The following is a 47516-nucleotide window of genomic DNA, read 5'->3' on the forward strand; positions in this document are numbered from 1 at the left end:
TCGGCGCGCAGGTCTTCCACCGAGAGGTCGGCGATGTTGTCGATGTCGTTGTGGCAGCGTGAGCAGTATTCGCCCAGCATCGGCTCGACGAAGTTCGCGGCCTGCTGCGGGGTCATCGCGGCGAAGCCGGGTGTCTGGTCTGGCGCGGCGTCCTGAGTTGCGGCGTAGACGGTGGCGGCGGTGACGAGTGCGCTGAGCGCGAGCGTCGTCCTGCCGAGGTTGTGTCGCCCGAGAAGGCTCATCGATGTTTCCGACCCCATGGCCGGGCCCGCGTTTTCGCGGGTTTCCGGCACGCCCTGTCCCGCCGAAACGGGTCCTGTTGGGCGGACGGGTTATCGGTTGGGGGTGTTGCGGTCCAACAGCATTAATCGGACATGGCGTGCGAGAAATTGGAGCGGGGGCGTTCGGGGACACGCGGGGGGCTTCGACAAGCTCAGCCTGAGCGGGATTGAGATACTGCGCTACCTCCGCTCACCCTGAGCTTGTCGAAGCCCCCGCAGCCCAAGCCAACAGCCGTGCCGTTCACGGCCAGCGGTCCCGGATCAAGTCCGGGACAACGGATGATCAGAGCGAACCGATCGCCAGGAAGCGGTCTTCGCGCTGGCGGACTAGCTCAGCGCTCGAACGGCGGCTCAGCGCATCGAGTTCGCGGCCGACCGCATCGGCCAGCGCGCGTGCCGTCGCGGCGGGGTCGCGGTGAGCGCCGCCGGTGGGTTCGGGGACGATGCCGTCGATGACCTTGAGGCCCAGCAGGTCCTGCGCCGTCACCTTCATCGCGGTCGCCGCATCCGCAGCCTTGTCGGGCGTGCGCCACAGGATCGAGGACGCACCCTCGGGCGAGATCACCGAGTAGACCGAGTGCTCCAGCATCAGCACGGTGTTGGCGGCGGCGATCGCCACCGCGCCGCCCGAGCCGCCTTCGCCTACGATCACCGCCACCATCGGCACGCCGAGGGCAAGGCAAGCCTCGGTCGAGCGGGCGATGGCTTCGGCCTGGCCGCGTTCCTCGGCCTCGACGCCGGGGAAGGCGCCTGCGGTATCGACCAGCGTGACGACCGGCAGGCCGAACTTGCTGGCCATCTCCATCAGGCGGATCGCCTTGCGGTAGCCTTCGGGCTTGGCCATGCCGAAGTTGTGCTTGATGCGGGTGGTCGTGTCGTGGCCCTTTTCGTGGCCGATGACCATGACCTTGCGGCCGTCCAGCGTGGCGAGGCCGCCGATGATCGCGGCGTCTTCACCGTAGAGGCGGTCACCGCCCAGCGCGACGAAATCGGTGAAGATCAGGCGCAGGTAATCGACGAAGTGCGGGCGCTGCGGATGGCGCGCCACTTGCGTCTTCTGCCAGGGGGTCAGCTTGGCGTAAGTCGCCTCCAGCATGCCGGAGCTTTTCTTGGCGAGCTTGTCGATCTCGCTCTCGATGTCGAGGTCGCTGCCGTCGGCGGTGGCGCGCAGTTCGGCGATGCGCGCTTCCAGCTCGGCGATCGGCTTTTCAAAATCGAGGAACGAAATCATGTCAGTCTCTCAAATACGCTCGGCTTGGTCTTGAAGCCGGCCATTACCCTACATTCGTCATTGCGAGGGGCGATAGCCCCGCGGCAATCCAGAGCCGCCTAAGCTGCCCTGGATTGCTTCGCTTCGCTCGCAATGACGAGCGAAGGGTTCAGTCGGCGGCGCGTTTCGCCAGCCAGTCTTCCAGCCACTTGATCGTGTAGTCGCCTGAGTTGAACTCGGGGTCCTCCAGCAGTGCCTGATGCAAGGGAATCGAGGTCTTCACACCGTCGATCACCATCTCGCCCAGCGCACGCTTCAGGCGCATGATCGCGCCGTTGCGGCTGCGGCCGGAGACGATCAGCTTGCCGATCATCGAATCGTAGTACGGCGGGATGCGATAGCCGGCGTAGAGCCCGGAATCGACGCGCACGTTCATGCCGCCTGCCGCGTGGTAGCCCGTGACCTGACCCGGCGAGGGTGTGAAGTTCCACGGGTCTTCCGCGTTGATGCGGCACTCGATGGCGTGGCCCTTGAACTCGATCTCGTGTTGCTTGAACGACAGCGGCTGGCCGTCGGCGATGCGGATCTGTTCGCGCACCAGATCGACGCCGGTGATGGCCTCGGTCACCGGATGCTCCACCTGCAGGCGGGTGTTCATCTCGATGAAGTAGAACTCGCCGTTTTCCCAGAGGAACTCGATCGTGCCCGCGCCGCGATAGGCCATGTCGGCCATCGCCTTCGAGACGATGCCGCCCATGCGGTCGCGCTCTTCCGGCGTGATGACGGGCGAGGGGGCCTCTTCGAGCACCTTCTGGTGGCGGCGCTGCAGCGAGCAGTCGCGCTCGCCGAGGTGCACCGCTTCGCCGTTGCCGTCGCCGAACACCTGGAATTCGATATGGCGGGGGTTGCCGAGGTACTTTTCCATGTAGACCGTGGCGTCGCCGAAGGCCGCCTTGGCCTCCGAACGGGCCTGGCCCATCTGGCTCTCAAGCTCGTCGGCCGAGTTCACGACCTTCATGCCGCGACCACCGCCGCCCGAAGCGGCCTTGATGATGACCGGGTAGCCGATCGTCTCGGCCAGCGCGCGTGCCTCGTCGAAGTCCTCGATCGCGCCGTCCGAACCGGGGACCAGCGGCAGGCCGAGGGCACCGGCGGTGCGCTTGGCCTCGACCTTGTCGCCCATCGTGCGTATGTGCTCGGGCTTGGGGCCGACCCACTTCAGGCCGTGCGCCTCGACGATCTCGGCGAAGCGGGCGTTCTCGGAGAGGAAGCCGTAGCCGGGATGCACCGCGTCGGCCTGCGTGATCTCGGCGGCCGAGATGATGGCCGCGACGTTGAGGTAGCTGTCCTTGGCGGCGGGCGGACCGATGCAGACCGCGTGGTCTGCCAGGCGCACGTGCATCGCGTCGGCGTCGGCGGTGGAGTGGACCGCGACGGTCTCGATGCCCATCTCGTGCGCGGCACGGTGGATGCGCAGCGCGATTTCGCCGCGGTTGGCAATCAGGAGGCGCTTGATGGCCATGTCAGTCCCGCTCTCAGCCGATCACGACGAGCGGCTGGTCGTATTCGACCGGCTGCTGGTTGTCGACGAGGATCGCGGTGACGGTGCCCGCCTTGGGCGCGACGATCTGGTTCATGACCTTCATGGCCTCGACGATGAGGAGCACGTCGCCCTGCTTCACGGTCTTGCCGACCGAGATGAAGTCGGGCGCGCCCGGCTCTGCGGCGAGGTAGACGGTGCCGACCATCGGCGACTTCACGGCATCGACCGGCGCGGCGGCAGCGACGGGCGCGGCCTCTGCGGCGGCGGCAACCGGCGCGGCGGCAGCGGCAGGCGCCGGAGCATAGCCCATCGGCGGCAGGCTGGCGGCCATCTGCTGGACCATCTGGCGCGAGACGCGGATCTTGCGATCGCCGTCCTCGACCTCGATCTCGGTCAGGCCGGTGTCGGCCAGCAGCTCTGCGAGCTCGCGTACCAGGGCGCTATCGATATTCACGCGACTTCCTTTCGTGCAAGATAACCGAGCAGCGTTGCCAGTGTGTCTTTCAGGTCCTTGCGGTGGACCACCATGTCGACCATGCCGTGGGCATGGAGGTACTCGGCGCGCTGGAAGCCGTCGGGGAGTTTTTCTCGGATCGTGTCCTGGATCACGCGCTGGCCGGCAAAGCCGATGAGCGCGCCGGGTTCGGCGATCTGCACATCGCCGAGCATGGCGTAGCTGGCGGTGACGCCGCCGGTGGTCGGATCGGTCAGGACGACGATATAGGGCAGGCCCGCGGCGGCAAGGCGGCGGGTGGCCACGGTGGTCTTGGGCATCTGCATGAGGGACAGGATGCCCTCTTGCATGCGCGCGCCGCCCGCTGCGGTGACGATGACGTAGGCGCAGTTTTCGGCGATCGCCTTCTCGGCACCGGCGACGAAGGCTTCGCCCACGGCCATGCCCATCGAGCCGCCCATGAATTTGAAGTCCTGCACGCCCAGCACGGCCTTGGCGCCGTTGACGGCACCGAAGGCGTTGGTCAGCGCATCGGGGTAGGGGTTGGCGGCGCGGGCGGCCTTGAGGCGGTCGGGATACTTCTTGGTATCGCGGAAATTCAGAGGGTTCTCGGGAACCTTGGGGGTCGGCAGGACGGTATAGCCGGTGTCCAGCAGCAGGTCGAAGCGGGCCTTGGCGCCGATGCGGCCATGGTGCTCGCACTTCGGGCAGACCGAAAGATTGGCCTCAAATTCCTTGATGAAGAGCATCTCGCCGCAGCTGGCGCACTTCATCCAGAGTTCGTCGGGCGTATCGCGCTTGGCGAGGCTCGATATGGAATTTCGGACTTTGTCGAGCCAACTCATTCGATTTCGTACCAATCCTGCGGAAAAAGGGCCTTCGAGACTGGCCTTCTTCCCCCCTGTGTTTCGGCGCGTCTCGTGCGCGTACGGCGGCGACCCGGGAAACGCGCCGGAGCCGTACGAGGCGCGCCCATTAGAGGAATCCGCGTGATGGTCGCAAGCCAATTCGCCCCAGCCTGTGGGCAACTGCGTGGCGCAGGCATCGCCGGGGCGTAACGGAGCGGCGATATGATGGGCTCGATTGGATACGAAAACCGGGAGTAATCGGCGCTGACTGCACGCATTCTATGCAATCGTATTCATACGCTTTCCCTAAGGGGAAAGGGCGAGTTTTCGTCGTCCCGGACTTGATCCGGGACCGGCGGCGGTCTTTAGAAGCGACATTGTGTGATGCGCCTCGCCGCCACGTGGGTCGTTCACGGCCAGCGGTCCCGGATCAAGTCCGGGATGACGAAGGGAATGCCTCCTCATGCACACTCCTGGCTCCACCTCCAGCGCCGTGCGCCGCAGCACTTATGGCAACGCGCCGGGTGACGCCTTCGACTTATCCATTCCCGTCGAGGCGCCCGTGGCGATCGAAACCAACGGTATTGCCTATGCGGTGATGATGGCGACCCCGCTGGCGCTGGAGGATTTCGTCACCGGCTTCCTGATGGCCGAGGGGCTGGCGCTGGCTGGCGAGGTCGGGGAAGTCGCCGTTCATGCGACCGACGAGGCCGAATGGGGCAGCGGTTATGTCGCGCGGGTGAACCTGCCGCCCGAGCGGCTTGGGCCCATCCTCGAACGCGCGCGGCGGCGGGTGGGCGACAGTTCCTGCGGTATATGCGGGATCGAGGGGGTGGAAGCCGCAATGCGCCCGCTGCTGCCGCTGGCCCGGACTTCCGAAGCGAGCCCGCAGGCGATCCGGCGCGGTCTCGACGCCATGCGCGAGGGTCAGGTGCTGGGCAAGCGGACCCGCGCCACGCACGCCGCGGCGTTTTGCAGCGAGGCGGGCGAAGTGCTGGCGCTGCGCGAGGATGTCGGGCGGCACAATGCGCTGGACAAACTGGTGGGCGCGCTCGCCCGTGCCGCGATCGATCCGGCGCACGGATTCATCGTCATGACCTCGCGCTGTTCCTACGAACTGGTCGAGAAGACCGTGCGGGCCGGGTGTCCGCTGCTGGTGACGATCTCGGCGCCTACCGACCTCGCGGTACGCCGGGCGCAGGCGGCGGGGCTGCGGCTCGCGGTGGTGGCGCGCGAGGATTCCATGCTCATGGTCGATCCCGGTAAGCGGTTCGTCGAAGGCTGAACCCCGGTTATCCTTGCAGACAGGCCTGAGCGCACATAGGTTCGCGGACAACCGGGTTTTTCACGAGGACTACACATGGCTACGGCCACTGAAACTGCTGGCGAACTCAAGCTCACTCCCCCCGATCCGGTGCCGACCGTCGCGCCTGAGCGTGCGGCGGGTCTCGTGGCCATCGGGGACGAGGCGAAGTCCAAGCTGCAGGTGCGCGTGGACGAGTTCGTCGACGACCTCGTCTCGCAGGACGCCGCCTCGCCCGATTTCGGGCGCAAGGTGGACCAGATCACCAACATGGGGCGCAAGGAAATTTCCGACGCCTCCAGCCATTCCAACCGCTTCCTCGATCGCCCGGTGCGGGCGATGGACAAGGATGCGGGCGTGGGTGCCGATCTTGCCGAACTGCGCCGCACGGTCGAGGACCTCGACCCCAGCCGCAAGGGCAAGCTGCTGGAGCCGCGCAAGATCTTCGGGGTGATCCCCTTCGGCAACAAGCTGAAGAACTACTTCGACGGCTACCAGAGCGCGCAGGGTCATATCAGCGCGATCCTCGCCCGCCTGCAGGGCGGCAAGGACGAACTGCTGATGGACAACGCCGCCATCGACGTCGAGCGCCAGAACCTGTGGGCCGCCATGGGCAAGCTCGAACAGATGATCTACATGGCGCGCACGCTGGACCAAGCGCTGGAGGACAAGGCCAACGACCTCGACCACACCGACCCGGCCAAGGCGAAGGCGGTGCGCGAATCGGCTCTGTTCTACGTGCGCCAGCGTACGCAGGACCTGATGACGCAGATGGCCGTCTCGGTGCAGGGCTATCTGGCGCTGGATCTGGTGAAGAAGAACAACGTCGAACTGGTGAAGGGCGTGGACCGCGCTTCGACCACCACGGTCGGCGCGCTGCGCACGGCGGTGACGGTGGCGCAGGCGATGGCGAACCAGAAGCTGGTGCTCGACCAGATCACCGCGCTCAACACGACGACCGCGAACATCATCGACGGCACCGGCCAGATGCTCAAGGACAACACCGCGCGCATCCACGAGCAGGCGGCGAACTCGACGATTCCCTTGGAGACGCTCAGCCGCGCCTTCCAGAACATCTACGACACGATGGATTCGATCGACACTTTCAAGCTGAAGGCGCTCGATTCGATGAAGCAGACGGTGACCTCGCTGGAGGGCGAGATCAGCAAGTCCAAGGCCTACATCGCCCGCGCGCAAGGGCAGTCCGAAGGTCTGGCGGCGGGCGACGATGCCGCCGCGAAGACTTTGCTGGAGGCTCTGGACTAACCGACGATGGCTCAGCTTCCAGCCAAGACCTCGCAGCGCGTATCGCAGGACATCGTGCGCGCCGCGCGGCGCCAGCGGGCCGCGCGCATCTACAACGCGCGCAAGGAGCAGTGGCGCTTTCGCATGCGCCGGTTGCGCCGGGCATTCCTGGCGATGGCGGGCATCTACATCGCCGGGCTGGTCGCGGCCCTGGTGCTGGGCGGGGTGTCGTTCACCGCCGGGCTGCTGACGTTCCTGCTGGGAGTGGCGGTCTTCGTGGTGCTGTCGATCTTCCCGGCCACCCCGCGCACGCATGTCGAGGATTTGAACGCCGCCAGCCTGCCGGAACTGGCGGGTTCCACCGAGCTATGGCTGGAAGGCAAGCGCAAGGCGCTGCCGACCGCCGCCGTCGATGCGGTGGACATGATCGGCGTGCGCCTCGAACAGCTGGCCCCGCAGCTGGCGATGCTCGACGAACGCGGTCCCGCGGCGCGCGAGGTTCGCAAGCTGCTGACCGAGCACTTGCCTGAGATGGTCAACAGCTACACCCGCATCCCCGCGCAGCTACGTGGGAAGACCGGCTCTGGCGGCACCTCTCCGTCTGAGCAGCTGGTCGACGGCCTGTGCGTGATCGCCGACCAGATCGAGGCGATGAGCGAGGATTTGTCCCGCAATGACGTCGATGCGCTGGCCACGCGCGGACGGTTCCTCGAAGTGAAGTACCTCGACAAGGAGTGATCGCGGGGGCGGCGCGCGCCGGGTCAAGGGCCGTGCTATCGGACCCGGATGCACAAGATCCTGCTGTTCATGAAGCGTCGGCCGGACATTTCGGTCGAGGCATTCCGCGACTATTACGAGACGCGCCATGCGCCGCTGGCCGCGAAATATTCTCGCGGGGTGACACGCTATATCCGCCGTTACGTCGATCCGCAGCCGCATCCGGAAACCGGCGCGTTCATCGATGGCCCGGACGTGATCACCGAACTGTGGTTCGCGGATGAGGCCATCTACCGCGCGACGCTGGCCTACATCACCACCAGCCTGATGCCGGACGACATCGTCGAGGACGAGAAGAACCTGTTCGACCGCGCCTCCTTCCGCATCGCCACGGTCGTGGAGCGGGAGACGGATTTCGGGTGAAGGGCTAGGCCCACCCCGTTGCGACTAGGCAGCAAGCTGCCAAGTCTCGCTCCCCTCCCGCTCGCGGGAGGGGCTGGGGGTGGGCTCTACCACCGCAACCCCTCTTCCTTCGGCTTCCACGTCCTGCCGGTCCTTGAGGTACGCGACGGTCGTGGCAATGTCGCTCCCAGCCTCCCGTCACTGCGCGTTGCCCCTGGTATTGAGCAGGCCGATGATCCCCCCATCCACGCGAATGTCCACGCCGCTGACGTAGGACGCGGCGGGCGAGCACAGGAATTCCGCGACAGAGGCGATTTCGTCGCCCTGACCCATGCGCTGCTGCGGGACCATGCCGATCATGGCGCGGAGCTGTTCGTTCGCCTCCGCCTCGGCATTGCCCATGGGTGTGGCGATGAAGCCCGGTGCGATCGAGGCGATGCGCAGGCCCTTCGCGCCGAAGGCGGGGGCGTCGCGCTCGACGATGCCGATCACGGCGCGCTTGGAGATCGCATAGGCCATGCCCGGATGGTCCATGTAACCGGCGATGCCGCTGCGCTCGCCGGTGGTCACGAACGCGCGGATCGCGTCCAACAGCGCCGGGTCGCCCAGCATGTAAGCGGAGACCGAGGAGATCAGCACCGCGCAGCCCCCCACCTCGAAGTGCGGCAGCAGCCCCGCAACCAGTCGCTCGGTGGCGTCGTAGTTGACCGCGAAGATGCGCGGCCCGTCGCTCATTGTCGGCGAGAGCCCGGCAGTGTGGACCAGCGCCGAGATCGGGGCGCCGCCCAGCGCGGCGACGATCCGCGCGGGAAAGTCCCCGGCGGCGATGTCGGCGGCGAGAATGTCCACTTTCCCGGCGGCGGGGCGCAGTTCCTCGGCCAGCGCCTCCAGCCTCACAGGGTCGAGGTCGCACAGCAGGAGCGGGCGGCCCTGCGCGGCGAAGCGCTGCGCCGCGGGACGGCCCATGCCGCCTGCGGCTCCGGTGATGACGACGGTTCCGGTGGTCATGCTCTCTCCTCGGCGGGGTCTGTTTGCGCAAGGTGCTAGCCCGGCGGCCGGGCGCGCGACAGGGCGGCGTTGCAGGTCATCGCCAAGGCGTTCCATCCGGCGTTCACACCGCCATAACGATCAGCTGCTGGCATCCTTCACCGTCTCCATCGCCACGAACGTGGACGTGCTGGCGACGTGCGGCAGGCTGGAGATCTTTTCCCCCAGCACCACCCGGTAGCGGCGGATGTCGGCCGTGCGCACCTTGAGCAGGTAGTCGAAGCTGCTGGCGATCATGTGGCATTCCTCCACTTCGGGAATGCGTCGCACGGCGCGGTTGAACTCGGTCAGCGCGCTTTCGCGGGTGTCGGACAGCTTCACTTCGGCGAAGGCGACGTGATCGAGCCCGAGGCTGGCGGGATCGACCACCGCGCGAAACCCCCGGATCACGCCGCTTTCCGTCAGCCGCCGCAAGCGTACCTGGCACGGAGTTTTCGACATGCCGACCGCCTTGGCAAGGTCGGTCACGGTGATCCGGCCATCGGAGCGCAGGACCGCGATGATCTTGCGGTCCAGTTCGTCCAGTTCGACCGGTTGAGAGCTCTTTGCCATGCGATATGCCTTCAATGGGGAGTCAAAAAAGTCAAACCGGATATTTCCGTGCCGTTGAAAAGGCAGAACGACAAGCGCGAATCGGCTAGCATCGCTTGCATGACCACGCCCGCCCTCTCGCCTTTTGGCCAGTTCGCTCCTGCTGTTCGCCCGATGACCCCGCTGCGCCGCGCCATCGCCGATGCGCGCCGCCGGGATGAGGCCGAGTGCCTTGCCCCGCTGCTGGGCGCCGCGACGCTGGATGCGGACCTGAAGGCCAAGGTGCGCGAGACGGCCACCGCGCTCGTCACCACGCTGCGTGCCAATCACAAGGGCACCGGGGTCGAGGGACTGGTGCAGGAATATGCGCTCTCCAGCCAGGAGGGCGTGGCGCTGATGTGCCTTGCCGAAGCGCTGCTGCGCATTCCCGACCACGCCACCCGCGACGCGCTCATCCGCGACAAGATCGCCGACGGCGACTGGAGCGGGCACCTCGGCGGCGGCAAGTCGCTGTTCGTCAACGCGGCCACATGGGGACTGGTGGTGACCGGCAAGCTGGTCGGCTCGGTGGACGACAAGGGCCTCGGCGCGGCGCTGACCCGCCTCGTCGCGCGCGCGGGCGAGCCGGTGATCCGGCGCGGCGTGGACCTTGCCATGCGCATGATGGGCGAGCAGTTCGTCACCGGCGAAACGATCGACGAAGCGGTCAAGCGCGCGAGGGAACTGGAAGCGAAGGGCTTCCGCTACAGCTACGACATGCTGGGCGAGGCGGCCACGACCGCCGCCGATGCACGTCGCTACTATGCCGACTACGAGAACGCGATCCATGCCATCGGCAAGGCGTCTGCGGGCAAGGGCATCTACGAGGGCCCCGGCATCTCGATCAAGCTCTCGGCGCTGCATCCGCGCTATGCCCGCGCGCAGGCGGCACGCGTGATGGGCGAACTGCTGCCCGACGTGAAGGCGCTGGCGCTGATGGCCAAGAGCTACGACATCGGCTTCAACATCGATGCCGAGGAAGCCGACCGCCTCGAACTCTCGCTCGACCTGCTGGAAAGCCTTGCGCTCGATCCGGAGCTGGCGGGCTGGGACGGCCTGGGCTTCGTGATTCAGGCTTATGGCAAGCGCTGCCCCTTCGTGATCGACTGGATCGTCGATCTTGCCCGCCGCGCCGGTCGCCGGATCATGGTGCGGCTGGTCAAGGGCGCCTACTGGGACGCCGAGATCAAGCGCGCGCAAGTGGACGGCCTTGCCGACTTCCCGGTCTATACCCGCAAGGTCCATACCGACGTGTCCTACGTCGCCTGTGCCCGCAAGCTGCTCGCCGCGCCCGACGCGGTGTTTCCGCAGTTTGCAACGCACAACGCGCAGTCGCTGGCGACGATCTATCGGCTCGCAGGCCCGGACTTCGCTGTCGGCCAGTACGAATTCCAGTGCCTCCACGGCATGGGCGAGCCGCTCTATTCGCAGGTCGTCGGGGCCGACAAGCTGAACCGCCCCTGCCGCATCTACGCGCCGGTCGGCACGCATGAGACGCTGCTCGCCTACCTCGTGCGGCGCCTGCTGGAGAACGGCGCGAACTCCTCGTTCGTCAACCGCATCGCCGATCCTGCGGTGCCGGTGGAATCCATGGTCGCGGACCCGGTCGAAGTCGTGCGCGCCATGCCTCGCCCCGGTGCGCGCCATGATCTGATTGCCGCGCCTTGCGGCCTCTATCCGGACCGCCGCAACTCCGACGGCATCGACCTGACCGATGAGATCGCCCTCGAAGCTCTGGCGACGGCGCTGGCAGCTTCGGCAACGGCGCAATGGACCGCGGCACCGGAAGGCGCGAAGGGAGAGGGCCGTCCGGTCCGCAACCCGGCCGACCATCGCGACGTGGTCGGCACCGTGATCGAACTCGCGCCCAGCGAGGCGGCCGCTGCGATCGCCCGCGCTGCCGCCTCGAACTGGAGCATGGTCCCGGTCGATCAGCGCGCCGCCATGCTCGAACGCGCGGCAGATGCGATGCAGGATCGCATGCCCGTGCTCATGGGGCTGGCCATGCGCGAGGCGGGAAAATCCGCACCCAATGCGATTGCCGAAGTGCGCGAGGCGATCGACTTCCTGCGGTACTACGCCAAAGCGGCCAAGGATACCTTAGGTGCCGTTAAGGCACCTTTGGGTGCCGCCGTGTGCATCTCGCCGTGGAACTTTCCGCTGGCCATTTTCACCGGCCAGATCGCGGCGGCGCTGGTCGCGGGCAACCCGGTCCTCGCCAAGCCGGCCGAGGAAACCCCGCTGATCGCCGCGGAATCCGTACGCATCCTCCACGAAGCGGGCGTCCCCGCCGACGCGCTGCAGTTCATGCCGGGCGGCGGAGATCTCGGCGCCGCGCTGGTCGCCGCACCCGGGACGGCGGCGGTGATGTTCACCGGCTCCACCGAAGTCGCGCGCCTGATCCAGCGCCAGTTGGCGACCCGACTTTCGCCGGAAAACCGCCCAATTCCGCTGATTGCCGAGACCGGCGGCCAGAATGCGATGATCGTCGACAGCTCCGCGCTGGCCGAGCAGGTGGTGGCCGACGTCATCGCCTCGGCCTTCGACAGCGCGGGCCAGCGCTGCTCCGCACTGCGGGTGCTGTGTCTGCAGGAAGACGTTGCCGACCGGACACTGGCGATGCTGCGGGGCGCGTTGGCCGAACTGAAGGTGGGCAACCCGGACCGCCTCGCCATCGACATCGGCCCGGTCATCACCGCCGAGGCCCAGGCCAACATCGAACGCCACGTGGAAAAGATGCGCGCCAAGGGCTGCCGCGTCGAACAGGTTGCATTGGGGAAGGGCGCGGAAAACGGCACTTTCGTAGCCCCTACGATCATCGAGATCACCGGGATCGACCAGCTTGAGTGCGAGGTTTTCGGCCCGGTCCTGCACGTCGTGCGCTTCCGCCGCGATGATCTCGGCAAACTGGTCGAAAGCATCAACGCGACCGGCTACGGCCTGACCTTCGGTCTCCACACGCGCCTCGACGAGACGATGGCGCGCGTGACCGGCGCGATCCGCGCGGGCAACCTCTACGTCAACCGCAACACCATCGGCGCCATCGTCGGCGTGCAGCCCTTCGGCGGGTGCGGTCTCTCCGGCACCGGGCCGAAGGCGGGCGGGCCGCTCTACCTAGGCAGGCTCACCCGGCAGGCTCCGCAGGTCCTGACGCCACCCGAAGAAGCGCCCATGTTGCTGACGGTTTTTGCGGACTGGCTGGACAAGCATGGCGAGCCCTCTGCCGCCGGTCGCGCGCGTGACCTCGGCCGCTCTTCGGCGCTGGGCTTCGAGGCCGTGCTTCCCGGCCCGGTCGGCGAGCGTAACCTCTATGCGCTCCACCCGCGCGGCCGCATTCTCCTGCGACCGGCCACCCGCGAAGGTCTGCTGGGCCAGATGGCGGCGGTTCTGGCGACAGGCAACACTGCGACGGTGGAAGGCATGGACTTGCCTGAAGGTCTGCCTGCGAAGATCGCCGCGCGCTTCCATGCCAATCCGGGCGAGTTCTTCGCTGCGTGCCTCGTCGAAGGGGACGTTCAGGCGGTGCGCGGGGCGTGCGACTCGGCGGCGAAACTGCCGGGGCCGATCGTGCCGGTCCACGTCTGGACCGGGCATGACACTGGACCAAACGGGGCGTGGCTGCTGGAGGAAGTATCCACTTCCATCAACACCACGGCTGCCGGAGGCAACGCCAGCCTCATGATGATTGGCTGATTCGGTCGGCAAACTATTGTGAAAACACGTAATGCCCCGCCGCATTTCGGCGGTGGGGCTCGTGCTGTCGTAAACGGGCAACAATCCGCCGGAATCCGCGAAACCTGTACCAAAGACTGAGATTAGTCTCGTTGCGACCACACCGCGTTGTATTACAATGCAGGCGGGAGTAGGACATATGGGCAGACTGATCGTCGATGCCGCCTCGAGCCTTGATGGCTTCTGGGCTGATGCTCGCGGACGGAGCGTGTTTTGCACCTCCGAACTGCATGGTTCTGGCTTGTCCGGCAGACTGGACAAAGTCTGCGGCGCGGTGGTCATGAGCCGCCGGTCCTTCGAACTGTCCGAGGATACCGGATGGATCGCGGATGCCTATTCAGGAAAAACCCCAGTCTTCGTTGTGACTGATGCGCCCTTGGCAATTCCCTTGCTCGGGGAGTTTCATTTCGTCCCCACTTATGCCGAAGCTTTCGCCGCCGCGCAGGATGCAGCGGGCGACAGCGCGGTTCTCGTTGTTGGAGAGGCCGGTGCGGTCAATGCCGCTCTACGTTCCGGCCATGCAGATGAAATCTGGCTGCGGATGATGTCGCGCACGCTGGGTAACGGCGCCGCGCTGTTCGAGGACGACATCCCGGTCGAGAACTACTTCGTGTCCGAACTCGATACCACGGCGGATGCCGTCCACATGCATCTTGAGCGCAAGCTGGAGGCCTGAGTTTCAGGGGGGCTGACCGTTAAGCGGGGCAGGGCTCCAGCGTTTCGCGCTTGTGCAGCGAGATGGTGACCAGGAATACCGCAAGACCGCCCAGCGCCAGGCAGGCGCCGATCCAGCCGGTCGAGGTCAGTCCAAGACCGGCCGAGATGGCCATGCCGCCCAGCCACGGGCCAATGGCGTTAGCCGTATTGAAAGCGCTGTGGTGCGCGGCGGCCGCTAGCGCCTGCGCATCGCCCGCCACGTCCATCAGGCGCGTCTGCAGGATCGTGCCGAGCCCGCCGCTGAAGCCGATCAGCAGCACTACGATGCACAGGGTCCAGATATTGCCCGCCATCAGCGAGAACAGTGCAAGCGACACAGCGCTGAACAGCAGGGCGCAGATGGCAGCCTTGGTCTGCGCCCGGTCGGCGACCCAGGCCCAGAACAGGTTGCCCACTGTCATGCCGACGCCGAAGATCGCCAGTACGGCGGGGACGAGCTTTTCCGAAACGTGCGTGACCTCGATCATGGTCGAGGCGACGTAAGTGTAGACGCAGAACAGTCCGCCGAAGCCGATCGCGCCGGTGAGCAGGGTCAGCAGCACTTGCGGACGGCGAAGCGCGCCGAGTTCGCGCAAGGGGCTCGCGCTCTCGTCGGCGGGCTGGTGCGGGGCGTAGAGCGCGACCAGAGCCATCGTCAGGATCGCGAGACCGGAAACGACCGCGAAGCCGCTGCGCCAGCCGATCGCCTGCCCCAGCCAGTTGGCTGCAGGCACGCCGATGATGGTCGCCACCGTCAGGCCCGACATGACCATGGCGACCGACTGCGCGCGCTTGTTCGCGGGCACCATCGACGCGGCGACGAGGGCGGCAATGCCAAAGTACGCGCCATGCGGCAGGCCGCTGACGAAACGGCACAGTAGCAGCAAGTCATACGTCTTGGCCATGGCCGAGATGCCATTGCCGATGGCGAACAGCGCCATCAGGCCGATCAGAAGGCGGCGGCGCTCGATCTTGGCGGCGAGCACGGCGATGACCGGTGCGCCGACCACCACGCCCAGCGCATAGGCACTGATCGCGTGACCGGCCTGTGGCTCGGTCAGGCCGAGATCGCGGGCGAAAAAGGGTACGAGGCTCATCGCCGCGAACTCGGTGGTGCCGATGGCGAATGCACCCATCGCAAGCGCAAGGATGACGAGCGCGGGGTGGGTCGCGCGGGTGGAGGCGGAAGGGGGCTGAGTCATGTTGCGTTGCAACATAGAAACAAAGGCGCGGTGAGGCTAGTCGCCTGGCGGTGCAAATTCCGCAACATTGCGGTGAATAAGCTGCATCGCAGGTTGCAGGGGCCGCATTCGGACGTTTGCCGGGACTGCTCCGGCACTGTAGTGGCCTTTGCGATTTCAGGCAATTCAGGCAGACCCATGGCCCGGAAATATTCGAAGCACGGACCCTACGAAGACCTTCATCGGGAGGAGGAAGAAGCTCCGGCCGAGGCCGTGCCGTGCTGGCTTTGCGGCCGCCCCACGGGCGAGACCATCGTGTGGCATCACCCGGTGCCCAAGAGCCGCGGCGGGCGCGACGTCGTGCCGATGCATCCGATCTGCCAGCAGACGGTCATCGCGAACTTCACGAACTCCGAACTCCAGCGCTTCGGTACGGACGTGGAGGCGCTGTTGATTTACCCGAACATCCGCAAATTCGTAGACTGGGTGGCGAAGAAGGATCCCGATTTCAACGCGGCGATCACCAAGAAGCAGCGGTGAGACGGTTGGTGGGGCGTTGTTACCCACCCCGCTGCGACTAAGGCCTTCGGCCCAAGTCTCGCTGCCCCTCCCGCAAGCGGGAGGAGGAAGGCGCGTCAGCCCTCCCGTGTGCGGGAGGGCCGGGAGGCTTGGGAGCGAAGCGAACTAGCCGGACGGGGTGGGCTTCGACGCCAACCCCGGCCGCCTCAGAACACCGGATCGAAGCCCGGCGGCAGTTCGCTGGCCGGGCCGCTCTTGTCCTCGCTGCCGGGGACGTGGATGCCGCATTCGGTCTTGTCCCAGCCCTTCCAGCGACCCGAGCGCGGGTCTTCGCCCGGCGCGACCTTGCTGGTGCAGGGCATGCAGCCGATCGAGGGATAGCCTTCGGCCACCAGCGGGTGCGCGGGCAGTTCATGCTCGGCGATGTAGGCGGCCAGACGCTCGGCCGACCAGTCGATCAGCGGGTTGATCTTCAGGCGCCCTTGCGCATCGGTCGTGTCGATCTCGAAGCGCGGCAGGTGCGAGCGGGTCGAGTTCTGGAACGACTTGCGGCCGGTGAACGAGGCGTCGTAATGCGCCAGCGCCTTGGCGAGCGGCTTGACCTTGCGGATCTCGCAGCAGCCGTCGGGGTCCCACGACCAGCGCAACCCGTTCTCGTCCTTCTTGGCGATTTCCGCCTCATCGGGGACGAGGTTGATCAGGTTGGTCAGGCCGAGGCGCGCGATCAGGGTGTCGCGATAGGCCAGCGTCTCGGGGAAGTGCTTGCCCGTTTCGAGGAACAGCACCGGCACGCTGGGGTCCACGCTCGCGACGAGGTGGAGCAGCACCGCGCTTTCCGCGCCGAAGCTGGAAACGATTCCCACATCGCCCGCCATTCGCTCCTTCAGCAGCGTCTCGAGCATCTCGCTCGTGTCGGTGCCGCGGAACAGGCGGTTGAGACGCACCGCATCGGCCTCGGTGAACCGGGCGGAAGTGTCGATGCGGTCCCTGATACGGTCTTCGTTTTCAGCTTCGGTACGGAACATAGGGATATCCCTTCTGGCCCTTCGGGGCTTACGCCGGGTGGCGCTTGGCCCAGATGGCCTGCCTGCCGTCGATCGCGGTGGCCTGGTATACGTTGTCCCACCGCTCGAAGGCGTTCTTCGCATCGGTGGTATTGAGCGCCTTGTCGGGCGCGAAGGCATCGAAGCCGCAGCGGCGCATGTGGTGCAGCATGTCGATCACAAGATCGCCCACGCCGCGCAGCTCGCCGGCATAACCGGCTTCACGCAGAATGCGGGCGGCGGAGTAGCCGCGCCCGTCGGTCCACGCCGGGAAGTTGACTTCCACCAGCGCGATCCGGTCGAGGTAGGGCAGCAGCGCGCGGGCGTCCTCGCCCGGCTCGATGCGCACGGCGGTGGCGTTCGACTGTTCGGAGAACGCATCCACGGTGACGGCAGGGTCGTTGACGGCCTCGTCGTCACGGAAGCGGAACTGGACGTCAACCATAGATGGCCTCCTTGAACGGGTCCATGCCGATACGGCGATAGGTGTCGAGGAAGCGCTCCTCGCCCTGCTTGTTGGCGAGATAGACTTCGGTGGCCTTTTCGATCGCGTCGACCACGCCGTCCTCGGTGAAGCCGGGGCCGATGATCTTGGCAAGCGAGGTGTCCGCGCCCTCGCTGCCGCCGAACAGGAGCTGGTAGTTTTCCAGGCCCTTCTTGTCGACGCCGAGGATGCCGATGTGGCCCGCGTGATGGTGGCCGCAGGCGTTGATGCAGCCCGAAATCTTGAGCTTCAGCTCCCCGATCTCGGCCTGCTTCTGCGCCGAACCGAAGCGCTCGGAAATCTTCTGCGCGACCGGGATTGAACGGGCGTTGGCAAGGCTGCAGTAGTCGAGGCCGGGGCAGGCGATGATGTCGCCCACGGTGTCGAGGTTGGCAGTGGCGAGGCCCGCTTCGTCGAGCGCCTGCCAGACGGTGTAGAGGTCGGCCTTCTTCACGTGCGGAAGCACGATGTTCTGGGCGTGGGTGACGCGCAGTTCATCGAACGAATACTCGGTACCCAGCTTCGCCATCAGGCGGATCTGGTCGGCCGAGGCATCGCCGGGGATACCGCCGACAGGCTTGAGGCTGATCGTCGCGATGACGTAGCCCGGAACCTTGTGCGCGGTGGTGTTGCGCTCCACCCAGAGGCGGAAGTCGGGATCGGAGAGGTCCAGATCGTTGGACAGGCCGGTCTCGAAGGCGGGATCGACGAAGTGTGCCTTGATCCGCTCCAGTTCGGCGAGCGGCGGCTCGATCGGCTGGGTCAGCAGGTGCGCGAACTCCTCCTCGACCTGGCGGACATATTCGTCGCGGCCCAGTTCGTGGACGAGGATCTTGATGCGCGCCTTGTACTTGTTGTCGCGGCGACCGTAGCGGTTGTAAACGCGCAGGCACGCTTCGGAGAAGGTGATGAGCTGGTCTAGCGGCACGAAGTCGCGGATCAGCGGCGCGATCATCGGGGTGCGGCCCATGCCGCCACCGGCATAGAACTGCGCGCCGATCTCTCCGGCGTCATTACGCACCATCTTGATGCCGATGTCGTGCAGGCGCATCGCCGCGCGGTCGGTCTCGGAGGCGATCACGCAGATCTTGAACTTGCGCGGCAGTACCAGGAATTCCGGGTGGAAGCTGGACCACTGGCGCAGCAGTTCCGCATAAGGACGCGGATCGATGATCTCGTCGGCGGCGGCACCGGCGAACTGGTCCGAGCTGATGTTGCGGATGCAGTTGCCGCTGGTCTGGATCGCGTGCATTTCCACCTTCGCCAGCTCGGCGAGGATGTCGGGCGTCTCTTCCAGCTTGATCCAGTTGTACTGGATGTTCTGGCGGGTGGTGAAGTGGCCGTAGCCGCGGTCGTACTTGTCCGCGATGTCACCCAGAAGGTGCATCTGAGCGCCGCTCAGCGTACCGTAGGGCACCGCGACGCGCAGCATGTAGGCGTGGAGCTGAAGGTACAGGCCGTTCTGCAGGCGCAGCGGCTTGAACTGGTCCTCGGTCAGTTCCCCAGAGACGCGGCGGCGCACCTGGTCGCGGAATTCCTCGACCCGCACATCGACCATCTGCTGGTCGTATTCGTCGTACTTGTACATCAGATCACCCAGTTCAAAGCGGCGGGGTCGGACGGCTTCAGCGTCAGGTCGAGGCGCACGGTCGGCCCAAAGGCGCGAATGCGCTCCTTGATGTGCGCGGGGCGCACGCCTTCATCGGTCTTCTCGCCATCGACGACATAGGCCGCGAAAACGTTCTGCACGCCTTCTTCCCGTGCGATGATCGCAGCCCCGTTGTCGCCGACATCGGCGCTGTCGTTCACGTCGAGCGACCAGCCATGGCCGGTCCACCAGACCACGGCCCCGCTCTTCAGGTCGTTGCCCGTCAGGATCTTCACTGCATTGCCTCCAGCGCCAGGGCGCGAATGGTGTTGTCCGCCGAGTCATGGTCGGCGGCGACCGAGCCGATAACGATAAGCGCGGGGCTTTGCACCTTCTGACTTTCGACAAGATGCGCAAGACCGGCCAGCGGAGAGCGCAGGACACGCATATCGGAGCGGGTGGCCTTCTCGATAATTGCCACGGGCACGTCGGGCGCGAGGCCATCGGCGATGAGCTTTTCGGAGATCTGCGCGGCCGTGGCGATGCCCATGAAGATCACCAGCGTGCGGCCCTTGCCGGCAAGGCCGGACCAGTCCTGCTCGGATAGGCCCTTGCACTGGCCCGCCACGAAGCTGACGATCGAGGCATGGTCGCGGTGAGTGAGCGGGATCTGCGCAGCGGCCGAAGCGCCCAGCGCCGAGGAGATGCCGGGCACGACCTCGACCGGGACGCCCGACGCGTGGCAGGCCTCGGCCTCTTCGCCGCCGCGTCCGAACACGAAGGGATCGCCGCCTTTGAGGCGCACGACGTCGTTCCCCGCCAGCGCCTCGCGCACCAGCAGGGCGTTGATATCCTCCTGCTTCATGGTGTGGCGCGAACGGGCCTTGGCGACCGAAACCAGCTTTGCTGTAGGCCGCGCCATCGCCAGGATCGCGGGATCGACGAGACCGTCGTGGACCACCAGCGATGCGCTCATCAGCAGGCGTGCGGCACGTAGGGTCAGCAGATCCGGATCGCCGGGGCCTGCACCCACAAGGTACACCTTGCCCACGCGGGGCATCTTGGAGGGATTCGCGGTCATGGTGTGGCGCAAATGGGCGCGATGATCGCCGGATGCCAGCCATAATGGCTTTGAGGGGGCTAAGGGGAGCTTTACGCTGGCCGGATTGCCGCGTTTCCAAGGGAGTTCACAGAAAATTACGCATGACTTCGGTGCTTCATTAGTCCCGGCTCTAACCGAATCTTAACCTAACTTGTGGACGTTCGCCTCACACATGGAGGTGGACTGATGCCCATTGCGGCCCATTTTGAAGCGCCTGAAGCAAGCGGCCGCCCTCGTGCGGAGCGTCGCCGCCTCTTGCTGGAGACGCAAGGGGCGCTGGAGTCCGGCGAGCACACGCAGGTCGTGCTCCACAACTTCTCGGAAACCGGTGTCCTGCTGGAAAGCAAGCTCGACCTCGAGATCGGCGAGATCATCGAACTCGACCTGCCCGAGGCGTCTCACGCACGTGCGCGTGTCATCTGGGCGAGCGGCAAGCTCTACGGCTGCGCCTTCGATTCGCCGATCCCCAGCGCCACCTTGCGCGCGGCGCAGCTTCGCAGCGCCGTGCAGACCGAACTTGGGCTCGGGGCCGCGCCGGCGCCGATAGGGCCGGGGGCGATCGGGGGTGAAAGCCTTGGCGAGCGGTTGCATCGCCTGCGCAAGTTGCGGGGGCTGACGCAAGGCGAACTTGCCAACCGCCTCGGTGTCAGCAAGCCAACCGTGTGGGCTTGGGAGCAGGGCCGCGCCCGTCCGATCGAGGAGCGGCTGGACGCCATCGCCGAGGCGCTCGGCGTCGAGGCGGCGGAACTGCGACCGAGTCGAACGGTGCCCGGGTTGACCGATCTCATCTCCCGTTGCCGGGAGCAGATCGCAGCGGCCGTGGAAACGACGCCCGACAAGGTACGTATCATGATCGAGCTTTGACGCGGCCATCGTCTCTTCTGGAAAATCGATCCGCGGCGGCATGTGCAATATTGGCGCATCGATGCAACCAATTAGCTATCAGGGAAATTTGTATTCCCTGTTGCCTTTTTAGATGGTAAACGTTGATTTAATAAATACTCAGAATTAATTGAGTTAGTTAACAAAACTAAATTGTATTGATGGTTAATAAAATATCTATGGTTAATGATGTTAATTTTATCTGCGTAGTGTTTTACTCAAATCTCCATGGTCGGATTCGAAGCGGTCTCACGGGCCGCTGAGGGACAGGCCAAGGCAGGCACCGGGACGCAGTCGGCATGGGCATGAACTTCACATTCCAGGAAAGCTCGGTCCTCTACGGGATGCTTGCCGAGAGTTCGACTGACGTGATCCTCAAGACCGATCCCAAGGGCTTCATCGTCCATGCGACGTCCGGCATCGCCGAACTGGGGCACCGCGATCCCGCGCGCATCGATGGGGGAGGGCTGGTCGGCCCTCATCTCCTCGACCTTGTCGCGCCGGAGGCGAAGCAGCAGATTTCCAAGGCCCATGCCCGCGCGATGGCAGGCGAGGATTTGGACTGGATAGAGTTTCCCGCGCTGACTCGTGACGATCGCAAGCGCTGGTTCGAACTTCGCCTTCGCGCACTGCTGCGTCACGATGGCGCGCCGTACGGCGTGCTTGGCGTCATGCGCAACGTCGATGAACTGCGCTCACTCAGCGAACGGCTGTTCACGGCGACTTATACCGATCCACTGACCGGTCTCACCAACCGCACCGCGTTCATCTCGATGCTGGAACACATGCTCGATGCCCGTATGGAGGGTTGCCTTGCGCTGTTCAGCATCGATTTCTTCCGCACGATCAACATGCAGTACGGCCAGAGCGTGGGTGACGAGGTCCTGACCGTCTTCGCCGATCTGCTGCGCGAACTGCTGCGGACCGAGGACATCATTTCCCGGATCGGTTCGGAGCGCTTCGCCGTGATCCTGCCGCGCGTCACGGCGGCCGAGGCGGAAGGCATCTGCCGCCGCGTGGTGACAACGCTGGCCGAACTCAAGCAGGCGATCGGCGACGGCAGCTTCGCGATGACTGCCAGCGCCAGCGTCGCCCGCGTCGGAACCAGCCTCGATTCTACGCTCGAACGGGCCGAGATGGCGCTGTTCGTCGCCAGGGCGAAGGGCCGCAACCGGCTGGAAATGGAAAAGCCCGTCCGCCTCGCAGTGGGATGAAGGCATGAACAAAGAAGGGGCGACGCCGTTGCCGGTGCCGCCCCTTTCGTCAGGTTGTGGTTACGGTCAGTTCAGCAGCCCGGCATAGCGGTCGAGCGCGGCCAGCGGCCCTTCCGGCCAGCGCGACAGCACCAGCAGGCGCTTGTGCCCGCCGCCGATGGCTAGTTCGTCGGTCACGCCCATGCCGCCGTGGAACTGGATCATCTCGTGCCCCAGTGTCACCGAGGCGTCGGCGATGTACGCCCGCGCGCCGTGAACGGCATTCGCGAACTCGTCACTGCCCCAGGATACGAGTGCGAGGTTGAGGAGTGCGCGGCTCTGTTCGATCGCGGCATACTGGGCGACCATGCGGTGCTGGATCGCCTGGAAAGAGCCCAGTGCGGCGCCGAACTGGTCGCGCGTGCGCAGGTAGTCGATGGTTTCCGCGAAGATTCGCTCCATGATCCCGAGTGCTTCGGCGCTGCGGGCGAGGGCGGCTAGGTCGCTGGTGGCGGCGATGGCGGCAAGCCCGTCGTCGCTCAGCTTGTGGTCGGCAGAGACGATGACGCTGCTCAATTCCAGCGACGAAGCGACGCTGCCGTCCGCCATGTGCCAGTCATGGGTCGAGGCGCCGGGGCTTCCCGCGGGCACGAGGAACAGCGAGATTCCCGATGCATCGCCCGGTTCGCCCGAAATCCGGGCCGAGACGATATAACCGTCGGCCCCGCCTCCGGCGACGCAGTAGGGCTTGGCGCCCGTCAGCTTCCACCCGTCGCCCTCGGCGACCGCCGTGGTTTCCACCCAACTCAGGCCATCGCGCGCGCGCGCTTCGGCATGGCCCAGCGCGAGGCGCCTGCTGCCGCTCAGCAATCCGTCGAGCCATTCGCCCTGAAGCGATTGCGGGGCGGTCGCGGCGAATAGGCGTCCCGCCATTACCACCGATTCGGCGAGGGGTTCGACCACCAGGCCGCGCCCAAGCGCCTCGAAGACCGTCGCAATGCCCGTGGCGTCTAGGCCAAGCCCACCCATTTCCTCGGGGAAGGGCGCCGCGATCAGCCCGAGTTCGCCGAGCAGTTCCCAATTGGTGTTGGAAAAACCGTTAGGCTGGGCCAGGAAGGCGCGGCGGCTGTCATGATCGTAATGGTCGGTAACGAAGCGCTCGGTCAGGGCCTTGAGCATTTCCTCGTCTTCGCTGAGGTCGAAATTCACAGTCCACTCCCGCAGGGATGTTCCCGCTTGAGCTGCGGTTCTATCATCAGGTGGGCTCCGGTTACCGCTGGGCAAAAGGCTAGTCATAAAAACGCGGTAATTCCACGCTTCAAGCGATTGTGCCCCCGGATTCAGCGGGCTAAGAATGAGCCTCGAGAGGACATCAATGCAACTTCTGTCACAGGAAAACATCGACGCCGTCCGCGTGACGTCGCCGGAAGGCATCCGCCCCGCCGCCGAGGCCCTGCATCGCATCGCCATGGAATGCGGCATGCGGGCCGCGCCCGCGCACGACATTGCCGACAAGCGTACGCCGGTCGATGCCGATGGCAACCTGCTCGCCACCGAAGTCTTCGGTTGGGAAGACGGTGACCGCGTCTGGTGGCGCAATTCGCGCATTGCCCTCGACAGCCCGCTGACCACCGCGTGCCGGTTCGAAAGCCAGCCGTTCTGGGCCAATGCGGAAGGTTTCCGCACGCTGGAGCGCAACGCCTACCTGTCCTCCATCGACATCGCCAATTTCGAAACCCGCTCGCTGACCCGCGCGGCGATCGGCGTGCCGGTCCACCTGCCGTTCGGCCAAATCGGGGCCGTAAGCTTCAACCCGCTCGATCGCGGCAAGACCGATCTTTCGGAAGACTTCGCGCGCTATTCGGATGCGCTGGGTCTTTATGCGCGCACGTTCATCGCGACGTATGTGCAGGTCATGGGCTCGACGCAGGCGCTGCCGCCCGAATCCCGCCTCTCCAAGCGCGAGGTCGAGTGCCTGCGCTGGGCGGCGATCGGCAAGACGGATCTGGAAATCAGCATGATCATGTCGCGCAGCCGTGCGACGGTACGCTTCCACATCCATAACGCGGCGACCAAGCTGAACGCGGTCAACCGTAGCCAGACCGTCTTCAAGGCGGCTCAGCTAGGTTATATCTCGCTCCAGAACTGACGTAAATTTTGAAATAACAGTGGCTTGCAAGTGCCGGCGAAGCATCGCCGGCACGCTTTGCGTTACCCTCTTTCCCAAGCCGATTTTCTTGTTACACTCGGCTTACAACATAAAGAGAGGGATGCCGATGGAACGCAAGATGCATACTGCATTGCTGTTCAAGCTACTGGTCATTTTTGCCGCCTTCGCGGCGCTTTTCGCGCCCTTGCGCTCCTGGATACTGAATTCGGTAGGCTTCTAGGCCGCGAGGGATCGGGCGACGCATCGCTTTGTGCGTTGGTCGCCGCCTTTGACCTTACAACGGGTCAGCGATCCTCCAGCATCAACTTCGCCCCGCGCAGGCCGACAGCCATGGCGGGGGCGTTCGTATTGCCGGTGACGTGCCATGGCATCACCGAGCAATCGGCCACCCGCACGCCCTGAACGCCGTTCACCCTGAGGCGGGGGTCGACGACGGCCTCGGCATCACCGCCCATCCGGCATGAGCGGATCGCATGGAGGCCGCAGCTAGACAGGCGGCGGAACATGGCGAGGATGTCCTCGTCGCTCTCAACCTGTGCGCCGGGGACAAGTTCTTCACCGACCATATTCGCCAGAGGCCCGGCGTGGGCGTAGTTCCGCATGGCCCGGACGAGGGCGATCACGGACTGGCGATCATGCTCGGTCGTCAGGAAGTTGTGCAGGATTTCAGGTGCATCGCCGGAGCCAGGGCCGGTTGCGCGCACGCTGCTCTCGCTGGTGAGGCGCAGGAGCTGGCCGTAGATGGTTACGCCGGGCTTGGGGTCGATCTTGTCGAGCGGCACGGGGTCCTTGTCGTCGCCGACCTTGAAGGTGTAACCGCCGAGATAGAACTGCGCATCGGTGCGCCCATCCGGATGAGCAACATTGCAGAAAGCGCCGACCTCGAAAGGCCCGGTCGCGAGCACGCCGTCGCCGCGCAGCAGGTAACGCAGCATGGCGAAGGCCGCGCCGATGCCGAAGAAGCTCTTGTTGGTGCCCTTGCCATGGTCGAGCCGGAAGGGGATCGAGAGCGAGAGGTGCTCGATCATCTTCTCGCCGACATCGGGTGAGTGTGCCACCAGCGGAATGCCCGCCGCAGCAAGCCTTGCAGCATCGCCGATGCCGGAGCGCTGGAGCAGCAGGGGGCTTTCCATGGCGCCCGCGCTGACGACGATCTCTCCGGCGCAGTCGAATCGCTGCGGCTTGCCGTTCACCGTGGCATCGAGGCCCACCGCGCGGGTGCCGTCGAAGACGATGCGGTCGGCCATCGCGCCGGTGACGACGGTGACGTTGGGCCGCTTGCGAGCCGCAGCCAGGTAAGTCCGCGCCGAGGAATCGCGCTTACCGTTGCGGATGTTGTGGCTGTAGTAGCCGACGCGCGGGCCGGGGGTGCCGTTGAGATCGTCCACCCGGCGCAGGCCCTGCGATTCGCCCGCCTCGATCATGCGTTCGGCCAGCGGATACGTGTAGCAGGCCGGGTCCACCCGGACGAGGCCGCCGCTGCCGCGCATGGGGCCGGGGCCTGCCTTGTGGTCTTCCAGTTCCTTGAACGCCTCGGTCATGCTGGCGCCGTTCCAGCCGGTGGCACCTGCCTCGCGCTCCCAGGCGTCATAGTCGGCGGGCTCGCCCCGGCTCCAGATCATGCCGTTGATGGAGGACGAGCCGCCAAGGCCCTTGCCGCGAATCCAGACTTCGCCCGCGCCCTTGTCATTGGCGCCGGGATCGCGGGGCTGGGCGACGTGGTAGGCCCACATGTGCTCGGGCTTCTTGACCAGCTTGGCGACGCCCTTGGGCAGCGTGACCCAGAAGCTGTCGTTTTCGCCGCCCGCCTCCAGCACCAGCACTTGCGAGCGGCCGTCGGCGCTTAGCCGCTCCGCCATGACGCAGCCCGCGCTGCCTGCGCCGACGATGATGTAGTCCCATTGCTTGGCCATAGTCCGTCTCTCCCGGCGCAGGGTTGTCCCAGTCGTTCTCGAAGTCGCACGAACTAGCGCAATGGCTATCCTATCGTTTTGGTGAGTCACAATGCTGCGCAGGACCCGCTTAAATCGAATCCATGGCCGGGCCTGACCAACGGGCTGGATGAGCCAAGGATTGGGCCAGAGGATTAGGAGTATGATGACACCGATAGCCGATGGCCTGTTCACCGAAGAGACGCCCCCGCGTCTGATCGGCGGCAAGGACCGGGAAACCGGCCGGATCGTCTTCCCGTGCCCCGCGTCGCCGACTTTCGAGGCGGTGCCGTTGTCGAGCGAAGGCACCTTGTGGTCCTACACCGTCCAGCGCTTCCGCCCGAAGACCCCGCCTTACGCCGGGCCCGAAGCGTTCGCGCCCTGGGTCGTGGCTTATGTCGAACTGCCCGGGCAGGTGATCGTCGAGGCGCGGCTGAACGATGTCGCGTTCGAGGACGTGAAGGTTGGCATGCCGGTGCGCTTCGCGCCGTCGCCGCTGAACCCGGACCTCTTGGACAGCCTCTATATCCCCGCCTACGTACCCGCAGGAGGCGCAGCATGAGCGGCGACGTGTGCATCGTCGGCATCGGCATTCACCGCTTCGGGCGGACCGATGGCCTCTCGGGCGTTGATCAAGGTGTCTACGCCGTGCGCGAGGCGCTGGCCGATGCGGGCGTGGAATGGCCGCAGGTCCAGTTCGCCTATGGCAGTTCGGATGCGGCCGGAAACCCGGACACGATGGTCGATCGCCTCGGCCTGACCGGGGTCCAGTTCATCAACGTGCGCAACGGCTGCGCGGCGGGCGGTTCGGCGCTGTTCTCGGCGCAGATGGCGATCAAGTCGGGCGAGTTCGATCTCGGCCTCGCGGTCGGTTTCGACAAGCATCCGCGTGGCGCCTTCAACGCGCTGCCGAGCGAATACAACCTGCCGGACTGGTACGGCGAAGTCGGCCAGATGGTCACCACGCAGTTCTTTGCGGCCAAGATCATGCGCTACATGAGCCTGTTCGGCATTTCGCAGAAGACGCTGGGCATGGTTTCGGAAAAGGCATTCCGCAACGCTGTCCACGCGCCGCATGCCTGGCGTCGCCAGCCGGTGTCGCTGGAGGAAATCCTCGAAGCGCCGCTGGTGAGCGATCCCTATACCAAGTACATGTTCTGCTCGCCCGCAGAGGGCGGCGTGGCGCTGATCCTCGCGAGCGAGAAGAAGGCGCGCGAGTTGGGCAAGCCGCTGATCCGGCTCAAGGCCGCGACCATGCGCACCCGTCCGCCGAGCAGTTTCGAAGTCTTCGCGCCGAGCGTGGACGTGGTCGAGGATGACAGCCGCCCGCGCGGCACCGCCTCGCGCATCGCTTCGGCCGATGCCTATCGCCTCGCCGGGATCGGCCCGGGCGACATCGACGTCGCCCAGCTTCAGGACACCGAAGCGGGCGCCGAGCTGATGCACATGGCCGAGAACGGCTTCTGCGCCGATGGCGAGCAGGAGCAGTGGCTGGCCGAGGGCCGCACCGAGATCAATGGTGCGCTGCCGGTCAACACGGATGGCGGCTGCCTCGCCTGTGGCGAGCCGATCGGCGCATCGGGTCTGCGCCAGGTCTACGAAAACGTCGTGCAACTGCGGGGAGACGGCGGCGGCCGTCAGGTGCCGAATGCGCCGAAGACGGCATACAGCCATGTCTACGGCGCTCCGGGCGTCTCTGCAGTCACCATTCTGGAACGCTGATGGATATCGAACTTTCCCCTCAAGACGCTGCCTTTCGCGACGAAGTCCGTACCTTCCTGCGCGACTACCTGCCTGCCGAGGTGAAGGCAGGCGCGGCGGCTACCCCGTCCGTCTTCGTAGAGCCGGAGATCGGGCAGGCCTGGAACGCGGTGCTGAACAAGCAGGGCTGGCTGGGCTACCAGTGGCCCGCCGAACACGGCGGCACCGGCTGGACGCCGCTGCAGCGCTACCTGTTCGAAAAGGAATGCGCCGCCGCAGGCGCGCCCAATCTCACGGTGCTGGGCCTCAAGCTACTCGCCCCGGTGATCTACAACTTCGGCACCGATGCGCAGAAGGCTGAGGTTCTGCCGCGCATCCTCTCCGGCGAGGACTACTGGTGTCAGGGCTTTTCGGAGCCGGGCGCGGGGTCAGACCTCGCCAGCCTCAAGACCCGCGCGGTGCGAGAGGGCGACCATTACCGCGTCAACGGTTCCAAGATCTGGACCACCCACGCGCACCACGCCAACCGCATGTTCACGCTGGTCCGCACCAACACCGAGGTGAAGAAGCAGGCCGGCATCTCGTTCCTGCTGATCGACCTCGACACGCCCGGCGTCTCGGTGCGCCCGATCCTGACCAATGCGGGCGACCACGAGGTCAATCAGGTCTTCCTTGAAGACGTCATGGTCCCGGCCGAAAACCTCGTCGGCGGCGAGGGTGATGGCTGGACGATCGCGAAGTTTCTGCTTGAAAATGAACGCGGTGGTTCTTGCCACGCGCCCAAGCTCGGCTACGATCTCGACCAGATCGAAGCCGCCGCGAAGGACGAGAGCGATGGGAAGGGCGGTATCCTCGCTGACCAGACCGACTGGCGCCGCCGCGTGGCGAAGGCCCGTCTCTCGGTCAACGCGCTGGAGATGATCGAGCTGAAGATCATCTCGGAGATCGCCAAGGGCCGCAAGGCTGGTCCGCAAACCTCGCTGACCAAGCTGCTGGCGTCCAATCTGCGGCAGGAGATCGACCTGCTGGCGGTGGACCTCTACGGCCCCGCCGGCCTCCAGCTGGAAACCGCGCGCCCGCTCTACGGCGACAACGCGCCGGCCGCCGTCCATTCGAAGGCCGCGCAGGTCGCCTCGGCCCGCTATCTCAACAGCCGCGCGTGGACCATCTTTGGCGGGACCAACGAAGTCCAGAGCACCATCATCGCCAAGTCGGTGCTGGGCCTGTGACTTCGCAGCTCGCAGCCAACCTCGCGTGGGAATCCATGCTTCGACAAGCTCAGCATGAGCGGGGTGGGACGGGCAATCCGTTCTCCTTCCCGCTCAGGCTGAGCCTGTCGAAACCCCCGCGTTCACACGCAGAAATTCACACCATAACTGAGAGGAATCCCTGATGCAGCTGAACCGCGAGGCGCTGACGCGCGCCTATCGGCAGATGAAGCTGATCCGCGAATTCGAGGAACGGCTCCACGAGGAGATCCAGACCGGCGAGATCGCGGGCTTCACCCACCTCTACTGTGGCCAGGAAGCCGTCGCTGTCGGCGTGTGCGAGCACCTGACCGAGCGTGACAAGATCGTCTCGACCCACCGCGGCCATGGCCACTGTCTGGCCAAGGGTTGCGACCTTGACGGCATGATGAAGGAAATCTGGGGCAGCCAGGAAGGCCTTTGCAACGGCAAGGGCGGATCGATGCACATCGCCGACATCAACAAGGGCATGCTCGGCGCCAACGGCATCGTCGGCGCCGGCGCGCCGATCGCGGTGGGCGCGGCGATCTCCAACAAGATCGATGGTCCGGACGAAAACGGCAAGCTGGCCGTCTCGATCGCCTTCTCGGGCGACGGCGCCTGCAACCAGGGCACCACGTTCGAGGCGATGAACCTTGCGGTCGTGACCAACGCACCCGCGATCTTCGTCTTCGAGAACAACCACTATTCCGAGCATACCGGCGTCGATTACGCGGTGGGCACCACCAGGGACATCGCCAGCCGCGCCGAAGCGTTCGGCATGAAGGTATGGCGCGGCGACGGCACCGATTTCTTCGCCGTCTACGACACCTTCCGCGAAGTGCTGGAATATGTCCGCACCCCCGGCAACGGCCCGGCCGCCGTGGAATTCGATACCGAGCGTTTCTTCGGCCACTTCGAAGGCGATCCGCAGCGCTATCGCGGCGACGGCGAACTCGATCGCCTGCGTGCCGAGCGTGATTGCCTCAAGATCTTCCGCGCCAGCGTCACCGGCGCCAAGCTGCTGGAAGACGTGGATCTCGACACGATCGACACCGAATCCCTCAAGGCCATCGAGGATGCCGTCCAGGCTTCGCGCGCCGCACCGCGCCCGCAGCCCGAGAACGTCCTCGAAAACGTCTACATCAGCTACTGACGGCAGGAGCGAGACCCATGGCAAAAATGATGTATCGCGATGCCATCCGCAACACGATCTTCCAGGAAATGCAGCGTGACGAACGTGTCGTCGTGCTGGGCGAGGACGTCGTCGGCGGCAACGGCACGGCCGGCGGCCCCGAAGCGATCGGCGGCATCTGGTCCACCTCGACCGGCTTCTACGAGGCGTTCGGCCCCAACCGCGTGATCGACACTCCGATCAGCGAAAGCGCCATCATGGGCGCGGCGGGCGGCCTTGCCCTCGCCGGCAAGCGCCCGGTGGCAGAGATCATGTTCGCCGACTTCATCGGCGTGTGCATGGACCAGCTCTGGAACCAGATCGCCAAGTTCCGCTACATGTTCGGCGGCAAGTCGGTCTGCCCGGCGGTGATCCGCATGCCGGTGGGCGCGGGCTACAACGCCGCCGCGCAGCACAGCCAGATGATCAGCCAGTTCGTCACCAACATGCCCGGCATCAAGGTGGTCATGCCGACCACCCCGGAAGACGCCTGCGGCCTGCTGCGTCAGGCGATCCGCGATGACGATCCGGTCGTGTTCCTCGAACACAAGTTCCTCTACGCGATGAGCGGCGAAGTGAACGAGGATCCGGATTTCTGCATCCCCTTCGGCCACGCCCGCCTTGCCCGCGCCGGTCAGGACGTGACCATCGTCGCCAGCGGCATGATGGTGCGCTACGCCGAGACGGCTGCGGACGATCTGGCGCAGGACGGCATCGGCTGCGACGTGATCGACCTTCGCACCACCTCTCCGCTGGACGAGGAAGCGATCCTCGACTCGGTCGAAGTGACCGGCCGCCTGGTCGTGGTGGACGAGGCCCCGCCGCGCTGCTCGCTGGCCACCGACATCTCCGCGCTCGTCGCCCAGAAGGCTTTTGCCAGCCTCAAGGCGCCGATCGAGATGGTGACCCCGCCGCACACGCCGGTCCCGTTCGCCCGCGAACTGGAAAGCGCCTACCTGCCGAGCCCGGCCAAGGTCGCCGCTGCCGTGCGCAAGACGCTCGAATACCGTTGAGGGGAGCGCTGACATGAGTCGCATCCGCGCATTCACGATGCCCAAGTGGGGCATCGAAATGACCGAAGGCACGATCGCCGAATGGATGGTGAAGGAGGGTGAAACCTTCAAGCGCGGCCAGACGCTGTGCCTGATCGAAACCGCCAAGATCACCAACGAGGTCGAGGCCGAATACGAAGCCACCGTGCGCCGCATCATCGTGGGCGGCGGCGCGGGCGAGGAACCCGTCGGCGCGCTGCTGGCGGTGTTCGACGAGGGTTCGCACTCGGACGCCGAGATCGACGCCTTCGTGGCCGATTTCAAGCCGGCTGAAGGTGGCATCGCCCAAGGTGCAGGTAAGGGGGGCGCCGAGAAGACCAAGGCGCCGGAACCCGCTCCGGCTGCCGCCGCTGCGCCTGCTCCCGAAAAGCAGCGCATCAAGATCGACACCAACCGCCCGATCAGCCCCGAAGCCTTGCGCCTCGCGGAAGAAGAGGGCGTCGATATAGCCGGTATCGAGGGTTCGGGCCGTGGCGGTCGCATCACCCATCAGGACGTGGTGAAGGCGCTGCGCGGGACAAGTGCTCCCTCGCTCAAGGGCACGGTTCCCGTCGAGGCGGACGACCTTAAGGTTCTCGCTTCGCCGCTTGCGCGCCGTATCGCAGCGCTACACGGGCTCTCGCTGCAGGGCCTCACCGGCACCGGCCCGCGTGGGCGCATCTCCAAGGCCGACGTGCTTGCGCTGGTGCCCGCACCGAAGGCCTCGCCCGGCACGATCGGCACACCCGAATTCGTGGCGGGTGAGAACCGCCCCGAAGTCGTGCCTTTCGACCGCGTCCGCAAGGTCGTCGCTCAGCGGCTCACCCAGGCGAAGCAGGAGCTTCCGCACTTCTATCTGCGCATGTCGGCAAGTGCCGATGCGCTGATCGCGATGCGCAAGACCGCGAACGTCGTGCTGGGCAGCAAGGCTTCGGTGAACGACTGGATCGTCAAGGCTTCGGCCATGGCGCTGGCGAAGCACCCGGACGTCAACGTGCAGGTCCACGGTCAGGAAATTCACCGCTTCCCGCACGCCGACGTTTCGATCGCGGTCGCCAGCCCCAAGGGCCTCGTCACCCCGGTGGTGCGTCAGGCCAACCTGATGCGGATCGACCAGATCGCGGTGGAAACCCGCCGCCTGATCGACAAGGCGCAGGCCGGCAAGCTCAGCATGGACGATATGGACGGCGGCACCTTCTCCGTCTCCAACCTCGGCATGTTCGGGATCGAGAACTTCGACGCGATCATCAACCCGCCGCAAGGCGCGATCCTCGCCGTTGGCGCGGCACTGCGTCAGCCGGTGGAGACGGATGACGGCGATGTGGCGTTCGAAACCCGCATTTCCTTCACCCTCTCGGTCGATCACCGCGCCATCGACGGGGCTGCGGGCGCGCAGTTCCTGCAGACGCTCAAGGGTCTGATCGAGGCGCCCGAGGACCTGTTCGGATGAACTTCCGCCGTCATTCCCGCCTTCGCGGGGATAACGAAGACAAAAGGATAAGCGAATGACCGGAGAGGCCACCCAAACCGTCGTGAAGCCCGGCCCGCTCAAGCGGCTGGGCGACGTGATCCAACTCGCCTATTTCCCGACCGATTTCGATGCGACCATGAAATACTGGATCGAAACGGTCGGCGTCGGCCCGTTCTTCGTCCTCAACGACGTGCGGCTCGACGACATGAAGTACAAGGGCCAGCCCACCGACGCCACGTTCACCATGGCCATCGGCTACTGGGGGGACATCCAGATCGAGCTTATCAAGACCGATTCCGATGCTCCCTCGCTCTATTCGGGCGAGTATGCGGTGCGCGATAGCCTGCACCACGTCTGCGTCTTCGTTGAATCGATCGCCGAAGCCCGCAAGGCCTGCGCCGAAGCCGGCGCCGAGGTGATCGTGGAGGGCAAAGTGGGCGCCGATGGCGAGGTGATCTATGTCGATCCCGGTCAGGGCCCCGGCCACGTAATCGAATACCTTCAGCCGCTTACCGGCACCGAAGGTCTGTTTCAGATGATGAAGGATGCCGCCCGCGACTGGGATGGCTCCGATCCGATCCGGGTGCTGCAATAATGAGCGAGATTTCCCAATACGCCCTCGACATGGCCGACAAGGTCGAGGCTTTCGTCCGTGAAAAGGTCGTCCCTTACGAGAAGGACCCGCGCCGCGATCACCACGGCGCGCCGACCGACGAACTGCTGATGGAACTGCGCGGTCTGGCCCGCGAGGCCGGCGTGCTCACCCCGCACATCCGCGCGGATGGCTCGCACCTGACGCAGCGCGAGACGGCGGTTGTGCTCATCAAGTCGGGCCTGTCGCCGCTGGGCCCGCTGGCCTGCAACACCATGGCGCCCGACGAGGGCAACATGTACCTCATCGGCCACGTCGGCTCGCCCGAACTGAAGGAGCGCTTCCTCAAGCCGCTGGTCGAGGGCAAGGGCCGCTCCGCCTTCTTCATGACCGAGCCGGCCGAATGGGGCGGCGCCGGTTCCGACCCGTCTATGATGAAGACCACCTGCCACAAGGATGGCAACCACTGGGTCATCAACGGCCGCAAGACCTTCATCACCGGCGCGCAGGGCGCGATGGTGGGCATCGTCATGGCGGCTTCGGCGGAGGAAGACACCAAGGGCGGCGCCTGCATGTTCCTGGTGGACCTGCCCGACGATGCCATCCGCATCGACGAGGTGCCGAACACCATCGACAGCTCTATGCCGGGCGGCCACGCCACCCTGACGATCGACAACCTGCGCGTGCCGGCCGAACACATGCTGGGCGACCCGGGCGAGGGCTTCAAGTATGCCCAGATCCGCCTGTCCCCGGCGCGCCTCTCGCACTGCATGCGCTGGCTGGGCTGCTGCATCCGCGCGCACGAGATCGCCAGCGACTATGCCTGCCGCCGCATGGCATTCGGCAAGCAGTTGATCGAGCACGAAGGCGTCGGCTTCATGCTGGCGGAGAACGAAATCCTCATCAAGCAGTCCGAACTGATGATCGACTGGTGCGCCTCGGTGCTCGACACCGGCTCGCTCGGCACGGTGGAAAGCTCGATGGCGAAGGTCTCGGTCTCCGAGGCGCTGATGAAGATCGCCGACAACTGCGTGCAGGTCATGGGCGGCACGGGCGTTACCGAGCGCACCATCGTCGAGCAGGTGTTCCGCGAGATCCGCGCTTTCCGCATCTATGACGGCCCGACCGAAGTCCACAAGTGGAGCCTCGCCAAGAAGATCCGTCGCGACTGGCGCAAGGCGCAGGAAGCGGCTGCAAAGGAAGCCGAACCCGCATGAGCGACGTAGCCCCAGACCTTGCTGACGCCAACTCGGGCACCACCGCTGTGCGCGAGGGCTATGCCTTCGACGAGGCGGCGCTGACCGCCTGGCTGGAAGCCAATGTCGAGGGCTTCGCCGGTCCGCTAAGCGTCGAGCAGTTCAAGGGCGGCCAGTCCAACCCGACCTACAAGCTGGTGACGCCCTCGCGCAGCTACGTCCTGCGGCGCAAGCCGCCGGGCCAGTTGCTCAAGGGCGCGCACGCGGTGGAGCGCGAGGCCAAGGTGCTCTCCGCGCTTCACGGTGCGGGCTTCCCGGTGGCAAAGGTCTATGGCCTGTGCGAAGACGATGGCGTCATCGGCACCTGGTTCTATGTGATGGAAATGGTGGAAGGCCGCATCTTCTGGGATGCGACCGTCCCCGGCGTCTCCAACGAGGAACGCGCGGCGCTGTTCGACGCGATGAACGCCACGATGGCGCAGCTGCATTCCTGCGATCCCGAAGCCATTGGCCTTGGTGATTATGGCAGGCCGGGCAATTACTTCGCCCGTCAGGTCAGCCGCTGGTCGAAGCAGTATTTCGAGGACGAGGCTGCGGGCCGCAATCCGGACATGGACGCGGTGATCGCCTGGCTCGAAGCGAACATGCCTGCGGACGACGGCGCCTCCAGCGTGATCCACGGCGATTTCCGCATCGACAACATGATCTTCCATCCCACCGAGCCGCGCGTGCTGGCGGTGCTGGACTGGGAGCTGTCGACGCTGGGCCATCCGCTGGCGGACTTCGCCTACAACGCGATGATGTACCACATGCCGCCGCACATCGTCGCGGGGCTGGGCGGCGCGGACATCGCCGCGCTGGGTATCCCGAGCGAGGAAGACTACGTCGCTGCCTATTGCCGCCGCACCGGGCGCGAGGGGCTGCCGGACTATCGCTATTACATGGCGTTCAACTTCTTCCGCCTTGCCGCGATCTTCCACGGCATAAAGGGCCGCGTGATCCGGGGCACCGCCTCCAACGCCCAGGCGAAGGAGCGGGCAGAGGCCTTCCCCGAACTGGCACGGTTGGCGCTGGGGTTCACGCGGGGCTGAAGCGGCAAAGGGCGATGCACGTCCTTCGTAACTCATTCCATCATCCTGGACTCGTTTCAGGGTCCATCTGGCCGGAAGCCGCGTGCGATAATGCAGTGAACCGTACGGGCCGATGGCGAGACCACGCTTAAGCCAAAGCTGTCCGATGGACCCTGAAACGAGTTCAGGGTGATGGGGAGTTTATGGCGAAGTCAGGTATGACCTAGCCTGTCAGTGCCCAGACAAGTGACACGTCGCCCATTTCCTTGACTTTCCCTGCCCCCGGCCCTAACTGCCAGCCTTTCCGATCCCACAGATTCTTTACCGGGAGTGCCCATGGCGCGCGTTACTGTCGAAGATTGCGTCGACAAGATCCCCAACCGCTTCGACCTCGTCCTTCTTGCCGCGCAGCGTGCGCGTGAGATTTCGGGCGGCGCGGAACTGACCATCGATCGCGACCGCGACAAGAACCCCGTCGTCGCCCTGCGCGAAATCGCCGAGGAAACCGTGGTTCCCAAGAACCTCAAGGAAACGCTGGTTACTTCGATGCAGCGCGTCCTGCCCGATGACGACGACGAGATGGATGACGTCGGCTCGCTCAGCCAGTCGGCCGAGGCTCTGCGTATTACCGCGTCGGCTCCGACCCGCAACACGTCGCTGGGCGGCGATTACGACGGCTGATCGTAACCGTTGACTGCCGCCCGTACTTGACTGTGAGGGGGCGGCAGGCAACGATGCGGGCGTGTCCGCGAAATCGAAATTGCCACGTATCATCGGATTGACCGGGGGACCGCCCAGGAGGGCTGGTCCCCTTCGCGCGTCCGAGGCTCGCTCGAATGCGGTCGGCGAGCGCAAGAGCGCCACGATCGCCATCTACAGCGTCAAGGGCGGGGTCGGGAAAACGACTTTCTCCGCCAACCTCGCGTGGTGTTCGGCGGTGCAGAGCGGACACGGGACCTTGCTGTGGGATCTCGATGCCGCAGGCGGATCGGCGTTTCTCTACGGCCTTGAGCCGCAGGATACGCGGCTGGCCGAAGAGGTGTTCGCACGCGAACGCCCCGCCACGCGGCTGATCCAGCATACGGCTTTCGAGGGGCTGGACGTGCTCCCGGCGGATGAATCGATCCGTGCGCTCGACGCGCAACTGGTGAAGATCGGCAAGCGCAAACGGCTGGCGAAGCTGACCGAGGAGCTTTCGGCCGACTATCCGCGGATCATCCTCGATTGCCCGCCGGTGATGAACGAGCTTTCGGCGCAAGTCGTGCGTGCAGCGGACCTCGTTATCGTGCCGCTGCCGCCGTCGCCGCTCTCTTCGCGCGCCTTCGATCTGGTGGTTCGGGAGATTGCCGGGAATACTAAGCGGCACCCACCGATCCTGCCGGTTCTGTCGATGCTCGACATGCGCCGCGCCTTGCACAGACAGGCGTATGAGACGAGCCCGAACTGGCCCGCCATCCCTTACGCCAGCGCTGTCGAACAATGCGCCGTCCACCGCCAGCCGGTAGGCGCACTGGCGCCGCAAAGCGCGGCCACGCAGGCTTTTTCCCGTCTCTGGGCAGCGATCGAGAAGAAACTGGACCAGCGCGGCTGAGGGGGCCTCACGTCTGCATTGCGCGAATTCCGATCGCGGCTTAGGTTTTGCGCCGTCAAACGGGGGCGAACATGAACGGGATCAGCGAAGCACTGGCGGAGCTTGGGCAGGGCACCGCCCTCGCATCGGCGGTGGAGCCGGAGGCTGTGCAGGGCCAGGGCGAAAGGCATGACGGCCACACGCACGAAGCGGATTGCCTGAATTGCCGGACCCATCTGGTCGGTTCGCATTGCCATGCCTGTGGTCAGGCGGCGCACGTCCATCGTACGCTGGGCGCGTTCTTCCACGATCTGCTGCACGGGGTTTTCCATTTCGAGGGGAAAATCTGGCGCACTCTGCCGCTCCTGGCCTGGCGGCCGGGACGGCTGACCCGCGAATATATCGAGGGGCGTCGCGCCAGCTATGTGTCACCGATCGCGCTGTTCCTGTTTTGCGTCTTCCTCATGTTCGCGGTCTTTCACGCGACCGAAGGGCATGAGGAGCCCGTAGCGCAGACCGCCGATTCCCAGGGTGTCGGAGACAGCATCAAGCGGCTCGAAGGCGAGATCGCCGGTGTTGAGGGCAAGAAAAAGGCCGCCGCCGCGCAAGGTCAACCGACGGCGCAATTCGAATACCAGTTGAAGGGGCAGCGCACGGCGCTCGACACCTTGCGTGATATCGAGGCGGAGGGCGTGGACCGGAAGGTGGATCCGACCCGCAAGGTCAGCGACATCCCCGCGCTCGACAAGGCGATCAAGAAGTTCCGCTCCAATCCCGATCTGGCGAGCTACAAGATCCAGACTTACGCCTACAAATACAGCTGGGCGCTGATCCCGATCTCGGTGCCGTTCCTGTGGCTGCTGTTTCCGTTCAGCCGACGCTTCCACCTTTACGATCACACGGTCTTCGTGACGTATTCGCTGTGTTTCATGACGCTGCTGGCGATCGTCGGCATGATTGCCGGGGCGATAGGCGTGGGCGGTCTGGTCGCGGCGCTGGTCCTGACTCCGCCGCTGCATATGTATCGGCAGTTGCGCGGGGCCTATGCCGTCGGCCGGGTCGGTGCCTTGTGGCGTACGGCGGTACTGCTCATCTTCGCCGCCATGGCGCTCGGGGTGTTCTTTACCCTGCTGATGGCACAGACGAGCATGTAGGCCACGACAAGCCGGGCCTCAGTCGATGATCTTGACCGCAAGGCACGGTTGGAATCTGCCGGCTTCGGGCTCTTCGCGATGCCACACGTCGATGACTTCGTAGTAGTGGAAGTATCCGTCCGCATCCCTGGCGATGGATTCGCCGACGCGGGGCAGGAAATCGAACCCTCCGGTGAAGAGCAATTGGTCGCCTTCGCCGTCATATATCTCGACCTGGGCCATCGCTCCCTCGCGGTTCATGATTATCCGGCGTTACAATACCGCACTTGCGGCGGAGTGGGAACCTGATCGAACCGGAACACACCTTCATCCGGCCGCGACAAAGGAAAGGGGCGTCAGACTCGCATCTGACGCCCCTCCTGCATTCTCCTTTGGGGAGAACCCTATCTTTTCCGCTCAGGCGCCCTGCGGCGCCGTCCCGGTGAATCGGCGGCCGGCCTTGGGGATGGCAGAGCCCGAGAGCGGACGCGCCGCCGAGGGGCCGCGCGGCTCCGAGGGGCGGTCGATCTGGCCGCCTTCGAGAAGCTGCTTGATCTCGTCGCCGGAGAGCGTTTCGTATTCCAGCATGGCCTGGGCCAAGGTTTCCAGCGCCACGTTCTGATCCTTGAGGATCTGCGTCGCACGGGCATGGGCATTATCGACCAGAGCGCGGATTTCGCTGTCGATCAGCTGGTTGGTCTCGCTGGAGCCCATGGTGCGCTGGGTGCCGCCCATTCCGAGGTAGCCTTCCTGGCTGTCCTCGTACTGGATCGGCCCGAGCTTGTCCGACATGCCCCATTTGGTGACCATCGAGCGCGCCAGACTAGTGGCATACTGGATGTCCGAGGAGGCGCCCGATGAGACCTTGTCGTAGCCGAAGATCAGTTCCTCCGCCACGCGGCCGCCCATCGCCACCGACAGGTTCGCGAGCATCTTGTCGCGGTGGTACGAGTAGCTGTCCCGCTCCGGCAAGCGCATGACCATGCCCAGCGCGCGGCCGCGTGGGATGATCGTCGCCTTGTGGATCGGGTCCGAAGCCGCTTCGTTCAGCGAGACGATGGCATGGCCTGCCTCATGGTAGGCGGTCATCTTCTTCTCGTCCTCGGTCATGACCATGGAGCGGCGTTCCGCGCCCATCATGACCTTGTCCTTGGCGTCCTCGAACTCCTGCATGGCGACGAGGCGCTTGTTGCGGCGCGCGGCGAGCAGGGCAGCCTCGTTGACGAGGTTGGCGAGGTCAGCGCCGGAGAAGCCCGGAGTGCCGCGCGCGATCACGCGCGGGTTCACGTCGGGGGCGAGCGGCACCTTCTTCATGTGCACGGCGAGGATTTTCTCGCGGCCCTCGATGTCGGGCACAGGAACCACGACCTGGCGGTCGAAGCGGCCCGGGCGCAGCAGCGCGGGGTCGAGCACGTCGGGGCGGTTGGTCGCCGCGATGATGATGATGCCTTCGTTCGCCTCGAAGCCGTCCATCTCCACCAGCAGCTGGTTCAGCGTCTGCTCGCGCTCGTCGTTCGAGTTGCCGAGGCCGTGGCCACGGTGGCGGCCGACAGCGTCGATTTCGTCGATGAAGACGATACAGGGCGCGTTCTTCTTCGCCTGTTCGAACATGTCGCGCACGCGGCTGGCGCCGACGCCGACGAACATCTCAACGAAGTCGGAGCCCGAGATCGTGAAGAACGGCACGCCCGCCTCACCGGCGATGGCGCGGGCGAGCAGGGTCTTGCCGGTGCCGGGCGAACCGACCAGCAGCGCACCCTTGGGAATCTGGCCGCCGAGCTTGGAGAAGCGGGTGGGATCGCGCAGGAACTCGACGATCTCCTCCAGTTCCTCACGCGCTTCGTCGATGCCGGCGACGTCGTCGAAGGTAACGCGGCCGGAGCGTTCGGTCAGCATCTTGGCCTTGGACTTGCCGAAGCCCATCGCGCCCGACCCGCCGCCCTTCTGGACCTGGCGCAGCGCGAAGAAGGCGATACCGACGATCAGCAGGAACGGCAGGGTCTGCGCGAGAATGTAGAGCAGCAGGCTGCCCTGTTCGGCTTCCTTGCCCGAATACTTGACGTCGTTGCGCTGGAGCAGGTCGGTCAGGGTCTGGTCGTTGGGAACGGGGACGGTCGAGAAACTGTCTCCATTCTTGAGCTTTCCGTCGATCCGGTCTTCGGAAATCTCGACCGAGGCGACGCTGCCTTCGGCGACCTTGCTGCGGAAGTCGGAGTAGGGAATCGCCGGGCCGGTGGTGGCGCGCGATCCGAACATCGAGACCACCATAAGGAGCGCGAGGAAGATGCCGCCCCATACGAGCAGGCTCTTGACCCATGGGTTGCCGTTGGGCTGGTCGTCGTTCATTTTGCGGGAATCCGTCCTTTCGCGCTCCAATGTAGGCGCATGGCGCTGAATCACAAGTTAGCGCGGGCAGGAGTAGCGTCGTTTCGGCGCGATATCCGCGGCGATGAGCGTCCGGCGGTGTCTCAGGTGTTCACCGCGAGGCGGGAAAGCGGCAGTTCCAGCGTCATACGGGTGCCGCGCTCCCCGTTCTCCAGAGCAATCTGCCCTTCCAACTGCTGACTGAGAATGCGGGATATGCGTAAGCCGATCGACTGTGCCGAGACGGGGTCGAAACCCGGCGGCAAGCCGCATCCGTCATCCTCGACCCGCAGCAGCACATCGTCCTGGCGGCGCTCCAGGCGCACGGTGATGACGCCGCATGCGTCATCGGGAAAGCCGTGTTCGAGGGCATTGGCGATAGCCTCCGTCACGATCAGCGCGACCGGTACGGCGCTGTCGGGGCGCAGGGTGACGCCTTCCTGCGCTTCGACCTCGCAGGTGATCCCGGTCCGTGCACTCGACGCCATGGTCTTGGCGCACACTTCGCCGAGGAAGCGGTCGAGCGGGACGAGGCGGCCGTCATGATGGTAGAGCTGGCGCTGGATATTGCCGATGACCTGAAGCCGTGCAGCCGCATCCGACAGTGCGCGGCGCGCGATAGGCTCGGTAAGGGTGCGCATCTGCAGGGACAGCACGGCCCCCACCATCTGCAGGTTGTTGCCGACGCGGTGCTGCATCTCCTGGAACAGCAGTTCGGCGCGCTCGGCCAGCTGGCGGCGTTCCTCGGCGAGGGCGCGCACTTCCTCGCGGGCGCAGTGGAGGCGGTGGTTGGCAGCCTGCATGAAGTGGACGAGGGCGATATCGACCACCACGACGCCGGTGTAGAACAGCATCGCGGTCAATGTGCCGTGGTCAAAGGCGAAGGCCATCCGCGGCGGGATGAAGACGTACCAGGCGAACAGCCCGCACAGGATCGCGGCAAGGACGCCCGGGCGCGGTCCGAACAGGAACGAGCTGAGGATGACGGCCGGAAAGAAGGTCAGGAACGGGTAGCCCGGCGGGAATGCGGCATCGAGCACCCAGCGCAGCCAGAAGGCGAACAAGCAGAGCGCAGCGGTGGTGACGTAACGTACCAGAGGCCGGTCGGGAAGGAAGGGCAGGCGTTCGGTGAATCGGCTCGGACTGTTCAACGCGGACCTCAATCACCTTTGCGCGATCCATTCGCATGACTGGTATCGCATGGGTGAGACGCGCGAAAGGGAGGGCAGTTCCGATGTTGGGGAAAGGCGTCAGCGGCGGACGAGCTGGTAGTCGCCTGCGTCGTCGATCTGCGCCGCTCAACCGGGATAGACGACGATCGTGGTCTCCTCGATGATGGCAGGCCCGGCGATCGCCATGCCGGGCAGGAGATCGCGTCCGAAGTGGATCGGCATTTGCGCAACGCCCCGGCCGAGGTTGGCGCGGCGATGGCGGGAAGTGCGAGGGGCCACACCGCCGCGCGAACGGGTGGCTGCCGCCCGCAAAGCCTTCCACGGTAGACAGGATGCCCGGCATGACGAGGGCATCGGTGACGGTCGGCTCCGTGCCGCCGCGCCCGTAGCAGATGGTCCGGACTCCGAGCCGGCCGAGCGCGGGCCGACCTGCAGCGTGCCGGAGTTGACGTGGCAGATCGAGCCGCCGCCTGCACCCAGCGTCTCCACTTTCACCATGGGCACGCCGATCAGGTAGCGGTGGTGCATGCCCGTCAGCACCCTGCCGTACTTGGCGCGCGCCGCTTCGAGGTTGACGTATTCGTCGAGGACGTCCTTCTTCACGGCCTTGGGATCGCGCTGCAGCGCCGGGCCGAAGCCGCCGCCGCACAGGCCGCTCATGGGGTGCTCGACCGAGACCATCCCCGCCATTGCCGAAGTGTGCCTGAGCAACTGCTTGACGTTGAGCGACCCCGGCGTCCGGCCATTTAGCCACTTCCTCGCGCACGCGCCGCTCGGTCTGGGCGATGGACTGGTTGATCGCCGCGCGGGCGACCTGTGACCCCCCACCGGGCCACGAGCGCGTTAAGCATCCCCACCGCGTGCCGGACCCCGCGGATCATCGCCGCGAGGTCTCCGGCCAAGCTCGGGAAGCGGTTGTTGCGTACCACGGTATCGAACACGTCGCGGCGCAGGCTGCCCCGGTGGACCAGTTTGAGGCAGGGATAGATCACGCCTTCACGAACAGGTCGGCGGCGTCGAGCGAGAACCCGCCGGGGTTCTTGTCGCCGGCATCACCCTGGTGCGCTTGCGGGGTCTGGATGCAGACGAGTTCGCCGTTCCCGTCGTAGACCGGTCCATAGACGCATTAGTCCGTCAGGTGGCCACCGCCATGGTCGGGGTCGTTGGCGAGGAACACGTCGCCCGCCCCCAGTCGTAGCGCTCCCGGTTCATCAGGACCCAGCGCGTCTCCATCTGGTTCACGAAAGTGAGGTGCGGCGTGCCTACGGCCCCCATCGCGAGTTGGCGCTTACGCATCGACGATCGCGGCATTGCGCTCGTTCGACTGGTGATGATCGGCGAGCTTGCCGCCCGGCCAGCCTGCGGTTCAACTCATAGGACATGCCTGCCTCTTCCTCCTCCCTGACGGGCCGGGGATACGTGCGGGCGCGATTGTCTTCTCGACAAAGCGCGCCGGGCGGCGTGCATTTTACGAAAGGCGGCGCTATCGGCCAGGCCTGCCAGTGTATCGGAGCCTATCCCGCGATGAAGACGAGACCCCGCATCCATCCCGTCTACGCCGAAATGGGCACGACGGTGTTCGAGCGGATGTCCGCGCTCGCCCGCGAGACCGGCGCGATCAATCTCGGGCAGGGCTTCCCCGATGGCCCGCCACCTGCGCCCCTGCTGGAAGCAGCGGCGCGGGCGCTACATGAACAGTCGAACCAGTACCCGCCGAGTGTCGGGCTTCCCGCGCTGCGCGAGGCCGTCTGCGCCCACTATGCGCTCACGCAGGGGCTGGCACTCGCGCCCTCGGAGGTCGTCGTCACGTCCGGCGCCACCGAGGCCATCGCCGCCGCAGTGCTGGCGCTGGTGTCGGAGGGCGACGAGGTGATCCTGTTTCAGCCTGCTTACGACGCCTATGCGCCAATGGTGCGGCGGGCTGGAGGCTTACCCGTCTCGGTCCTGCTGCAACCGCCGCATTTCCGTTACGATGCGGCGGCGCTGGAGGCGGCGGTGACGCCCCGGACACGCGCGATCATGCTCAACGATCCGCTCAATCCCGCCGGCACCGTGGCGAGCGCCGATGAGCTTGAGATGATCGCGCGGTTCTGCACCAGGCACGATCTTGTCGCCATCTGCGACGAGGTGTGGGAGCAGGTGCGCTTCGACGGCGCGGCGCATCGCTCGCTGATGGCCTGCGAAGGCATGGCGGAGCGGGTCGTGAAGATCGGCTCGGCGGGTAAGATCTTCGGCCTTACCGGCTGGAAGATCGGCTGGATGGCCGCGAAAAGAGACCTCGGTTCTGCGCTCGCGCGGGTGCACCAGTTCCTCACGTTCACGACGGCGGTGCCGCTTCAATGGGCTGTCGCCGAAGGACTGGAGCGGGCGGACATTCTCGATGGATTGCACGCCGACTGGGCGGCTTCCCGTGCCCGGCTCAAGGCGGGGTTGGAGGCGGCGGGGCTAACCGTCCTGCCTAACGCGGCGACGTGGTTCCTGTGCATCGACCTCGCCGCATCCGGCATCGCTCTGACCGACCGCGAATTCAGCGAGCGGGCGCTGCGCGAGGCGGGCGTGGCTACGGTTCCGGTCAGCGCCTTGTATGAGAGCGGCCAGAACGGGCAAGGCGCGCCGAGCCATATCGTGCGCCTGTGCTTCACCAAGCCCGACGACGTGCTCGACGAGGCGCTGGAGCGGATCTCCGCATGGGTGCGCGGCCTGTGAGCGTCCTGCGCTGGCGTCCGATGCGCGCCGAAGACATCGACGGCGTCGTGGATGTGGCGCGCACGGCGTTCCCCGACCATTTCGAGGCGCGGGCGTGTTTCGCCGAGCGGTTCGCGCTGTTCGCGCCGGGCTGCTTCGTGCTGGCGGATCCGGTGACGGCAGGCGTGAAAGGTTACCTCGTCGCTTATCCGTGGCCGCTTGGGGCCATCCCTCCACTCGACAGTCTGCTCGGCACGTTGCCGGACGAGCGCGAGGCGTTCTACCTTCATGATCTTGCCCTGCATCCGGACGCGCGCGGACTGGGACATGCAGGTCCCGCAGTACGGCGGCTTTTCAAGGGCCTGCGCGCGCTTGGCGGGCAGGAGGTTGCGCTGGTTTCGGTCAACGACACCCTGGCGTTCTGGCGGGGTCAGGGCTTTGCGGCGGTCGCCGCAGACGATGCTTTGCGCCGCAAGCTCTCCAGCTACGGGCCGGACGCGCGGTACATGCGCCGCGCGATCTGAAGGCGCTTCTCCGTCTGCCGGAGAGCGATGAAATCAGGGGCTTGACGCCATGCTGCGCTGCGGCATCCTTCGTCCTTTCCAGACACCGGTGGGGGCCAGATGGATCACGCACAGACGCACGCAACTGGGGACGGCACCCTCTGGAACGCGGACCTTGCGCCCACTGATGCAACGCAGCGAAACTGGCGCTGGTGGCACTTCGCGGCGCTGTGGGTGGGCATGGTGGTCGCCGTTCCGACGTGGATGCTTGCTGCCGGTCTGATCGAGCAGGGCATGTCGGCGACGCAGGCGGCGCTGACGGTGGTGCTGGGCAATGTCGTGATCCTCGTGCCGATGCTGCTGATCGGGCATTCCGGAACGCGCTACGGCGTGCCTTTCGCGGTACTGGTGCGGGCCTCCTTCGGCACCGTGGGCGCGCGGTTGCCTGCGCTCGCCCGCGCGCTTGTCGCTTGTGGATGGTACGGTATCCAGACGTGGATCGGCGGAGAGGCCCTGCTGACCCTGCTCGGCATTTTCCTCGGGGCGGACCTTCGAGGCCCGCCGCTGCCGTTCTTCGGGATCGGGCTGGGCCAGCTGCTGGCCTTCATGGCGTTCTGGCTGGTGCAACTGCTGTTCGTGCGCAAGGGCCTGCTGACGATCCGGCGGCTGGAGACCTGGACCGCGCCGCTCAAGATCGTGGCGTGCGTGGCGCTGCTGTGGTGGGCGATCGATGCGGCCGGCGGGATCGGCCCGATCTTCTCGGCGCCGTCCGCCTTCGGGCCGGGCGGAGCGAAGGAAGGGCAGTTCTGGGCGGTCTGGCTTCCGTCGATGACCGCCATGGTCGGGTTCTGGGGCACGCTGGCGCTCAACATTCCGGACTTCACTCGCTTTGCGAAGACCCAGCGAGACCAGATGATCGGCCAGACGCTCGGCCTGCCGCCGACGATGGGACTGATCGCGCTGATCAGTGTGATGACCACTTCGGCGACCGTGGTGATCTACGGTCATGCGATCTGGGACCCGGTAGCGCTGGCGGGCACGCTGTCGGGGCCGTTCGTGCTGCTGGGGCTGATCGTGATCGCGGTCGATACGGTGTCGTGCAACATCGCGGCGAACCTGGTGTGCTCGGCCTATGACTTCGCCTCGCTGAGCCCTTCGCGCATTTCCTACCGCACCGGCGCGTTGATCACGGCGGTGATCGGCCTCGTCATCATGCCGTGGAAGCTGATGGCCAGTACCGATGGCTACATCTTCACGTGGCTGACCGGCTACGGCGCGCTGCTCGGGCCGATCACCGGCATCCTGATCGCCGACTACTGGCTGGTGCGCGAGACGAAGCTGGACGTCGAGGGCCTCTACAGCGAGACCGGCCCTTACGTGTACGGCAATGGCTGGAACCCGCGCGCGCTGATCGCGCTGGCGCTGGGTATCGCGCCGAATGTGCCGGGCTTCCTCAAGGTTTCGGCGCCGGGCCTGTTCGGCGGCTTCGGCGAGGTGTGGTCTGTGATCTATACATATGCGTGGTTCGTCGGCGTGGGTGTTGCGCTGGCGTCCTATGCGCTGATGATGCGCGGCCGCGGCGCGCCTTTGATGCTGGAGCCGCAGACGGCCTGATATTTCAGGCGTTCAGGCCGCCGTTTACGCTCAGAACCTGCCCGGTGATCCGCCGCGCCCCGTCACCGCACAGGAACAGCGCCAGGGGAGCGATGTCCTCGGCGGTGGGGAGGCCGAGGCCCGCCCGCTGCGCTGCGCTGGCCATGCGTTCGGAACCCATGCGCTGCGCGCTCTCGCTGCCTTCGACATAGCTCGGCGAGATGACGTGAGCGCGGATACCGTCGCGCGCGGCCTCGACGGCGAAGTTGCGGATGAAACCTATGGTCCCGGCCCGTGCTGCGCCGATCAGCGTCTGGCGCGGCGCCGCATAGATACCCGCATCCGAAACGAAGGCGATCAGCGTTCCGCCCTGCTGCGCCAGAAGTTCGTAGGCGGCATGGGCCAGCCGCTCGATCCAGCCGACCGAGACCTTGAGGAAATCGCCGAATACTCCCGGCGAAGTGCCGGGAAACAGGCCGGTTATGCCCTGGGGGCCGGTCGCGGTGCAGTCGATCACCGCGTCGATGCGGCCGTATTGCTCGGCCACTTCGGCAACGAGGACTTCGGCGGCGTCCTCCGCCCATATGTCGGCAGCGAAGCCGTCTATCGTACCGAAGTCGGAGAGATCGACCACCATGTCCTGCAGCTTCTCGGGACTGCGGCCGTGAAGCGCGACTTTCCAGCCCTGATCCAGAGCCAGGCGGGCAATGGCGCTGCCGATGGAGCCGGAGCCACCGGCGATGAGGAGAACGCGGGTCTCGGTCATGCGCTCTCGTTCTGACATCCTCCCCGTTGCATCGCAATGGGGAGGGGGACCGCCGCGAAGCGGGGGTGGAGGGGGAAAGCACTACCCNCNCNCNCNCNCNCGCGCGCNCCNCCNCCNCCNCCGCCGCG

47 protein-coding genes (1 of these 47 cut by a window edge) are annotated in these 47516 nt (G+C 65.7%); 25 read left to right on the plus strand and 22 right to left on the minus strand.

What is annotated here, in order from left to right; translation table 11 throughout:
- The 5 genes from HWN72_RS04210 to accD all read right to left on the minus strand — a co-directional run.
- A protein-coding gene (locus HWN72_RS04210; RefSeq protein WP_069709101.1) for a DUF1592 domain-containing protein crosses the window boundary here: on the minus strand, positions 1-242 show its 5' portion. Its footprint begins 2386 nt before the window's first position; the window shows 242 of its 2628 coding nt (coding positions 1-242); its start codon is at positions 240-242; its stop codon lies off the left edge, out of view.
- A 322-nt stretch (positions 243-564) separates the two neighbouring features.
- Positions 565-1512, minus strand: coding sequence for an acetyl-CoA carboxylase carboxyltransferase subunit alpha (locus HWN72_RS04215; protein WP_211149935.1), 948 nt, complete (start codon positions 1510-1512; stop codon positions 565-567).
- A gap of 148 nt (positions 1513-1660) precedes the next feature.
- Complete coding sequence (accC, locus tag HWN72_RS04220) at positions 1661-3013, minus strand: acetyl-CoA carboxylase biotin carboxylase subunit (protein ID WP_008832224.1); 1353 nt, start codon at positions 3011-3013, stop codon at positions 1661-1663.
- A gap of 13 nt (positions 3014-3026) precedes the next feature.
- On the minus strand, positions 3027-3488 hold the full coding sequence (accB, locus tag HWN72_RS04225) for an acetyl-CoA carboxylase biotin carboxyl carrier protein (protein WP_069707424.1): 462 nt from the start codon (positions 3486-3488) through the stop codon (positions 3027-3029).
- Positions 3485-4333, minus strand: coding sequence for an acetyl-CoA carboxylase, carboxyltransferase subunit beta (gene accD / locus HWN72_RS04230; RefSeq protein WP_008832222.1), 849 nt, complete (start codon positions 4331-4333; stop codon positions 3485-3487). Before accD ends, accB begins: the two co-directional genes overlap by 4 nt.
- 466 nt (positions 4334-4799) lie before the next feature.
- Here accD and fdhD point away from each other — a divergent pair, with 466 nt between their 5' ends.
- The 4 genes from fdhD (at position 4800) to HWN72_RS04250 (ending at position 8024) form a co-directional block, all read left to right on the plus strand.
- Positions 4800-5621 carry a formate dehydrogenase accessory sulfurtransferase FdhD gene (gene fdhD / locus HWN72_RS04235; RefSeq protein ID WP_211149936.1) on the plus strand — a complete coding sequence of 274 codons (822 nt, stop codon included), beginning with the start codon at positions 4800-4802 and terminating at the stop codon, positions 5619-5621.
- Between the two features lie 75 nt (positions 5622-5696).
- On the plus strand, positions 5697-6905 hold the full coding sequence (locus tag HWN72_RS04240) for a toxic anion resistance protein (protein WP_008832220.1): 1209 nt from the start codon (positions 5697-5699) through the stop codon (positions 6903-6905).
- Between the two features lie 6 nt (positions 6906-6911).
- Entirely contained in the window at positions 6912-7622 is a 711-nt protein-coding gene (locus tag HWN72_RS04245; protein ID WP_069707426.1) for a hypothetical protein, read from the plus strand.
- Between the two features lie 48 nt (positions 7623-7670).
- Entirely contained in the window at positions 7671-8024 is a 354-nt protein-coding gene (locus tag HWN72_RS04250; RefSeq protein WP_008832218.1) for an EthD domain-containing protein, read from the plus strand.
- A gap of 177 nt (positions 8025-8201) precedes the next feature.
- Here the strand turns inward: HWN72_RS04250 and HWN72_RS04255 are convergent, their stop codons facing one another.
- Both HWN72_RS04255 and HWN72_RS04260 read right to left on the minus strand, forming a co-directional pair.
- Positions 8202-9011, minus strand: coding sequence for an SDR family NAD(P)-dependent oxidoreductase (locus tag HWN72_RS04255; protein WP_036522505.1), 810 nt, complete (start codon positions 9009-9011; stop codon positions 8202-8204).
- A 120-nt stretch (positions 9012-9131) separates the two neighbouring features.
- Positions 9132-9602, minus strand: a complete 471-nt coding sequence (locus tag HWN72_RS04260; RefSeq protein WP_069707427.1) for an Lrp/AsnC family transcriptional regulator — start codon at positions 9600-9602, stop codon at positions 9132-9134.
- Between the two features lie 99 nt (positions 9603-9701).
- Between HWN72_RS04260 and putA the strand changes: the two genes are divergently transcribed.
- On the plus strand, positions 9702-13313 hold the full coding sequence (putA, locus tag HWN72_RS04265; protein ID WP_069707428.1) for a trifunctional transcriptional regulator/proline dehydrogenase/L-glutamate gamma-semialdehyde dehydrogenase: 3612 nt from the start codon (positions 9702-9704) through the stop codon (positions 13311-13313).
- A gap of 178 nt (positions 13314-13491) precedes the next feature.
- Positions 13492-14028: a dihydrofolate reductase family protein gene (locus HWN72_RS04270; RefSeq protein WP_069707429.1), complete on the plus strand. Its 537-nt coding sequence runs from the start codon at positions 13492-13494 to the stop codon at positions 14026-14028.
- 19 nt (positions 14029-14047) lie between these two features.
- On the opposite strand, the gene HWN72_RS04275 is transcribed toward HWN72_RS04270, so the two are convergent.
- Entirely contained in the window at positions 14048-15250 is a 1203-nt protein-coding gene (locus HWN72_RS04275; RefSeq protein WP_051586694.1) for an MFS transporter, read from the minus strand.
- Positions 15251-15427: 177 nt separating this feature from the next.
- Between HWN72_RS04275 and HWN72_RS04280 the strand changes: the two genes are divergently transcribed.
- Entirely contained in the window at positions 15428-15769 is a 342-nt protein-coding gene (locus HWN72_RS04280; protein WP_008829553.1) for a hypothetical protein, read from the plus strand.
- Positions 15770-15954: 185 nt separating this feature from the next.
- On the opposite strand, the gene HWN72_RS04285 is transcribed toward HWN72_RS04280, so the two are convergent.
- From HWN72_RS04285 to cobA, 5 genes are read right to left on the minus strand one after another with little or no spacing between them, the layout of a single operon-like run.
- Positions 15955-16773: a phosphoadenylyl-sulfate reductase gene (locus HWN72_RS04285; protein ID WP_036522514.1), complete on the minus strand. Its 819-nt coding sequence runs from the start codon at positions 16771-16773 to the stop codon at positions 15955-15957.
- 28 nt (positions 16774-16801) lie between these two features.
- Complete coding sequence (locus HWN72_RS04290) at positions 16802-17236, minus strand: DUF934 domain-containing protein (RefSeq protein WP_008829551.1); 435 nt, start codon at positions 17234-17236, stop codon at positions 16802-16804.
- On the minus strand, positions 17229-18863 hold the full coding sequence (locus HWN72_RS04295; protein WP_069707432.1) for a nitrite/sulfite reductase: 1635 nt from the start codon (positions 18861-18863) through the stop codon (positions 17229-17231). The genes HWN72_RS04290 and HWN72_RS04295 overlap by 8 nt, the downstream gene beginning before the upstream one ends.
- A complete protein-coding gene (locus HWN72_RS04300; protein WP_069707433.1) occupies positions 18863-19159 on the minus strand; it encodes a DUF2849 domain-containing protein in 297 nt (98 codons plus the stop codon). Before HWN72_RS04300 ends, HWN72_RS04295 begins: the two co-directional genes overlap by 1 nt.
- Positions 19156-19944, minus strand: coding sequence for a uroporphyrinogen-III C-methyltransferase (gene cobA / locus HWN72_RS04305; RefSeq protein ID WP_008829548.1), 789 nt, complete (start codon positions 19942-19944; stop codon positions 19156-19158). Before cobA ends, HWN72_RS04300 begins: the two co-directional genes overlap by 4 nt.
- A gap of 207 nt (positions 19945-20151) precedes the next feature.
- Between cobA and HWN72_RS04310 the strand changes: the two genes are divergently transcribed.
- Both HWN72_RS04310 and HWN72_RS04315 read left to right on the plus strand, forming a co-directional pair.
- Positions 20152-20829, plus strand: a complete 678-nt coding sequence (locus HWN72_RS04310) for a helix-turn-helix domain-containing protein (RefSeq protein WP_008829547.1) — start codon at positions 20152-20154, stop codon at positions 20827-20829.
- Between the two features lie 323 nt (positions 20830-21152).
- On the plus strand, positions 21153-22061 hold the full coding sequence (locus tag HWN72_RS04315) for a GGDEF domain-containing protein (protein WP_231958113.1): 909 nt from the start codon (positions 21153-21155) through the stop codon (positions 22059-22061).
- Positions 22062-22127: 66 nt separating this feature from the next.
- On the opposite strand, the gene HWN72_RS04320 is transcribed toward HWN72_RS04315, so the two are convergent.
- Complete coding sequence (locus HWN72_RS04320) at positions 22128-23249, minus strand: acyl-CoA dehydrogenase family protein (protein ID WP_211149937.1); 1122 nt, start codon at positions 23247-23249, stop codon at positions 22128-22130.
- A gap of 166 nt (positions 23250-23415) precedes the next feature.
- Here HWN72_RS04320 and HWN72_RS04325 point away from each other — a divergent pair, with 166 nt between their 5' ends.
- Positions 23416-24189, plus strand: a complete 774-nt coding sequence (locus HWN72_RS04325) for a LuxR C-terminal-related transcriptional regulator (RefSeq protein WP_069707436.1) — start codon at positions 23416-23418, stop codon at positions 24187-24189.
- Between the two features lie 305 nt (positions 24190-24494).
- Here the strand turns inward: HWN72_RS04325 and HWN72_RS04330 are convergent, their stop codons facing one another.
- Positions 24495-26123, minus strand: coding sequence for a GMC family oxidoreductase (locus HWN72_RS04330; RefSeq protein WP_069707437.1), 1629 nt, complete (start codon positions 26121-26123; stop codon positions 24495-24497).
- A gap of 184 nt (positions 26124-26307) precedes the next feature.
- Between HWN72_RS04330 and HWN72_RS04335 the strand changes: the two genes are divergently transcribed.
- The 12 genes from HWN72_RS04335 to HWN72_RS04390 all read left to right on the plus strand — a co-directional run bounded on the left by HWN72_RS04335 (position 26308) and on the right by HWN72_RS04390 (position 38326).
- Entirely contained in the window at positions 26308-26703 is a 396-nt protein-coding gene (locus HWN72_RS04335) for a Zn-ribbon domain-containing OB-fold protein (RefSeq protein WP_069709102.1), read from the plus strand.
- Entirely contained in the window at positions 26700-27863 is a 1164-nt protein-coding gene (locus HWN72_RS04340; protein WP_069707438.1) for a thiolase family protein, read from the plus strand. The genes HWN72_RS04335 and HWN72_RS04340 overlap by 4 nt, the downstream gene beginning before the upstream one ends.
- Positions 27863-29071 carry an acyl-CoA dehydrogenase family protein gene (locus HWN72_RS04345; protein WP_069707439.1) on the plus strand — a complete coding sequence of 403 codons (1209 nt, stop codon included), beginning with the start codon at positions 27863-27865 and terminating at the stop codon, positions 29069-29071. Before HWN72_RS04340 ends, HWN72_RS04345 begins: the two co-directional genes overlap by 1 nt.
- A gap of 163 nt (positions 29072-29234) precedes the next feature.
- On the plus strand, positions 29235-30224 hold the full coding sequence (locus HWN72_RS04350) for a thiamine pyrophosphate-dependent dehydrogenase E1 component subunit alpha (RefSeq protein ID WP_069707440.1): 990 nt from the start codon (positions 29235-29237) through the stop codon (positions 30222-30224).
- Positions 30225-30241: 17 nt separating this feature from the next.
- Positions 30242-31255 (plus strand): alpha-ketoacid dehydrogenase subunit beta, encoded by a 1014-nt coding sequence (locus HWN72_RS04355; RefSeq protein ID WP_008829538.1) that lies wholly within the window; start codon positions 30242-30244, stop codon positions 31253-31255.
- A 13-nt stretch (positions 31256-31268) separates the two neighbouring features.
- The gene (locus HWN72_RS04360) at positions 31269-32723 is read left to right on the plus strand and encodes a 2-oxo acid dehydrogenase subunit E2 (RefSeq protein WP_069707441.1); all 1455 of its coding nucleotides are present in this window, start codon (positions 31269-31271) and stop codon (positions 32721-32723) included.
- A 55-nt stretch (positions 32724-32778) separates the two neighbouring features.
- Positions 32779-33339, plus strand: a complete 561-nt coding sequence (locus tag HWN72_RS04365) for a VOC family protein (protein WP_008829536.1) — start codon at positions 32779-32781, stop codon at positions 33337-33339.
- The gene (locus HWN72_RS04370; protein WP_069707442.1) at positions 33339-34553 is read left to right on the plus strand and encodes an acyl-CoA dehydrogenase family protein; all 1215 of its coding nucleotides are present in this window, start codon (positions 33339-33341) and stop codon (positions 34551-34553) included. Before HWN72_RS04365 ends, HWN72_RS04370 begins: the two co-directional genes overlap by 1 nt.
- The gene (locus tag HWN72_RS04375) at positions 34550-35623 is read left to right on the plus strand and encodes a phosphotransferase (protein ID WP_069707443.1); all 1074 of its coding nucleotides are present in this window, start codon (positions 34550-34552) and stop codon (positions 35621-35623) included. The genes HWN72_RS04370 and HWN72_RS04375 overlap by 4 nt, the downstream gene beginning before the upstream one ends.
- Positions 35624-35938: 315 nt before the next feature.
- A complete protein-coding gene (gene rpoZ, locus HWN72_RS04380; protein ID WP_008829533.1) occupies positions 35939-36283 on the plus strand; it encodes a DNA-directed RNA polymerase subunit omega in 345 nt (114 codons plus the stop codon).
- 97 nt (positions 36284-36380) lie between these two features.
- On the plus strand, positions 36381-37193 hold the full coding sequence (locus tag HWN72_RS04385) for a ParA family protein (protein ID WP_248005806.1): 813 nt from the start codon (positions 36381-36383) through the stop codon (positions 37191-37193).
- A gap of 71 nt (positions 37194-37264) precedes the next feature.
- Positions 37265-38326 (plus strand): DUF3667 domain-containing protein, encoded by a 1062-nt coding sequence (locus HWN72_RS04390; RefSeq protein ID WP_069707444.1) that lies wholly within the window; start codon positions 37265-37267, stop codon positions 38324-38326.
- A gap of 18 nt (positions 38327-38344) precedes the next feature.
- Here the strand turns inward: HWN72_RS04390 and HWN72_RS04395 are convergent, their stop codons facing one another.
- The 6 genes from HWN72_RS04395 to HWN72_RS30980 all read right to left on the minus strand — a co-directional run bounded on the left by HWN72_RS04395 (position 38345) and on the right by HWN72_RS30980 (position 43137).
- Positions 38345-38566 carry a hypothetical protein gene (locus tag HWN72_RS04395; protein WP_231958117.1) on the minus strand — a complete coding sequence of 74 codons (222 nt, stop codon included), beginning with the start codon at positions 38564-38566 and terminating at the stop codon, positions 38345-38347.
- A gap of 156 nt (positions 38567-38722) precedes the next feature.
- Complete coding sequence (gene ftsH, locus HWN72_RS04400) at positions 38723-40651, minus strand: ATP-dependent zinc metalloprotease FtsH (RefSeq protein ID WP_008829529.1); 1929 nt, start codon at positions 40649-40651, stop codon at positions 38723-38725.
- A 122-nt stretch (positions 40652-40773) separates the two neighbouring features.
- Positions 40774-41820: a sensor histidine kinase gene (locus tag HWN72_RS04405; protein WP_008829528.1), complete on the minus strand. Its 1047-nt coding sequence runs from the start codon at positions 41818-41820 to the stop codon at positions 40774-40776.
- 147 nt (positions 41821-41967) lie between these two features.
- The gene (locus HWN72_RS31785) at positions 41968-42552 is read right to left on the minus strand and encodes a hydantoinase/oxoprolinase family protein (RefSeq protein ID WP_309141551.1); all 585 of its coding nucleotides are present in this window, start codon (positions 42550-42552) and stop codon (positions 41968-41970) included.
- Between the two features lie 35 nt (positions 42553-42587).
- Entirely contained in the window at positions 42588-42833 is a 246-nt protein-coding gene (locus HWN72_RS30975; RefSeq protein ID WP_231958118.1) for a hydantoinase B/oxoprolinase family protein, read from the minus strand.
- Positions 42834-42975: 142 nt separating this feature from the next.
- The gene (locus tag HWN72_RS30980; protein WP_231958119.1) at positions 42976-43137 is read right to left on the minus strand and encodes a hypothetical protein; all 162 of its coding nucleotides are present in this window, start codon (positions 43135-43137) and stop codon (positions 42976-42978) included.
- 228 nt (positions 43138-43365) lie between these two features.
- Between HWN72_RS30980 and HWN72_RS04420 the strand changes: the two genes are divergently transcribed.
- The 3 genes from HWN72_RS04420 (at position 43366) to HWN72_RS04430 (ending at position 46643) form a co-directional block, all read left to right on the plus strand.
- Entirely contained in the window at positions 43366-44547 is a 1182-nt protein-coding gene (locus HWN72_RS04420; protein ID WP_069707447.1) for an aminotransferase, read from the plus strand.
- The gene (locus HWN72_RS04425; RefSeq protein ID WP_069707448.1) at positions 44529-45050 is read left to right on the plus strand and encodes a GNAT family N-acetyltransferase; all 522 of its coding nucleotides are present in this window, start codon (positions 44529-44531) and stop codon (positions 45048-45050) included. Before HWN72_RS04420 ends, HWN72_RS04425 begins: the two co-directional genes overlap by 19 nt.
- A 99-nt stretch (positions 45051-45149) precedes the next feature.
- A complete protein-coding gene (locus HWN72_RS04430; RefSeq protein ID WP_069707449.1) occupies positions 45150-46643 on the plus strand; it encodes an NCS1 family nucleobase:cation symporter-1 in 1494 nt (497 codons plus the stop codon).
- 4 nt (positions 46644-46647) lie between these two features.
- On the opposite strand, the gene HWN72_RS04435 is transcribed toward HWN72_RS04430, so the two are convergent.
- The gene (locus tag HWN72_RS04435) at positions 46648-47388 is read right to left on the minus strand and encodes an SDR family NAD(P)-dependent oxidoreductase (protein WP_069707450.1); all 741 of its coding nucleotides are present in this window, start codon (positions 47386-47388) and stop codon (positions 46648-46650) included.
- Positions 47389-47516: the final 128 nt, after the last annotated feature.

Origin of the sequence: Novosphingobium sp. HR1a (assembly GCF_015594425.1) — a bacterium.
In the GTDB taxonomy this organism is placed as follows: domain Bacteria; phylum Pseudomonadota; class Alphaproteobacteria; order Sphingomonadales; family Sphingomonadaceae; genus Novosphingobium; species Novosphingobium resinovorum_A.

Excerpts from the sequence above, each read along its gene's own strand:
- HWN72_RS04340 (WP_069707438.1), top strand. The coding sequence starts at position 26,700 with ATGAGCGGCGACGTGTGCATCGTCGGCATCGGCATTCACCGCTTCGGG.
- HWN72_RS04310 (WP_008829547.1), top strand. The coding sequence starts at position 20,152 with ATGCCCATTGCGGCCCATTTTGAAGCGCCTGAAGCAAGCGGCCGCCCT.
- HWN72_RS30980 (WP_231958119.1), bottom strand. The coding sequence starts at position 43,137 with ATGCGTAAGCGCCAACTCGCGATGGGGGCCGTAGGCACGCCGCACCTC.
- HWN72_RS04345 (WP_069707439.1), top strand. The coding sequence starts at position 27,863 with ATGGATATCGAACTTTCCCCTCAAGACGCTGCCTTTCGCGACGAAGTC.
- HWN72_RS04370 (WP_069707442.1), top strand. The coding sequence starts at position 33,339 with ATGAGCGAGATTTCCCAATACGCCCTCGACATGGCCGACAAGGTCGAG.
- HWN72_RS04420 (WP_069707447.1), top strand. The coding sequence starts at position 43,366 with ATGAAGACGAGACCCCGCATCCATCCCGTCTACGCCGAAATGGGCACG.
- HWN72_RS04335 (WP_069709102.1), top strand. The coding sequence starts at position 26,308 with ATGACACCGATAGCCGATGGCCTGTTCACCGAAGAGACGCCCCCGCGT.
- HWN72_RS04270 (WP_069707429.1), top strand. The coding sequence starts at position 13,492 with ATGGGCAGACTGATCGTCGATGCCGCCTCGAGCCTTGATGGCTTCTGG.
- HWN72_RS04350 (WP_069707440.1), top strand. The coding sequence starts at position 29,235 with ATGCAGCTGAACCGCGAGGCGCTGACGCGCGCCTATCGGCAGATGAAG.
- HWN72_RS04260 (WP_069707427.1), bottom strand. The coding sequence starts at position 9,602 with ATGGCAAAGAGCTCTCAACCGGTCGAACTGGACGAACTGGACCGCAAG.
- HWN72_RS04325 (WP_069707436.1), top strand. The coding sequence starts at position 23,416 with ATGCAACTTCTGTCACAGGAAAACATCGACGCCGTCCGCGTGACGTCG.
- HWN72_RS04275 (WP_051586694.1), bottom strand. The coding sequence starts at position 15,250 with ATGACTCAGCCCCCTTCCGCCTCCACCCGCGCGACCCACCCCGCGCTC.
- HWN72_RS04215 (WP_211149935.1), bottom strand. The coding sequence starts at position 1,512 with ATGATTTCGTTCCTCGATTTTGAAAAGCCGATCGCCGAGCTGGAAGCG.
- HWN72_RS04290 (WP_008829551.1), bottom strand. The coding sequence starts at position 17,236 with ATGGTTGACGTCCAGTTCCGCTTCCGTGACGACGAGGCCGTCAACGAC.
- HWN72_RS04365 (WP_008829536.1), top strand. The coding sequence starts at position 32,779 with ATGACCGGAGAGGCCACCCAAACCGTCGTGAAGCCCGGCCCGCTCAAG.
- HWN72_RS04245 (WP_069707426.1), top strand. The coding sequence starts at position 6,912 with ATGGCTCAGCTTCCAGCCAAGACCTCGCAGCGCGTATCGCAGGACATC.
- cobA (WP_008829548.1), bottom strand. The coding sequence starts at position 19,944 with ATGACCGCGAATCCCTCCAAGATGCCCCGCGTGGGCAAGGTGTACCTT.
- fdhD (WP_211149936.1), top strand. The coding sequence starts at position 4,800 with ATGCACACTCCTGGCTCCACCTCCAGCGCCGTGCGCCGCAGCACTTAT.
- HWN72_RS04360 (WP_069707441.1), top strand. The coding sequence starts at position 31,269 with ATGAGTCGCATCCGCGCATTCACGATGCCCAAGTGGGGCATCGAAATG.
- HWN72_RS04355 (WP_008829538.1), top strand. The coding sequence starts at position 30,242 with ATGGCAAAAATGATGTATCGCGATGCCATCCGCAACACGATCTTCCAG.
- HWN72_RS04425 (WP_069707448.1), top strand. The coding sequence starts at position 44,529 with ATGGGTGCGCGGCCTGTGAGCGTCCTGCGCTGGCGTCCGATGCGCGCC.
- HWN72_RS04330 (WP_069707437.1), bottom strand. The coding sequence starts at position 26,123 with ATGGCCAAGCAATGGGACTACATCATCGTCGGCGCAGGCAGCGCGGGC.
- putA (WP_069707428.1), top strand. The coding sequence starts at position 9,702 with ATGACCACGCCCGCCCTCTCGCCTTTTGGCCAGTTCGCTCCTGCTGTT.
- accD (WP_008832222.1), bottom strand. The coding sequence starts at position 4,333 with ATGAGTTGGCTCGACAAAGTCCGAAATTCCATATCGAGCCTCGCCAAG.
- HWN72_RS04250 (WP_008832218.1), top strand. The coding sequence starts at position 7,671 with ATGCACAAGATCCTGCTGTTCATGAAGCGTCGGCCGGACATTTCGGTC.
- HWN72_RS04395 (WP_231958117.1), bottom strand. The coding sequence starts at position 38,566 with ATGAACCGCGAGGGAGCGATGGCCCAGGTCGAGATATATGACGGCGAA.
- HWN72_RS04390 (WP_069707444.1), top strand. The coding sequence starts at position 37,265 with ATGAACGGGATCAGCGAAGCACTGGCGGAGCTTGGGCAGGGCACCGCC.
- HWN72_RS04430 (WP_069707449.1), top strand. The coding sequence starts at position 45,150 with ATGGATCACGCACAGACGCACGCAACTGGGGACGGCACCCTCTGGAAC.
- HWN72_RS04315 (WP_231958113.1), top strand. The coding sequence starts at position 21,153 with ATGAACTTCACATTCCAGGAAAGCTCGGTCCTCTACGGGATGCTTGCC.
- HWN72_RS04295 (WP_069707432.1), bottom strand. The coding sequence starts at position 18,863 with ATGTACAAGTACGACGAATACGACCAGCAGATGGTCGATGTGCGGGTC.
- HWN72_RS04435 (WP_069707450.1), bottom strand. The coding sequence starts at position 47,388 with ATGACCGAGACCCGCGTTCTCCTCATCGCCGGTGGCTCCGGCTCCATC.
- ftsH (WP_008829529.1), bottom strand. The coding sequence starts at position 40,651 with ATGAACGACGACCAGCCCAACGGCAACCCATGGGTCAAGAGCCTGCTC.
- rpoZ (WP_008829533.1), top strand. The coding sequence starts at position 35,939 with ATGGCGCGCGTTACTGTCGAAGATTGCGTCGACAAGATCCCCAACCGC.
- HWN72_RS04280 (WP_008829553.1), top strand. The coding sequence starts at position 15,428 with ATGGCCCGGAAATATTCGAAGCACGGACCCTACGAAGACCTTCATCGG.
- HWN72_RS04285 (WP_036522514.1), bottom strand. The coding sequence starts at position 16,773 with ATGTTCCGTACCGAAGCTGAAAACGAAGACCGTATCAGGGACCGCATC.
- HWN72_RS04375 (WP_069707443.1), top strand. The coding sequence starts at position 34,550 with ATGAGCGACGTAGCCCCAGACCTTGCTGACGCCAACTCGGGCACCACC.
- HWN72_RS04240 (WP_008832220.1), top strand. The coding sequence starts at position 5,697 with ATGGCTACGGCCACTGAAACTGCTGGCGAACTCAAGCTCACTCCCCCC.
- HWN72_RS04255 (WP_036522505.1), bottom strand. The coding sequence starts at position 9,011 with ATGACCACCGGAACCGTCGTCATCACCGGAGCCGCAGGCGGCATGGGC.
- accC (WP_008832224.1), bottom strand. The coding sequence starts at position 3,013 with ATGGCCATCAAGCGCCTCCTGATTGCCAACCGCGGCGAAATCGCGCTG.